Raw genomic sequence first — 53,513 nt, 5'->3', positions numbered from 1 at the left:
TCCCTGGTTGGATTATCCATGGCTGAAAGAGCGTCTGTCCGCCCCCTTTCAACTCCGATTAGTGTGAGACGGCAACCACGGACAGGTAATCGAAACAGTTTCAAGCCTGGAATGGGGNAGAACTATGCCCGGACGGAATGAAAATCTTCGGTACAGGCCATGGTTTGTGTAGGAAGAACTACCTTTCCGATGCCTTCTGAAAGAAGGAAAGGCGGAATTTTCCCAAAAAGGAGTGGGCGGAACAACTTCGGCCGACCTTTTATTATTTATGCGTCAGCACTGCCTGTGCTATCAGAAACTGTTTATGCTCGGGGAGATCGATAAAGCCGTCATGATTTATCGTACCGATGCGCCCTGGATGACCATTACCAATCCGGCATCAACGAAGATTGCCGAAATTTCAGGCGAGCCCAACATGGAGGAACTTTTGCTGCGCAAGGCGGATGTTGCTTTTTTTGCCTACGATATCCGAAAAACAGAGAAGAAACTTGCCGTCATAGGTATCCCGGGTGTGGTCTCCCAGGCTGGCGGAGTGGGCTTCAGGACAAAAACAATAGAGGATTTTACCCATACCATCAAACGTCAGATCATGGTCTATGGAGAAGTGCTAGGCGGGCAGTCTCTCGCGCGGGCCGGGAAGTGGTGCAGATATTTTGACGAACGCGTCCGGTTCGTTACAGGCAGAACCCGCCGCCTCCCTGAAACCAGTAAAATCCGGATGTTTTACATGCGCGGCCCCACAAGCCAGGAGACCCATGGAAAAGGCGCATACGTCTATTGGTATGGAAAAATGGCCGGGGCAAAGATGATTGGCGAAAATGAACCTTATTTTTCAAAGGGCACTGTTTCCATGGAGCGCTTGGTATTATGGGATCCGGAGGTTGTCTCTACTGGCTTGGTCTTTAATGATACTAGGTGGGAGAATATCTCAGCGGTCCGTACGGGTCGGGTCTATCCGTCTCCCAGTGGGGTATTCTACTGGGACGGAGGACTGGAAGGCGTCTTATTTATGCAGTTCATAGCAAAAAAATTGTATCCCCGGCTTTTTAAAGATCTGGACCTGCATGCCCAAGTCCGCTTTTTTTACCGGCAATTTTACAACTATCCGCTTTCAGAGGAACAAGCTGAAAAAATGCTTTCCGGTCTTGGGCCGGATGGAGAGCGGCAATCACTATATAACAATTAATTGACGGGATGCAGGATTTCCTCAATCTCATCCTCTGTTATATCATAACCATAGAAACGGGCATAAAATTGCCGGACTTCATCTTGTATGTTGAGATCCTTGAATAATTCCGGATGAATATGTTTAGCCGCCCAGGGCACCTGCAGGGCTCCCTCACCGCTGCGTACCGACCACAGGTACACGCCGCGCGGGGCCTGATAAACCCGGCCTTCGGTCACAGCCCGGATATCTTTCCACTGCTCCGAGTTTGCTACGGTTTGTTTCCCGTTGTATGAATTGCTGATAATAATGTCAGGATTCCATTTTATGATCGTTTCGATGGAAACTTTCCGGCTGCCTTCGACACCATATTCAGCGGCAACATTTATGCCTCCGCCGGCCGTTATCCATGAATAACTTATGGTATTACGCCCTTCGGTATTCAACCCATCCTCGCCTCCGGCATAGTAGACCCTGGGCTTTTCATTTTTGGGGATATCTGCGGTTTTTGACCGAATTCTTTCAATCATTGAATCATAATATTCACAAAAGGCAATGGATTTCGTCTGATATCCGCCGCCAAGGACATCTCCGATCATTCTGACCGTGTTTTTGATATCCGCAAAATTCAACAGACTGACGGCCGGGCAGGGAATGCCCAGTGACAATACCTGATCACGCCTGCCAAACAGGACATCAGGATTCACACGGACCAATGTCTCCAATTGTATTTCCGACTTGCCTCCCGGAGCACCGTAAATGACAGGGACATTTTTGATCTCTGGGAAAATTTTAAGCACCATTGGATTGGTCGCCACAAATTTCCCCGTGGCTACCAGGTGATCACCGGCGCCAAGCATCAAAACCATCTGCGCTAATGCACCGTTGGCGCAAACCCTTTTGACTTCAAGGGGAATTTTGACCTGATTTCCTTCGCAGTCGATGACAACACGCCCTTGTTCCGACGTCTGCGCCCGGCAATTTTCTGAAAAAAGTAAACCGATAACAAGAAGTCCAGCAAATAATTTGAAAAGATATTTCATCATGTGAGATCCGTTTAATTGTCAAGTAGAGGAATACAGGAGTGAATTTTGGTCCCATTATCCAGATACGATTCGTTAATCTTTACCTTTACGCCATAAGCGCCATGCAAATTGTTTTCAGTAACAATCTCTTCGGCATTGCCGATACGGGGCTCATTCTTTCTGCAAACGAGAACGACCTGGGCTGAGCACAGAAACGTGTGGTCAGGCGCATGGGTTGTCATGATGATGCTCAGGCCTGTTGCGGCTAAGGCATTAATCTGTGAAAGCACACGCGCCTGGTTACCGAAATCAAGGCTTGAGGTCGGCTCATCCATTAAGAGAATATGCGTTTTCTGGGAGATGGCCCTGGCGATAAAAACCATCTGCCGTTCTCCGCCGGAAAGCTCGGTATATATCCGTTCCCTGAGATGAAGGATGCCCAGTTTATCCAGGGATTCTTCCGCTTCCCTGTAATCATGGGCTGATGGTTTGGAAAAATTGCCGATATGCGCGGCCCGCCCCATAAGAACGATGTCCATCACGGAAAAAGGAAAGGGAGAGACATGGGCCTGGGGAATATAACCCACGTACCGGGCAAGTTTCTTTTTGGGCCATGACCTGATATTTTTCCCTTCTATCCTGACCTCCCCTTCGATGGGATCAAGAAATCCCAATATGGTTTTCAGAAAAGTGGTTTTCCCAACACCATTGGGGCCGAGCAGGCATACAATCTCACCTGGGCCTATTTCCAGCGAGATATTTTTCAGGGCTGCTTTTTTGTTATACCCGCAGCTGAGGTTGTCTATTTCCAGTTTCATATCCATCCCTTTTTCCCTTTAATGAGCATATACATAAAAAACGGTGCGCCGATAATCGAGGTGATGATGCCCAGCGGAATCTCCACGGAAAAGAGACAACGGGCGACATCATCGACAATGACAAGAAATATTGCGCCCACCAGAATGGAGACGGGCAGCAGCTTATGAAAATCCGGGCCGACTATGAGGCGGGAAATATGGGGAATAATCAGGCCGACCCAGCCGACGAGCCCGCAAATACTCACACAGGAGGCGGTTAGCAGGGTTGAGCAGGCGATGACCAGCAGCCGCAGCCTCATGATATCAATGCCTAAGGATTCCGCCTCATCGTCCCCCAGGGAAAGGATGTTCATCCGCCAGCTGACCAGGAGAAGCGGGACAGCGCCCAGGGTGATGGCCGGGAGAAGAAAGAGCACATCGCCGGCATTTGCGCTTCCCAGACCGCCCATCAGCCAGAAGGTAATTTCCGGGAGTTTACTTTCCGGGTCGGCAACATATTTGATGATGGAAATAAGAGCGGAAAAAAGACTGGTCACGATCATTCCCGTCAGGATCATTGCGATGATCGCCGTGCTCCCTTTTGCAATGATTCTGCTGACCAGCAACGTGAGCGACACGGCAATCAGGCTTAGAGCAAAGGCCGACACCTGGATAAAGAACATATTAAAGGAAAACAGGATGGCGATGGCTGCGCCAAATCCTGCGCCGGCTGAAGCGCCAAGGATATCCGGGGAAACCATTGGATTTTTGAAGGTTCCCTGATAGGACGCCCCGGCTAGGGCCATTGCCCCGCCGATAATGGAAGCCACTGCAATCCGAGGAAGCCGGATTTTAAAGATGACCGTGTCAACGGCATGGGCGATCTGGTCGCAGTTGCCGGTGAGTTTCAAGACAATGGAATGCAACAGGGTTGTGAAAGAAATGCCGAACTGGCCAAAGGTACAGGACGCAACCAATACGGTGGCAAAAATAATCACAAGGAGTGTCATGGTACTGAGCGGCGCAATATAGTGATCCCTCACTTCTGCAATTTTCGGTGTGTGTGCAACCAGTTCATAATCTGCCATTGCTTACCTCCCTTTGATTTAACGTTGGTTGCTGTGAATTTTGCAATTCATGTACCAATTACAGAGAAGATGGTGATCATAAATTTTTATCTTTAAATTTAATGAGTTAAATCTTATTTCGCATAATGCATCCCTTTTTTGTTAAAAACATTTTGTACTTTAATGAACAATTAAAAGGATAAAAATAACCGAACGGAACGAATAATAAGCAGCTATTGGTCATGGGGCCGGTTAAAAAGAACCTACTCCCCCCGTTGTGCCTCAAGACTGTACAAATTGCGTTTGGTGGTCGTTAATAAGGTCGGCTGCAGTACACAAAAAATTCCAGGCGCCCCGATATCCCAAGGTTGTTTGCCAGGCGCTTGCCAAACGGTCTGTTACAGGCACGCCGGCGCGCAGATGCGGGATCCCGAGCCGCCGGGCGACAGGCGCCGCGGAGGAAGGTGCAATCAACAGGTCAGCACCTTGGGCCGCTTTTTCGAGATCCTCCAGATCGCCTATCTGGATGCGGCTCTCCGGCATCTGCTGAAGAATCGGTGCGCTGTCCGCGGCAATGCCGCAATGCAGATGTGCGCCCAGTTCGGAAAGCCAGCAATACAGAGAAAAGAGATGATCGGGATCACCGGCGAGCGCAATTTTTCGTCCGCTAAACATAGGTGCCACGTTCAACATGGTTTCCACCAATCGGTTCCGTCGGCGCCTGAACCTGACAGGCGTTTGCCGGCCGGTGATCCGGGCAAGAACCTGCATCAGTTCATCGCCTGCATCAAGTCCGACATACCGGTCAAAGAGTTTAAAAGGGATACCGGTGCGTTGTTCCAGAATCTGTGCGGCACCGCGCATATGTTCGCCGAAGGCCAGGGTATAGCTTGATCCACCCAGGCGGCTCAGAAGATCCGGTCCGCCTGCTGCGGCGTTATCCCGTCCGCTGAATATACCCGGCATGGTGTACTTCCCTGTAGGAGAGGTGATAGAAAGGTCCGGAATCACAAGCGGCGTCAGATCAAAGGCTTCAAGGATATCCTTTATTTCCTCCAGGTCGCCGCAGGTCATTTGCCATCCGGCCAGGACTGTAATCTGCCGTGGGTCCCGGTTTTCAGATAAAATGGCATACTGCCCAATTACCGCTTCAACGGCATCACGCCAACCGTCCGGCGAGGCACCGGTGAAATCGGGACAGGTGACAAGAACCGTATCCATGGCGGCACAATCCGGATGAAGGCGCTGTTGCCTGCGGTGAAAATCACCCAGGAACCCGGCAACGTCATTACCGCTGGCTTCAACCATGCCTGTGGCCAGCAGACCGACCAGGCCGGGAGGCGCAGAACGGTTTGATAGTTCAAGCAAGGTATGTTCCAGAATATCGGTGGTCCCTGAAATAAACGAGACCTCATCCAATGCCACCGTCTCAATGGGCAGGGGTCGCTGAAAATGGCGGTTCAGCTGAATCAGGCCGACCATGGCGCAACCGCGGGCACCGAGCATCAGGGGAACGGTATTGCCCATCCCGAGCAGCGCCAATGCCGCTCCCATGGGGCGGCTTATCTTCAGCGGATTGGCTTGATATGATTTTTCCTGAAAAGATTCCTGCGGGGCGGTCCTCCGCCCAGACTGCCCGGGCCTGCGGATCGTTGCACCATTTTTCATCCACGGTCCAGGGCGGCGCACCCTGGCAAAAACAGGATTATGGCAGACCAGGTCGATCTCTTCGGCCAGTCGGATCAGCCCGTCGTACCCTGTCAGGGAAGTTGTCCGGTGGTGCTGGATATCCACCCAGGCAACACCCGCACGGTTCGCCGCAAAAGAATAACCCATCCCACAGAACAGTACGTCGATTTTTTTCTGGTGCAGCAATATTTCCAGTCTCTCTTCTGAAATATCTTCGAAGAGATGCACTTTGCGCCGCGCTGCTGTTTCCTTGGCCAGTCTGCAGTCAGTGACCGAAGTTTTGTGCAGCATAGAGCCAATGACACTCAGGCCGATCTCTTCAAACGCAGTAATAAGCGCCCAGGTCTTTGTCCCACCGCCCATAATCAGTGCCCGCTTGCCCCGCAACCGTTTTCTGAAAGGCGCCAATTGCCGCCGGGCATCCATCTCTTGTTCGACAATCAGGGCCCGGGCCTGCTTAAAGAACCCGGCGTTTCCACTTTGCCTGGCAAGGAGCGCCGCGACATTGATGAGGGTGCGGGACGTGTTGGCAATACCGTATAAGCAGCCTGAAATACCCGGAAGACCGAAACGGTCTTCCAGGTGTCCGGCCATGTTCACCATGGCCCGGGAACAAAGGCTGACAGATGCCTTTGCCCGGTGGGCGGCGGCAATATCGTTATAGCGGCCGTCACCCGGGATAGAGGCAAGGATGCAGATGCCTATGCGGCCGAACAGAGAACGAATGCGCTCCACCGAGCCTGCGACATTGTACTCTCCGATGAGTACAATGTCGAAATCCGTGGAGATCTCCGGCTCCCTGGAGCCGATCACCTGCTCTATAAGCACCTTTCCGGCAAACTCACTGCCGAAATCCTTGCCGCCTGCAAATCCCGGAGCATCCACCGATAGGACAGGCCGGCCGTAACGGGCGCCCATGGACTTGCATACGGCAGAGATATCATCACCGATCATTGCCGGCAGACAGGTCTGGTAGACAAAAACAGCGGCGGGATCATGGCGGGAAACGATATCGGCTATGGCCCGGGCCAGTTTTTCTTCGCCGCCGTAAATAATGTCCATCTCTCCAAGATCGGTGATAAAGGTCGATCGGTGTAGCAGCGAACCCGAAGACGCTGTCGGACGGACAAACCAGAAATGCCCCTGGCAGGTAATCGGGCCATGCACCAAATGTGCGACATCGGTAATGGGTTGCAGAGCAAGCTTAGCTCCCCGAAAGGCGCAGCCCTGATTTACGGCGGCGCCTGCGGCAGGGGACTCGAAAGCCTCTGTCGGACATGAGCGGAGGAGGTCCTCAATCTTTTCCATGGAGAATCCCATGCGCATGATGTTGGACGTTGGATCCCAGTTCGAACCGCCAATGACGATCACTTCCGGATTGCGGGTGAGAATGGCTTCCGGATTCAGGGATTGAAAATTGGCTCCCACACCAATGTTGTCCGCCCCTAAACGGTACCAGACCTTGCCCCAACTGTACGAAATGTCGCCATCGGTGATGCCGATTTTGGCGGGCACAGTGTTTCCCTGTTCGAAATACAGTACCGGTCGAGGCCTGTTCTCCCTGCGCAATGTATCGACCCGGTCGAGAACCGCCTGGGTGCGCATGGTGGTGAACGCCGCCATTTCATCCGCCTTGCGTTGAACGCCGAGCATCCGCCCCAGCATTCGCATGGCCCGGGGGGCACCGAAAAAAGGGTCGGTGTTGAGGTCGATGAAAACCACCGGCAGGCCTAACCGAATCATCTTCTTCACCGAGCCCCGTTCTTTGAACTGGGTATCCACCAGAATCATGTCCGGCCTCAGACCCATCACGGTTTCCGGATTAATGCCGTCATCGGCATAGACACTTCCCAGAGCGACCAGATGCCCGAGTTGAAAAACTTCGGAAAACTTACGGTATCCGTCGATGTCATTGGAGGCAAAATCGTTTCCCACGGCGACCAGTCTCTTGTCCAGATCCCGGCCAAGCAGGGCCACCAGCAGATGGATATCCATGGTACGCAGCAGAACGATGCGCCGGACGTCCTGTTTCAACGTCACCTGACGGTCCAGCATGTCGGTCCAGGTCCTTGTCGGCGTGTCCGGCCCTGGTGATGGTCCGGATGACTCCGGCAGTAAATTGTCGGCCCGGTAAACAAACAGCAGGCAGACGCAGCCAAGCAAAATAACAATCAATAGTCTTTTCATGGGAACTCCGATAGGCATGGGGCATTCGAATACAGGGCAGGTCCAAGGAACTCGATCGCCGGGTCACCGGAAACTCCCGGCCGAACTCTGGCGTCCACCCCGAATACCTCGAAAAGCATGTGCTCTGTGATAACCTCACGCGGCGGGCCATAGCTGTGCAGTCGGCCCTGGGCAAGCACCGCGACGCGATCTGCATACCGGGCCGCCAGCTGCAGGTCATGCAATACAATGATCACCTGCATTAAGGGTGCGGTTGCTTTACGCATCAGCGTTTCGAGGAATGTAAACTGCTTGTGAATGTCGAGGCTGTTCAACGGCTCATCCAGCAAGAGGACGCTTGGCTGTTTGCACAGGGTCTGCGCCAACAGTACCATCTGTTGCTGCCCGCCGCTGAGCTTGCACAGGGGGCGATGTGCAAGGCTCTTCAGTTCTAACGCCGTGAGCGCCTGCTCTACGGCATCAATCTGTTTCTGTGTGATTTTCAGTGACAGGTCCGCGGTCAGTCCCAGGAGAACCACCTCAAAAACAGTCAGGCTGGACTCACATCGTACGTTTTGAGGGAGAAACCCGACGGTCCTGCCCCAAAAAACAATATCCCGGGAACTGATGTGCACACCATTGTATGAGATCGAGCCCCGGTAATTCAGTTGATTTGCAAGACAACGCACCAGCGTTGACTTCCCCGCGCCATTGGGTCCAATCAAGGCCGTCACCGATGTGGAAAATTCAATCGAGATGTCCGCAAGGGAAAAGTTTCGGGAGTGCCGATAACTGAGATGGGAAGCCGCCAGTGTCATATGATGCGCCTCGCATGGCCCCGCAGCACCAACGCCATCAGAAACGGTACGCCGATCAGCGCGGTAACGATGCCGATGGGTATCTGACGGTTAGCAAGCAACGACTTGCTTGCCACCGAAGAGACGGACAGAAAGAGCGCGCCGGTCATGAGGCTCGCCGGCACCAGAAAACGCTGATCCTCCCCAACCACAGCCTTGGCTATATAGGGCGCAACCAGCCCGACAAAACCAATGGTGCCCACAAAGCACACGGCGATGGATGTGATCAACGCTGTGATGACGAGCGTTCTGGTGCGCAACGTCTGGACCTGAACACCCAGAGACTGCGCCGTGGCATCGCCCATGGAAAGTGCCGTCAACCGCCATGAATCCTGCAGCAACAAGGCAATCGCGAGCGCCAGAACCAAGGCCACCATCCCGATTTCCTGATAGGTGGCGCCAAGGATGCTGCCCTGGGACCAGTTTGTCAGCGTTCGGAGCACCTGGTCACTGACAAAATAATGGATTGCGGCATTGAGCGAAGAGAAAAGAAAGTTCACTGCGATCCCCATCAGCAGAATCGTGCTGCGCGCCCTGATCAATTTGCTGACGCCATAAATCAAGAATGCAGAGAGCAGCGAAAACACAAAGGCGAACAGCGGCGTCATCAATCCGGCAAGCTTAGGAGCAAGGAATGGAACCGGGACCAGAAAGGACAAGGCCGCACCAAAAGCGGCTGCCGATGAAATCCCTAAGATGAACGGGCTGGCGAGCGGATTGTCCAGGATCGTTTGCATCTGTGTTCCGGCCAACGCCATAGAGGCGGGCCGTTACTTCGGGAACCGCCTGGGGAGATTTCCCTTCGATTGCTGAGTTGCTGCTCTTTTTAATAACCGCGTCAAGTACGGTAACTCCGCCAAAAAGTGTCAAATTGTCGGTAACACGTCCGGTAACAGATAGCTCGGCACCCGTGTGTACCTGGCGCCCGTCTTCGCTATAGATATTAGTGACCGAATCTGTATAGGCGTTGGCTTTTTCAATCCGGAATAGGGATAGATTTAAATTGGTGCGCCCAATCACCGATTTTATGCCGACTTCAAATTGTCTGCTTAGATAAGGTTCGAGCTGTACGTTGGCGTTCGCTGCGCTGTCCGGCGCAATTGCGCCCTGCTCCAAAGCTTCCATATACGAGGCGTATGTTGTCACCGCAGGGATCGGCTTGAACATGAGCGAGACACAGGGTGTAAACGCGCCGTCTTCATAATCGGAAGTCAGCTCTCCCGTAGTATTCGAGTACTTTTTGTCGTGAATCCTTGCATACGCACCGCCAATCAGCATCGACCATTTTTCATCGAAAGTGATCAGATCTCCCAATGAAACCGTTTGCCGCAGCGTTTCCTGTGTCTTCTTGTAAGAAGAGCTTAAATCAATGCTGATATCAGGATCAGATAAATAAGCCGGGTTGCTCAAATTGAGAACAGATGTCGTCATCCGGTAACGTCTCGATTTCAGGGTTAGGTGTTAAATATTTCTCCCATCTCCATAAGTCTATTACATGCAAGGCATGGCACCATCAGAACATATATTTAACGGAAAAAGATATGGTTCTGGGATCGCCCAGAAGCAGGCCGTCTCCGCCGGTGATGCCGTCACTGCCGTCGCGGTAGTATGACCAGTAGGACTCATCGGTCAGGTTGGCCACATTCAGGTTGACCGTCACTTTGTCCTTATACTGGTAGCGAAGGCCTGCATCATAGGTGGTCACCGACGGCAGATAGTAAGTATTGGGGATCGTCACCGGCCGTTTGCCGTAGTAGTTGGCACCGGCCACAACGGTTAACTGGTGGGCCTGCCCCAAAAAGGTGGGCAGACGGTATTCCAGATAGAGCCGGGCCTGGTCTTCGGCAACATTGACCGGGGTCTGGCCCTCGGTAGCGGCATCGTTCGCCTCTTTGACCTCTGCAGACATGGGCGTCCAGCCGGAAATCACCGTTAGGCTGTCAGTCAACCGGCCGGTGGCGGTGAACTCAAACCCCTGGTGAACCTGGAGCCCGTCCTGTTTGTAGACATTATCACTGGAATCCAGATACTGGTTGGTTTTTTCAATGCGGAATACAGTGGCACCCAAGTCCAGACGTCCCCAGACAGTGGCTTTGACGCCGGCTTCATACTGGTCGCTGACATAGGGATCCATGGCCTCGTATGCGTTGGCTGCGCCGGCACTGGCGATGCCCCCATTCTCCACAGCCTGCATGTATGAAGCGTAGACAGAGACGGTAGGGATCGGTTTATATACAACCCCTATCATGGGAATGAAGGCGTCCTGGGTCACATGGGAATCCTTATTTGGGTCCGTGTCGTATAAACCGTAATATTTTACATCCAGCTGGGAGTAATTGATCCCGGCCATCAGGCTGAACGCCGGGCTGAAAACAATGCGGTCACCCAGGATCAGGTTATGGGTCTGACTTTTCATGCGGCGGTCATAGCCTACTGCCTGTCCGGTGGAATCATAGCAGGAAATTGAGTTGATGCTGGAGGAGCCAAGGCTGTCTACATAATTGGTTCCCCGTTCAAATTCAAAACCGATGTGGGTATATCCGAATGTCAGCTGGTGCTCAATGCCGGCCGTGTTAAGATTGGCATCCATTAATGCATAGGCGGCCGTGGTAGATTCGTCATTTCCGGCTGAACTCACCATGGTTTTGGTATAATTGCCGCTGGCGTCTGTCAGTACGGCACCTACAAAGCTGTATTTGCGGTCCATCTCTCCTATGCGAAAAGCGCCTCTGAATGCAAGATTCTCTGCAATATCCGCATGAATGCCGAAATCCACCACCGTTTTAGAGGCCTCATTGAATGTCCAGGATTCACCATACTGCTTTGTGGCATCAAAAAAATCGGCATCAGGCACCTGATACCCGATATCGGCAATGTTGAAATAGGTCTGTAAACCCGTGTTGTCCAGTTCCTGGTGGTAGAAATCCAGGTTCAGGCGTATCCTATCATTCATCTGGTAGGCCAGGCTGCCCGATACCAGCTGCCGATCCTGCTCGGCACCATCGATATAAGTCTCCCCATCTTCGGCGTACACGTTGAAGCGATATGTCAGTTTATCTTTAATAATGGGGCCGCCAAGGTCGGCATGGCCATAAAAGAGTCCCCCACCGTATACCCCTGTGGATAAAGCCCCCAGGAATGTATTGGACGGACTTTTGGTCACATAGTTCACAGCACCGCCAATGGCGGAAAACCCATACAAAAATCCGGACACGCCGTTGAGCACTTCAATGCGGTCAATATCTTCCATGGGCGGCAGGGTAAAACTTCTATCCACAAGACCGTTTCTCAGATCGTTCTGGTCGGAGGCGTTAAACCCGCGAATCATGACCCGGTGCATGCTGGAATATCCGCCCGAGGACATCAAAGGGGCCACCGTAGCCAATTTTTTCAAAGCGTCTGTGGGATTATGGGCCCCGCTGTTTTCGATCAGCTCGCCCGATATCACCTGGGTGGACAAAGGCGTTTCAGACAGGGGCACATCTTTGAACACCCCCACATCATTGCTTTTGTAGCGGTAGCCATCTGATGCCTGACCCTGGCTTTCCCCTGTGACCACCTCCTCTTCCAGTTTTACAACAGGTTCGTCTGGGTCGTCACTTTTGGCTGTGTCAGCTGCCAGCAACTGACCTCAGCTGATCATGATCAATAGTAAAATTACGGCAAGCTGTTTTAGCATATTTTTTGTCAGCACTTTTCTCTTCTCCTTTTTCCCTTTGAGGTCGGTATATCTGCATTCAAGTTTACATTCGGCACATCCAGGTTCCACGGGTCTTGATGGGCATGAAGCGCTGATAAATTTGTCTATTGTTGATTCGGATGAGCTATCTTTAGTAGATTTGCAGCCTGCTCAGTTGATAGCTGGGTATGGTAGAAAAGCTTAAAATATTCCTGCATGATCGGGATCAAATTAAAATCATATCTATCAGGATAAAGAAGCTTGGCAAGCCATATTGTTCCGATAATGCGGTTTGATCCGGGAGGTCTGTCAAACCAGCTGTATGGAATGGATGGAACCTGTATCATCTTGCCTTCTTTTACTGCATTGACGGTCTGCCATTCCGGATTGGTCGTAATGGCGTTCCAGGTTGTAAGTTCTTCTGCTCCCGGGCTCCATACCAAAATATAAGAGGGGTTCCATTTCGAAATCTGTTCTATTGTTACATTGTTAGGCCGCGGTCGTAATTTTTTCTCTTTTCCTGGTCCTGTCATATTTTTTTGGGGTGGCGGGCCAAGTGGTGGGCGTTTTGGCTTGGGAATCTGGGCAACGCTGATGCCTCCTGCATATTCAAGTGCCTGAATGTGGTTTGAGCCTTGGGGTTCACTCATCAGACCGTCTTTGCCTTCTGCATAGTAGACGCTTACTCTTTTATCTTTAGGAATTGATTGTGCTGTTTTTTCGATGGGTTCAAGGTAATTTATTATAAAATCGGAAAGTTTTTTTGCCTGTTCTTTTTTGTCGAGAATATCTCCAAGAAAAGTAAACGCTTCTTTGTATTTATGCATATCCTGGCTGATCATGACGACCGGTGCATTAAATTTCTTCTCAAATTCAGCGCTATGATCAGGAAAATCGGGGTTTATCTCCATTACAATTAGATCAGGGGCTATTTTTTTTACTTCATCCTCAGAATAACGTCTCCTATTTTCCGGTATCAATTTCCCTTTTGTGATAGAAACAGGAAGAAGATCTTTTGACTGATCGCTCAGATTGTAGTTATTTGCGAGCTTATTCGGGGCAATGGCCGCTATGATCGGGATACAGTGTCCGACAGCAAGTACTTTATTTATTTCTGCAGGTATTCGCACCTCCCGTCCGGCCATGTCGATTATAATTGTTTCAGCGTTACAGGAACAATTTACCGTCAAGAGAAACAGTACAATTAGTATAATCGTGTTAAACGTCCTTTTTAATGTCATTTAAAATCTCCTGTTTGATAATTTTTTGTGAACTTTATGAAGCAATCAGCAATAACTGCGCCAATATGAATTTCAACACCAAGCGGTAGTAAAAATCTTCAAGAAAATTATTTGGTTTCGCACTAAAAAAGGTTCAGCCACTATGGTGCTGTCGTTTTTCTAGTTTATCGGGTTGTTCATTGTTGTCCAAAAACAGGGTGTACTTAGTACATTTATGGATAAATTTTTTTGATGGTGAATAAAAATCCTCTCCCTCCAATGCTTAAGAAAGAAATAGTATTTCGTTTGCCAAGTTCATGTTTTCCACATGGGCAATGACGATCATACGCACCCCTTGATCATCCGTGACAATTTTTCATTTCAAAAGGTTTAAGGTTTTTTTGAGTTTCAGGCATTTAATGGCATATTTTATGCTATATATCTATGCTATCGGACGCACTGAATGTAAGCATAGATTGGTCAATTATAACCAGGATAGTCTTAAGAAAGGAAATCGATTGTCACTTCGTGGATCATTGCCGAACCATATATATGGAGAAGGTCCAGAAAATGAGAAAACATTATTATAAAACGTATTATGATTATGCTTTAAATAAAAGTGATGTGAGCCAAACTCTATTTGGTAAATTTTTTAACATACTAAAAAAAATAGTATGTTAAAAAATAAAAAAAATGAGAAGATTAGAGGAGTTGATTAGAAAGAGGAGAGTGGGTTGATTTTAAATTGTTTGTTTCTGAATTGTTTGTAGTTAATGTTGTATTTTTGAATTCTTAATCCCAGCATCCGCCGACTCATCCCTAAATCTTCAGCAGCGCTTGTGATATTGCCGTTGGTTCGCTTTAATGCTTCAATAATGAATTCATATTCTACGGCTTCGATTTTACTTTCCAGTCCAGTGCGTTCAGTTGTTCCTGAAAGTGTTGCATCCTGAAGTGACGGCGGCAGGTCATATCCGTGTATTACCTCATCCTCACAAAGGATTACCGCCCGGCTGATGATATTTTCCAGTTCCCGGATATTGCCCGGCCAGGAATAGGTCATGAGCATCTGCAGCGCCGGCGTTGAAATGCGCTTTATCTGTTTTTGGTTTTCACTTGCATATTTCAGTACAAAGTGGTCGCACAGACTGATAATGTCACTGCCTCTTTCCTTCAAAGGAGGAATTCTTATGGGAAAAACATTCAGCCGGTAAAAGAGGTCTTGTCTAAACGTACCTTTTTTGACCATCGTTGGCAGATCCTGGTTTGTTGCAGCAATAATCCTTATATTGACTTTTATCGCTTTATTGCCGCCTATGCGTTCAAAAGTTTTTTCCTGCAAAACCCTTAAAAGTTTGGCCTGGATAGACAAGGTGAGCTCGCCGACCTCATCAAGAAAAATCGTTCCGTCGTTTGCTTCTTCGAACCGTCCTTTGCGCTGGGAATCAGCGCCGGTAAAAGCACCTTTTTCATGGCCAAAAAGTTCACTTTCAACAATATTTTCCGGCAGTGCTGCACAATTAAATTTTACAAAGGGTCCATTTGCGCAGATGCTGTTATAATGAATTGCATTTGCAACAAGCTCTTTTCCGACACCGCTTTCTCCCAGAATGAGTACTGTCATTTTTGTTCTGGCGATTTTTTCTATCATCGAATAAACTTCCCGCATAGGCGGTGAGTTTCCGATAATATTTGAAGGGTGAAATTTTTTTTTAAGTGCTTCCTGCAACCGCTGATTTTCCTTTTCCCAATAATCTTTTTCTTCGGTTTCAAGAAGATATAAATCTACAGCCTGGGCTATAACTGTCGCAATAAAAAGTAGAAGTTCCACATCCTGCTGCAGTAGCGTGTGATTTGTATATTCCTTTTCTATACTTAACGTACCGAGCACTTTTTTTTCTCTTAATATTGGAATACATATGAATGAATAATCCAGCTCTTCGTTTTCTCGACAGTGTGTTCTTCCTAAAAAATTTGGCTCTTCTCTTATTTTAGGAACAATAATTGGCTGTTCTGTTTCGACAACTTTTCCGGTAATGCCTTCACCAATATTATATACCCCCCTTGCTTTTTCTTCTTCTGTAAGGCCTAAGCTTTCATGTACAAAAATTGTCCCTGTTTTCTGGTGATATAATGTCAAGATCCCACATTCTACATTAAAATGGTCTTTCATTATTTTTAAAAGGAGCGAGGTTGTTTTTTGGAGGTTGTCACAATTGGTGATTGTCTTTCCCATCTCAAAAAGCATGGGCAAAAGTTCTGCTCTGCACATGGAATACTGGCCGTTTAGATGTTCGTGAAAAACTTCTCTATCGTCCATTTTCGCTTTCGCTGCAATCATTGTGCACTACCTCCTTTAAAAAATCTAAAAATAGCGTTGTCGAATTTATATTTTTTTGATTGGCCATTTTCCTGTGCAGATTCTGAATGAATTGATCGGCCTGGTTGTCATCAATTGTATGACTATATGTTTGTGCAATTGTTCTCAGTGCGGATTTTCCTGAGTGCTTTCCTACAATAAAGAACTGTTTACCCCCAACGTCTTCTGGTGGAAAAAACTGATAATTTTGACTTGATTTTATAAGACCATCAACATGGATGCCGGATTCATGAGTGAAAACATTCTGGCCAAAAAGAGGTTTGTAGGGGTTGATCGGTCGTGAAGAAAACTGAGAAAGTTTTTCACAAATACGTTTCAATTTGATCAAGTTAAATTTTTCAAAGCGGTTTTCTAAAAAGTGCATCATACCGACAAATTCTTCGAGGGCTGTATTTCCGGCTCTTTCTCCATAACCCAGCAAGGAACAGGATATTACTTTTGCGCCATGTTTCCAGGCAGCAAGTGAGTTTGCTGTGGCAAGTCCAAAATCATTGTGTGCGTGGAAATCTATGGGTATTGAAATTTTTGAGGTAATCTTTGAAATAATTTTGGCTGTTTTTTCAGGGGTTAAAATACCAAGGGTATCCGCATATCTAATACGTGTAATACCTAAGGCTTCTGCATGCTGAAATATGGAAATCAGAAAATCAACGTCTGACCTGGAAGAGTCCTCTGCCCCAAGTGATACGGTACACCCTTCTTTTAATGCGATTGTTATTATTTTATCCATCTGATGCAAAATCCAGGATTCGTCTTTTTTTATTTTACTATTCAGATGTATCGCGCTTGTTGGAACAGAAAAATGCAAATTTTCTATGTCGGCGTTAAGGCTTGCATACAGGTCGCTTTCTATTAGCCTGTTCCAAGCTAAAATTTTTGCGTCCAGATTTTGTTTTTTTAGGGATTCAAAAACATTCTGTTCTTCAATTCCCATACTTGGCGTCCCCACTTCAATAATATCAACGCCCAGTGAGTCAAGATTGAGCGCCAATTCAATTTTTTCATCATGGGTGAAATACAATCCGGGACTCTGCTCGCCGTCTCTGAGCGTTGTATCAAGAAGTAGCGGATTGCAACGCGAATCATAATTACTTTTATCTGTGTAAATCATAGTTCCAACCTCAGTATAAGTAATTGTTCCTTCCCGTATTAAAAAAGAAAGGAGTACGTAATAGGAAGAATTTCCTGCCCTGCACTAAAATGTAGCATATACCGGACCAATGACTGTTTAAAACGACATATTTAATAATCAGGTGATGATGCTATTAAATGATTGTAGGGCATTGGTTAAGCCTAATAGATTGAAAAAAGGCGACAATTCAATGTGACAACACAAAGTGTAAAACATTGTAAAAAGCTTCCAGGAAAAAGCCCTGCATCCATTGCGTCGGATTTAAAGGAGGGTCGGTTTTTAATTACGCAGTGCATTCCAACAAAATTGTAAATAATTTAATAAACTCTAAAAATACCGTTAATATTTAAATGATGACGCGTTGAACATTTTCGTTTCATAGCACTGCTATGGACCTATATATATTATTAACCGAAACTTAATTTCTATGAATTCAATAGGTTATCTCTGTTTTTAATTGAATGGGGCTATGAGCCAATGGATAATATGGCACAATTGTTCGTTTACGAACTTCTCCGTAATTTAGATGTTCTAAAACGTACATTTGTGCATGATTGAAAAATAAATCGCAATATTTTGCATTGTGTCTTTTTGTATGAAATATGACATCGATGTACTAATGATATTTATTGTGTACAAATAGTGACCAAAAATCTCTTATTTTTCCTGTTAAAGGCGTTTGAACGAAAAACAATATCAAATAATGTGGGATTTGAAACTTGTGGCCTGATACATGCATTATGCAAATTTTATACAAATTGTTTATGGTTCATTAAAGCCATTTATGATTAATTTCTAATAAACCAACGCAGGACACAGGAGGTCTTCATGACACGCAAGGTCGCATTTTATGGAAAAGGTGGTATTGGTAAATCCACGACACAGCAGAATACCGCTGCAGCAATGGCATATTTCTATGATAGTAAAATTTTTATTCATGGGTGTGATCCCAAGGCTGACTCAAATCGGCTGATCCTGGGTGGCATGCATCAGAAAACATTAATGGATACACTTCGCGATGAAGGTGAAGACAAAGTCACGGTCGAGAATGTGGTGAAGACCGGTTATGGAAATATTCGTTGTGTGGAATCCGGCGGACCGGAACCGGGTGTGGGGTGTGCCGGTCGTGGGGTTATCACTGCCATTAACCTTATGGAAGAAGTAGGCGCATATACACCTGATCTTGATTTTGTTTTCTTTGATGTCCTCGGTGATGTTGTCTGTGGCGGTTTTGCCATGCCCATAAGGGATGGCAAAGCTGAAGAGGTTTATATCGTTGCTTCCGGCGAAATGATGGCGGTCTACGCTGCAAACAATATCTGCAAAGGGCTTCTTAAATATGCAGAACAAAGCGGTGTACGGTTAGGCGGCATTATCTGCAACAGCAGAAACGTAGATAATGAACTTGATCTTATGGACGAATTCACTGAAGCGCTCGGCACGCAACTGATCCATTTTGTACCGCGGGATAATATCGTACAGAAGGCAGAATTTAATAAAAAGACGGTTATTGAATATGATGACTCCTGCAATCAGGCCACTGAATATAAAGAACTTGCCCGCAAGATCATTGAAAATGAGAATCTTGTTATTCCAACGCCTTTGGCCATGGATGAATTGGAGCATATGGTCGCTAAATACGGATTAATGAGCTGATTCAAATACTTAAAGGAGTCATATTATGCCATTGATTAAGTTTGAGTGCGATGCCTCAATTCCGGAAAGGGAAAAGCATTGTTATATAAAAAAGCCGGGTGAAGATACAACCCAGTATCTTCCTTTATCAAATATTGCAACGATACCGGGATCGTTATCCGAACGGGGATGCAGTTATTGCGGCGCCAAGTTGGTAATCGGCGGCGTGGTTAAAGATGCCATACAGATGATACATGGCCCTGTTGGATGTGCTTATGACACATGGCACACCAAGCGGTACCCAAGTGACAATGATAATTTTCAGCTCAAGTATGTGTGGTCCACGGGGTTGAAAGAAAAGGACGTTATTTTTGGTGCGGAAAAGATCTTGAGAAAGAGCATCAATGAAGCATTCGATGAGATGCCGGATGTGAAACGAATGTTTTTGTATACAACGTGTACCACAGCCTTGATTGGTGATGACCCTAAAGCCGTTGCCGCGGAGGTGATGGCTGCCCGGCCTGATGTTGATATTTTTGTTGTCGAATGTCCCGGGTTTGCAGGGGTAAGCCAGTCAAAAGGCCATCATGTATTAAATATAGGCTGGATGAAAGACAAGGTCGGGACGTATGAACCCAAACTCACCAGCGAATTTACGTTAAATTTTATAGGTGACTATAATATACAAAATGACACATTGCTTTTGAGTGAATACCTAGAAAGAATGGGTATCCAGGTCATTGCCCATTTTACCGGCAATACCAATTATGATGATTTATGCGGTATGCACCGCGCAAAACTCAATGTCGTAAACTGTGCGCGCTCAGCGGGCTACATCGCCAATGAACTCAAAAAGAAATACGGTATCCCGAGACTTGATATTGACGCATGGGGGTTTGACTACACGGCAGAGGGATTAAGAAAGATCGGTGCTTTCTTCGGATTGGAAAAAAAGGCCGAAGAAATAATCGCGGAAGAATCTGCCAAGTGGAGACCTAAGCTCGACTGGTACAAGGAACGGTTAACCGGTAAAAAAATGTGTATCTGGACGGGGGGACCGCGTCTGTGGCATTGGACCCGGGCTGTTGAGGATGATCTTGGTATTGAGGTTGTGGCCATGTCCAGCAAGTTCGGCCACCAGGAAGACTTTGAAAAAGTTATCGCACGCGGCAGGGTCGGGACAGTTTATATTGATGATGCCAATGAGCTGGAATTCTTTGAGGTCATCGACATGGTGAAGCCCGATATAATTTTTACAGGGCCCCGGGTTGGGGATTTGGTGAAAAAACTTCACATACCGTATATCAACGGCCATGCATATCATAACGGTCCTTATATGGGATTTGAGGGCTTTGTAAACATGGCACGGGATATCTATAATGCGACAACTTCGCCAATATGGGAACTGGCCGGACAGGATATTCAGGATCTTTCGTATAATCAGGATATTGTTGAATTGCCATCCGCGGAGGCTTCATGATGAAAGACAAAATTGAAGAGGTTGTTAATTATATTCAGGAAAGATGTCTTTGGCAGTTTGTTTCCCGCAGTTGGGACCGGGAAGAAAATATTCAGGGCATCATGGAGATGGCTGTCAGTTTGTTTAATGATGAAAAAGTAGTACTGGAAACAGATTATGATCGATGCTGGTTTGCTGATGCCAAGATTTTCATTTCGGATATTAAAAGGCTCTTTTCATGGTCAAAGGACTTAACAAAAGAAGAGGCAAAAGCCCTTTTTACCGGTGTAAAGGACCGGATGCTTGAGATCACAGTCGAAAAATCACGAAATGAAGAATTAAATGTTCCCTATTATTAACAGCCATGGGCTGACCGGGTCTATCACGCCCAGGCTCAACCCACAATAAGCCATGAAAGTAACTTAGTAACTTATTGCTACTTTCATATAACAGCCATGGGCTGACCTGACATATCAGCTGCCAGGCATAGCCCACAACAAAGCTTGAAAGATCTGAGTAACTTACCCAGACTTTCTTATAAAAGGAGTTCTTATGGGATGTTCAGTGGAAGAAAGAAACCGAACTGGTATAATTAATCCCGTTTTTACATGCCAGCCTGCAGGGGCGCAATATGTCGGTATTGGTATAAAAGACTGCATTTCTCTGGTTCATGGCGGGCAGGGATGCTGTATGTTTGTCCGCTTGCTGTTTGCCCAGCATTTTAAAGAAAATTTTGATATCGGATCGTCGTCAGTGCATGAAGATGCGGCCGTTTTTGGGGCAATAAAAAGAGTAGAAGAAGGCGTTGAGGCCTTAATTAAACGGTATCCGCATGTGAGAATTATTCCTATCATCTCGACATGTTCAACGGAGATCATAGGTGATGACATTGACGGCCTGGTCACCAAACTGAAAAGAACGTATCCGGATAGTAACGTCCATTTTATTCCTGTACATGCACCCAGCTTTGTCGGAAGCCAGATCAGCGGATATGATGTTGCTACAAAAGCGGTATTTCGATACATCGCCGAAAAAGGTGACGCCAGCGATAAGATTAATGTGATTACCGGCTGGTTTAATCCGGGAGATCTGAAAGAGATAAAACATTATTTTAAAGAGATGGAAGTCGACGCAACATTCTTTTTTGATATTGAATCATTTGATTCGCCTATGATGCCTGATAAATCATCATTCAGCCACGGCAATACCACTGTAGAGGACATTAAGGATAGTGCCAATGCAAAGGCCACTATAACAATGGCGCGATATGAGGGGCTGAGTACAGGGCAATTTCTGGAAGATAAGTTTGACGTTGCACACAGCCCTGTGCCAATGCCCATCGGAATTAAAAACACCGATTGTCTGCTCGGTGAAATATCAAAATTATCCGGAAAGCCGATACCGAAATCATTGGCTGAAGAAAGAGGGCGTGCACTTGATGCTTTGGCCGATTTGGCACATATGTTCTTTGCAAATAAGAAAGTTGCCATTTACGGCAGTGCGGATATGGTGCTGGGGTTGGCTCAATTTTGTATAGAAGTCGAGTTGCAGCCGGTATTTCTAATGATCGGTGATGAAAATTCAAAATACGAGAACGACCCGCGCATTGCTGAACTTCAGAACATGCCACTGGATTATGATATTGAAATTGTTACCAACGCCGACCTTTGGGAGTTGGAAAAAAGGATCAAAAATAATCGTCTCGACCTTGATCTGATCATGGGTCACTCAAAAGGAAGATGGGTTGCCATTGATAATAATATCCCCATGGTACGGGTGGGTTTCCCGACATTTGACAGGGCCGGGCTGTACCGTCATCCCATTGTGGGATATGCCGGAGCCACTTTTCTAGGTGAGATGATAGCAAACACAATTTTTACAGATATGGAATACAAAAAAGACCGGGAGTGGTTGCTCAACGTCTGGTAAAACGTTTCGCGGGAATAAAAACAGTTTCGCAATGTGTATCTATTGCGAAACTGTAATCCTTCAATCTGGAGACTATTTATGAATAATACAGACGAAAAAACAGATATAAAAATTTCTGATCGTATTGTTTTTCTGGGAAAATTATCAGAGTTGTATGACTTATCAAAAAAAGGGGAAATTGCAACCAAACTGCAAGGCAGCCATACCCGTGCGTGTAAATTCTGGACAGCGATGAAAATACTGAGCGGTGTAAAAAATTCAATCGTTATTACCCATGGTCCATCCGGGTGTGCTTATGGCGTAAAGCAGGCGTATAAACTGACAAACTGCAGAAACAGCGGTTCTCTTTACGAGCCGGTGTTAAGTACTGGAATGGATCAGACAAAGGTCGTTTACGGCGGGGAAAAGGAATTAAAAACAGCGTTATTGGAAGTTGAGGCGAAATATTCCCCGGATGTGATTTTTGTGGCCACCAGCTGTGCCGCAGGAATTATCGGTGATAACGTTGATGATATCATCGAAAAAATGCAGTCGAAGATCAATGCTGAAATTTTGCCTATCCATTGCGAGGGCTTTGCCGGCGAGTATAGAAGTGGATTTGATCTGGTATTTCGCGAGCTGGTGAAATTTATGGACCCGCCGACCAGGGAAATGAGAAAGAAACTGTCCAGGTCGGTCAACATTGTTGGTTCTAAGATGGGCCCGGAAAGAACAGAAATTGATACGGATGTTAAAGAGCTTATAAGACTGTTAACCGACATGGGGGCACAAATTAATGCCGTTATCGCTGGAAATTGCTCTCTGGAAGAACTAAAGCGCGCCCCAAGTGTTGCTGTCAACTGTACGCTTTGTCTTGATATCGGGTATGCCATTGGTATGGCAATGCTTGACGAATTTGAAACACCGCTTAATTCAACAATTCTTCCCTATGGCATTGCGGCAACAGTCGAGTGGCTTGAGGGCTGTTCAAAAGAACTTGAACTCGAAGTTGAGTGCAAGCGGCTCATCGATAGGGAATACGCTGCCATAGCAGATGACTTTCAAGATTTAAGAAAATATCTGGAAGGCAAGACGGCCATCATAGAAGGTCATGATGCCATAAAGTCCCTGGCCATTGCTCATATGCTGGAAATGGACCTTGGGATGCGGGCGGTCATTTACAATTTTCACCCATGGAGTACCGAGGCCAGGGAAACCAGTATTGATTATCTTCTGGAAACAGGTTTTGATCCCCAGATACTTATTACTAAAGGAACACTTTCATTTGGTAAATATGAGTCAATGCAGCAGACTGAAGAAGAGTTACTTTCATTTATAGGCGATCTTGACAAGAATAGTACTGTTTATTTTGGTTCCTCACTGAGCTTTCCTTGTATTCCTGTTGTTGACCTCAATGCAATATTAAACCGGCCGCGGTTTGGTTTCCGTGGGGCGTTAAAGGTTGCCCAATGCATCAAGACCGCCCTGGAATATTCCTTCCGCCCGCGAAGTGAACTTATGAAAGAAATTGTTTTTCCGAAAAAAGGAGGACTCGGAAGTGCCCAGTCTCTCACGCCGAAACTTTCATCGGAAGTTCCGGATTGCACGATGTATGCTAGAGGAGGAAAGCGAGGCCGGTTATGCTGCATGAATTAGAATTTCAGAATTGTGAAAACTCAAAAGACCCTTTGAGCTCCTGCGCACTGGAAGGGGTTGCCCTGGTCTTGGCCGGGATAAATGATGTCGGTGTTGTTATACACTCCCCCCAGGGATGTTCGGCAACCGTAGCCAATGCATATGATATGCATGAAATAGATTTTACCATGAGAAAGGTTGGGTGCAGCAGGCTTTTTGAATCTGATATTATTATGGGGGCCTCTGAAAAGCTGAAAAAATTAATTATTGAAGCAGATGCAGCCTATAACACAGAGGTTCTTTTTGTTGTCGGCACCTGTGCTGCGGATATCATCGGAGAAGACTTGGAGGCGGTCTGTAGAAGTCTTGACGGCAAGGTCAACTCAAAACTGGTTTCGGTGATGGCCGGCGGATTCAGGGGCGATGCCTATAACGGTATCAATCTGGGGTTGGAAACAATTTTGAAACTTATGGAAAAAGAGCCGCCTGATCATACGGAATGCGACAGTGAAGGAAAAAAAGTCATTAATTTCCTGGTACCCCAGGGCAGCCTCAATCCGACATGGTGGGCGGATGCCCAGTGGCTGAAAACGGTTGTTCAGCGTTTAGGAGGGACAGCCGGCACTGTTTTGCCCAGAAAGGCAACACTCAGTGAAGTTCGAGAATTTGGCTCAACAGGGGTCAATATTCTCTTGAATCATGATGTGGGGTTTGATTTTGCCCGGCAGCTTGGAAAGCGGGGTACAAAAACGATATTTGACGATATGCCCCTGCCTGTTGGCATTGAAAATACAAAAAAATTTTTATTACGCCTTGGTGAATATCTCGGCAATGCCGAAGAGGCACAGGCAATAATCGACGAGGGAGAAAAGATGGTCGTCGACCTGCTGCGAAAGCGGGGACTGATGATTATTCCCCGGTACCGCAATTGCAGAATAGCTGTCAGTGCTGATTTTACCATTGGCGTACCCCTTGTCCGTACGCTTTTTAAAGAGCTGGAAATGATACCTGAGTTGTTGTTGTTCAGGGGCGATTCAAAACATGGACGCGCATTACTCGAAAAAGAGTTAAATGATCTGGGGATCAGCCCAAAAGTTGTCTTTAATGCAGACGGTTGGAAAATCAAAGAAGCGCTGAAGTCCGTCGAGGTGGATGCCGTTTTGGGATCGGCATGGGAGAAATATATTGCCGAAGAATTAGGTATCCAATTTACTTTTGATCTTTTCTACCCCACGAACCGGGACATCTATATTGACCGCGAGTTCTTCGGCTACACCGGTTTTTTAAACATATTGGAAGTTATTGCCAATGACTGGGAGCACGGACTTAGATCAAAGCATATCGCCTGGGAACAGTATGCGTCATAGGGCAAATATATAAATTTTATAGGAGTAACAAGATGAAAATAGCAGCATATGTGAACGGTGCAAATCATATAACCAATTTTTATGAAGAAGGGAAGGTTGTTCTTTTTGATAATGGTACCGGAAGCTGGTCTATTGATAAAGAAGAGACAATAGAGCTGGGTATTGATATGGGCGTCGCCATGGTCCGGAGCAAACTGAGAAAAATGGCAAAAAATCTTGACGGGTGCTCGATTTTTGTGGCCGGAGCAACCCGGGGAGTTCCATATGCAATACTGGAAGGCATGGGGTTTAATATCTGGAAATCATCCGGAGACGTCACCCGGTATCTTGACTATATAGAAAAAAAGGAACAGGAGGAGAAAGAAAGAAAGAATAAGCCTCCGGTAGAGCCCATGGTTATCGGTGATATCAGGGACTGTATTTTTGAAATTGATTTAAGGGTTGTCCTTGATGCGCATACGGGGTTGACATCAAAAAGCGTATTGATCCCCTTTTTCAAAAAAACGTCATTTAATAAACTGACCGTCTATTGTGACCATATGCCCCCTTGGTTTGAACATCAACTGGCAGGATTTAAACTAGCCGCTGAAACCCAAGAATTCGAAGACTATGTGAAGGTGACGATTGTACCAAATGACTGATAAATAAAAATCAAGAGATCAATCATGAAAAATATAGCTTCAATATTTAATTATGCCCTTAATCAGGATACCGCACAGTTATTTGTTCCGGAAGTGCAGGAGCTCTCTTTCCATTCAAAACGCCAGGGAGGGGTCAAGATTCTTCCTTTTCTGAGACAGAACGAAACATCTGATTATTCTTCCCTTTTATTCGATCCCTGGCGGTCCTATGTTATGCTGGACGGATACATCAGCACTGTTTATGAGGAGTTGGGCCCATGTACAAGCTATGAAAAATACAGGGCACTGCCTAAAAACAACAGAATGGAAAAATTATTTTCAGAGGTATACCGAATTTTACGCGTATATCATATGGCCTTTATTCATGAAAAAGGGATAATTGAACGCGAATCAACAATGCTGTGGCACGTTGATATGGTTACAAATCCGACTGTTTATTCTTTTCGCATAACGGATATCGGATTAAATTTGCTCAGTTCTTTTGTCTCCTACTATTTTTATTCTGTTAACAGCATTGAGCCGATACCATATATTGAGGCCATATTGGCATCAATGTATAGTGATATTATTAATCAAATCGTTGATTTCCATGATGAAGATGCAGATCTGCGTCTTTTTCATTCTCCGCTTCATTTAAATCGGCATTTTCGGTATGCCAACGGAAATGCAACATTTACACAGGAGGATGGGTTTCTATATTTCGAAAAAGACGAAATTTATAATGATTGTGGGCGGTTTCCAATAGATTTTTATTTTTACTATGGGAATGATCTGTACATTGTCCCCAACGAGGCCATGGACAGCAATAAGATATCTATAAATGACATCTCAAAATGGAAGGCCCGGGTTGATAAAGGGAGATACAAATGAAGACTGTTGACAAACTGTCAAGACCATACCGTCTGATATTTGCATATGGCTTATATATGAATGTCAACCAATTGAAACTGTGTTGTCCCAATGCTGAATTTATTGATGTCGGGTATGTTGAAAATTGTTCATTGGATTTTTACGGCCGTACCGCAACATGGGACAGCGGCCGGGAAACATTTATTCATACCCCCGGCACAGAGATGTGGGGTGTGGTTTATAAGCTGAATTTTTCTGAAGCATACAGGTTGGATACCTGGGTTGACGTGAGGATGGATGGCGCGGGTGCCTATTTTCATTATCCAATGGATGTTGTGGGAGTGACAGGCAAATCGTATTATGCGCTTTTATACAAGAAAAATATTCTTGGGGATAAGCGTATGGTCAGTACTGAGTATCTGAATAAGATAAGGGAAGGCGCATCCCAATTCGGCATACCCCAGGAATATATTCAACGTTTAAATAATATTTCCAACAAAAAAGCATCATATGCGGTGCCACGCAGAGGAAAATTTGATCGATCCCTGTTGTTCGATCTTGATGAAGGGTGTGGTGAATGTGGAGACTTAAGAGCCTCTCATGGTGGACCAGGCTTTACCCCAGAATTGCAAAAAAATAAGGGTTGAATAAAGGTTTTTATAAGAAAGTCTGGGTACGTTACTCAGATCTCTCAAGCTTTGTTGTGGGCTATGCCTGGCAGCTGATACATGTCAGGCCAGCCCATGGCTGTTATATGAAAGAAACCAAAATATAATTTTTCAAACAGCGGTGCGGTCCGGGTCAGGAATCTCACGTTCATGGATTCCCAGCAGGAACAAAAGCCCATCCAGCCCCATGGTGGAAATGGTATTGGCCGCCTTTTCCCGGACAACGGGCTTGGCATTAAAGGCCACACCGAGTCCGGCAATGGAAATCATGGGCAGGTCATTGGCACCGTCACCCACGGCAATGGTCTGCTGGATTGACAGATTTTCTTTTTTTGCAAGCTCACGTAAAAGATCTGCCTTTTTCTGGCCGTCCACAATTTCGCCGTTAACCCGGCCGGTGACTTCACCGTTCTCTATTTCAAGGGTATTGGCAAATACATAATCAAACCCCAGGATTTCTTTAAGGTAATTGCCCACAAAGGTGAAACCGCCGGAAAGGATGGCAAGCTTATAGCCCAGCCCCTTCAGGGTCCGGGTAACAAGACCGGCTCCGTCGGTCAGGGGCAGGGTCCGGGCCAGGCCCTGGATATCCTTTTCCTTTAACCCTTTGAGCAGGGCCACACGCCGTCTGAAGCTCTGTTTGAAATCAATTTCCCCGCGCATGGCGGATTCCGTAATTTGGGCCACCTGATCGCCCACACCGGCCAGTTTTGCCAATTCATCAATCACCTCGGCCTGAATCAATGTGGAATCCATGTCAAACACGACAAGTTTACGGTTTTTACGATAGATATTGTCTTCATGAAAGGATATATCAATGCCCAGATCCTGGGAAATGTGAATGAACCGGCCTTTCATATCCGGGATGCTTCTGGGTGTTCCGGATACGGCGAATTGGATACAGGCCATCGGGGGTTCCAAAGGTCTTTTCAGGGATCTGCGGCCGGACATACGGGTAATGGAATCAATGTTAAGATCATGATCGGTAATCACCGAGGAGACAGCCGAAATCTGGCCTGTGGTAATGGCCCGGCCCATGACCGTAATAATCCTGCGCTCCTTGTCCTGGGTCCGGACCCAGGTTTCATATTCATTTGAATCCACGGGCACAACATCCACGGCCAGTCCCATCTTATGCCCTTCAAAAATCAGATCCTTGAACATCAGGGAAAAATCCTGGGAACATGGAATATCCACCAGCATGCCCAAAGAGATATGTTCATGAATTACAGCCTGTCCAATATCCAGAATGCTGACCCGATACTGGGCAAGGATGGTTGAAATCCGGGCGGTGAGGCCTTTTTGGTCTTTGCCCGTAATGCTGATAAGAACTATATCTCCCATAATCTATCCCCTATCGTATTTGTACTTTAAACGTGTTTGTACTTTGTGCCGGGTCTAATTTATAGCCTTGCCGTTTGAATCTGTAAAGGTGTTTCGGTCCATCTTCCGGACCAGGTCTTCCAGGGTCTGTTTTGTATTCAGGGAGGGATCATCCAGGACCTGCTCAAATAATAAAGCTTTTACCTTTCCAATGGCCGGGCCCTGGGGCAGGTCCAGGATCTGTTGAATAGCACTGCCTGTAATGTCAAGGCTATTCACATTAAACGGTGTCTGCGCATTAAGGGCATCCAGGATTTTTCCCAGACGAAGGCGGATGTCCCCAAGGGAATATGGCTTTTTGACCGGATTGAGATTGCCTTTTTTGTCGGCAATGCGCATGCGTAAAAAATCCTGGTAGGACAGGTTCAGGTCATCCAGCATGGCCAAAAGTCTGCGTACCGCTTTTGCAGAGGTATCAGCTTTTAAAGGCCGCATGTGTCCCCGGACCAGGGCGTAGATGTAATCCATGTCCTTTTTGGAAAACCGCAGACGTTCAAGATCATTCATCATGGCCCGGGTGCATTTCTGATGTCCCGGAAACGTGTTCCGGCCCTCCTTGATTTCCAAAGCATCCTTTTTCCCTGTGTCATGAAGAAAACCTGCCAGCCGCAGTATGGGCATGGATGCCGGCAGGGCATCCCCCACCAGAAGGTTGTGCTCAAATACGGTTTCACCGTGGTGGGGGCCGCCGTCCAGGTCGTAGCACCGGTCAAGGCTTGGCAGGATGTGGACCAAAAGGCCGGTATCATGAAGCAGATTAAAAAAGTGTGACGGCTTGTCCATGGCCATGGCCTTGACAATTTCCCGTTGAATCCGGTCTGCAGCCCCCTGGACCGTAATTTTATAGGCCTGGGCACGTATGGCATCAAAGGCGTCCGGCTCAATTTTGAACCCGAAACGGGCAGCAAACCGGCAGGCCCGGACCATACGCACGGGATCCTCTTCAATCCGGTCAAAGGGATCCCGGGTGAATCGAATGGTTCCGTTTTCAATGTCCGTCTGCCCGCCAAAGGGATCTGCCAGGGTCCGGGTTTCGGGGTCCCAAGCCATGCTGTTGATGGTGAGATCCCGGCGTCCAAGGTCTGTGGCCGGAAAGACGAGGCCTGCCTCCACAGCCTTCTTATCTGCAGGCCTGCAGGTCGCCACCTCCACTTTGTTAACCAGGGTTACGGCAAAGGATTTTCCCACATATTTAGGATCATGGCCGGCAAACAGCCGGGCCAGATCTTCAGGCAAGGCATTGGTAAGGATATCCACATCCACGGGGGCTATGCCCAGGAGTGCATCCCTGACGGCCCCGCCGGCCAGAAAGGCTTGATAGCCGCCGGTCCAAAGTGTTTCAAGGATGGTGGAAACGGGACGATGCGCCAGGATGGAGTCCAGGATGTCGGGAGCTGAACGCATCTTTAATTAATAGATCCCGAACATAGGCGAACCGCACCCGGGACATTTATTGCTCTGGGTTAAAAGATTCTCCACTGAATAACCAAATCGTTTGATAACCGTCCGGCCGCAGTCCGGACAGCAGGTATTCTCCCTGGCACCGGGTACATTGCCGGTGTACACATGAACAAGTCCGGCCGACAGTGCAATATCGCAGGCCTTTTCAAGGGTCTCCACAGGGGTCGGCCCCGGCTGGGTCAGTTGAAATGCCGGATGAAACCGGGATAGGTGCCAGGGGGTTGAAGTTCCCAGTTCCCCGGCAATAAAGGAAGCCATCTGTCCAAGTTCGTCGGGATCATCATTAAGTCCCGGGATTACCAGGGTGGTCACCTCCACCATGAGGCCTAAATCCACCATGGCCTTCAACGTCTGTTTAACCGGTTCCAGGCGCCCATTACAATACCGGGTATAAAACTTATCCGAGAAAGATTTAAGATCCACGTTGGCTGCATCCAGAACTGCGGCAGAGGCCTGCAGCAGTTTAGGACTCATAAATCCATTGGTTACAATGATATTGGCCAGCCCAGCATCCTTTGCCAGCATAGCCGTATCCAAAACCAGTTCAAAAAAAACAGTGGGTTCGGTATAGGTGTAAGAGATACTTTGGCAGCCGTGTTCCACAGCGCTTGCGACAATGGTTTCGGGCGTCATTGCGCTGCCAGCAAGGCGGCCTGAAAAAGGGTCTGCCCCCCGGTCACGGACCTGGGAGATATCGGCATTCTGGCAGAACCGGCACTTAAAATTGCACCCGGGCGTAGCAATGGAATAAGAGAGGGAGCCGGGTTTAAAATGAAAAATGGGTTTTTTCTCAATGGGGTCCACATTGGCCGCCACCACCCGGTCATACACCAGGGAAAAAAGCTTGCCGTCCCGGTTCTCCCGGACACCACAAATGCCGGTATGTCCCGGTGCAATCGTGCAATAATGGCTGCAGGCCAGGCATTTGACCTCACTACCAGACTTAGGTTCATAAAGACGGGCACGTATCATTCTTTCACCTTGAATCCTAACGCCAGGCCTGTGGCCGGCTCATTGATTTTACAACTCCGGGTTTTCAAGACCAGGGGCCGGGTGCGAAACTTAGGCACCGGTTTGATGCGCATGCCAATGAAGCCGCCCAAGTAAGACCACTGGATCAGGCGAAATCGTTCCACCCTGGAAATCAGACGTCCTGAAAACAACGGGATTTGTACGGTTGTCCGCCATTTTACAGGCACTTTTCCCAATATTGAGGTCATCATGGTTTTTAACTCCCACACACTAAAAAAATGGGCATGGCTGTACATATCCGGGAAAAAAAAGCCTTTAACCCGCCGGGCTATATTCTGGGGGGCATACCGGTTATGAACACCGATGACTACCTGTTCCCGAGCCACCCGGCAGGCCTCTTCAATGGCCTTGGCCGGCCGGTCTGAAAATTCAAGACTGAAAAACAGCAATGCCGTATCAAAAGCATTGTCGTCAAAGGGCAGATCCTCAGCTGTACCCCGATGCAGATCAACACGATGTCCGAGGCGTTCAGCAGCCTTGTCCAGCATATATGCGGAAGGATCGATACCCGTTAGGCTCATGCCAAAATCCATAAAAGGTTCAAGGCTTAATCCCGTGCCGCAGCCAATATCCAGCAAACGCTTGCCCGGCATGGGACGAATCAGAGAGCCGATCAGTTTGATTTCAAGGTTAAGGCAATGTCTGCCCCGGCCTTTTTCAAAAAAGGCATCATAGTCCTGGGCCGCCTTGAAATCAAATTCATATACCATGCTCAGGTCTCTTGCTCCAAAGGGATTAATGTTTAACGGCCAGGTTACAAAACCCGCCCTTTTTCTCATTCATCTTTTATAAGAAACTCTCTTTAACCCACTGAGATGTTTCAATATTCGTTGTGTGCCGAACCACGATCAAAGACCAAGGACGGTCCGTGACCGTTTATATCAACGATATAAACATAACGCACTCCCTGGAAAAAGCAATCAAACCTGCAAAAAAACAGACAACACCTTGGACTGTAACGAATTTTATCGGCCGACAGACAATTGAATTGGAATTTACTATGGTAATGGTAGGTGGGATATCAGACACACCGCAAAAAACGGTGCCTTTAAGGGGTGTCGACGAACAAAAAAAACAAGCAAAATTAGAAAACCGTTTTACCCAGCCCCTTACGCTTCAGTGTCAGAGCGTTTCCTTTTTTTATACCAATCATACCTCTTATACAACTTGTCCATGCATGCAGGGCATAGACCATGGGTAAAGGTCAGATGAGAGTGAGCCTCAAGATAGCTGTCCACATCATTCCAGAACCCCTTATCATCCCGGATTTTCTTGCAATGTGAACACATGGGCAAAAGGCCGCGCAGGGTTTTAAGTTCGATATGGGTTTTTATGCGGGCCAGAAGTTCAGCCGAATGAAAGGGTTTGGTTACATAATCAACCCCGCCCACATCAAACCCCCTTACAATATCCTGGGCATCAGACTTGGCCGTTAAAAAAATCACCGGAATATTGTGGGTGGGAAATTCGGCCTTCAACTTTTCACAGACCTCATACCCATCCATTTCCGGCATCATGACATCTAAAAGGATGAGATCCGGGAATTCAGATTTAACAAACGTCAGTGCCTGGCCCCCGCTCTGGGCCATGGCTACTTCATATCCATTATTCGAAAGCAGCTTTCCAAGGAATTGAAGATTCTGAGGTTTGTCGTCCACTGTCAAAATGAGACTTTTATTGACCATGGTGATGCTCCAGGAATAACCTTATGAATTAATCACAGTTGCAATTTCCGCAACAGCCGGAATCGCAGCCACCGCCTTTGGTGCCACAGCTGCTTGCCGGGGGTTCCAGCCCGGTTTCAGCAATGGTGATATCAAAAATCAGGGTTTTACCTGCCAGAAAATGGTTCACGTCCATGGTGACACTTGTCTCGCTTATACTTGCCACCCGCGCGGGCACCGGCTGACCTGCCGGGTTCTGGAGCTGAAGCTCAAGGCCTTCTGTCAGGGCCATCTCCGGGGGGAACTGGGCCCTTGGGATGTCCACCATGGCATTCTCGTCTCTTGGGCCGTATCCCATTTCAGGCGGAATGGTTACGGTTTTTGATTCCCCTTTTTTCATGCCGATGACGGCCTGGTCAAAGCCTTTAATCAGCATGCCCGTATCAACGGTAAAGGTCAGTGGCTGTCTGCCCTCTGAGGAGTCAAACACGTCTCCGTTTTCTAATTTTCCCGTATAATCCACGGCAATGGTGTCCCCTGATTTAATTGCTTCTGTCATAAAACTTTTCCTTCCGGCCGGTGGCAGTTCCGACCGTTATGGTGATTTTTCCGAAAGCTTTTTGTCCGGAAAATAATAACCATCCTTTTTTGAGGATGGTTTAAACAAAATGAGTTGAAATCATAGGGGAAAAACGAAAAGATGTCCAAAAGTATTTTAAAATTTGATGTTTTCCGTTGAATGAAATGTGGTATGGTCAGACAAAAATTACTAAAATCAAGGATAATACCATGGAACTTTTGAAAATTATTGCAGCAATCATTCTTCCGCCGGTGGGTGTGTTTTTCCAGGTCGGCATTGGAATGCATTTCTGGTTGAATATTCTTTTAACCCTTCTTGGCTACATTCCGGGAATCGTGCATGCCATCTGGGTAATAGCCAAAAACAAATAATTTTTTTGAGCAGAAGTCACCCGCCTGCGGCGTTACAAAACAAATCTCAATCCTCACAGCCATTAGGCCTGCTTCGGTTGAGATTTGCTTTGCGCCTTGCATCCGAACGGGTTTACCCCATGAACGGATAGCCGTAATTTACGGGGGGTACCAAGGTCTCCTTGATGGTCCGGGGAGATGCCCAGCGGATCAAGTTCAAATAGGAGCCTGCTTTATCGTTTGTGCCACTTTTGCGAGCCCCGCCAAAGGGCTGCTGGCCGACCACGGCGCCTGTGGGTTTATCATTAATGTAAAAATTTCCGGCGGTGTGGGTCAACCGGGCCGTCAGGGCATGGACCATTTCGCGGTCCCGGGCAAAAACAGCGCCGGTCAAGGCATATGGGCTTGTGTTGTCCAGGATGTCCAGGGTGGCGTGAAAATCATTATTGTCATAGACATAAACGGTCAGCACCGGTCCGAAGATCTCTTCGGCCATGGATTCATAATCCGGTCGTTTAGCCAGGATCACGGTGGGGTGAACAAAATAGCCCTTGGACTTATCCCGCTGACCGCCGATGATCACTTCGGCATCAGAAGATGCTTGTGCCCGTGAAATATAACCGTCGATGTTGTCGAAGGATTTTTCATCAATCACGGCATTCACAAAATTTGTGAAATCAGTCACTGGCCCCACCTTGATTTCAGCTATTTTTTCTTTGAGCTGATCCTGGACTTCCGGCCACAGAGAAGCAGGTACATAGAGGCGGGAGCATGCAGAGCATTTCTGCCCCTGGAACTCAAAGGCGCCCCGGATGATGCCTGTGACCAGTTCATCCACATCGGCGCTGGCATGGGCAAAAATATAGTCCTTACCCCCGGTTTCACCCACAATTCTGGGGTAGGAAACGTAGGTTTCAATGTTTTCGGCTGCTTTTTTCCAAAGATTCTGGAAAACTGCTGTGGAGCCGGTGAAGTGCATGCCGGCAAAATACTTGTGGGCGAACAGAATATCGCCGGTCTGGGAACCATAACCCGGGATAAAATTAATAACACCGTCGGGTAGGCCTGCTTCCTTAAGGATCCGCATCACATAGTAGTTGGACAGAACAGCCGTGGTGGAAGGTTTCCACACAACGGTATTGCCCATCATGGCAGGCGATGTGGGCAGGTTGACGGCAATGGCGGTAAAGTTAAACGGGGTCAGCGCGAGAACAAATCCTTCCAGGGGACGGTATTCCAGCCGGTTGTAAACGCCTTTTTCGCTGAACGGCTGGTTGGCGTAGATCTCTTCCATGTAGCTGACATTGAAGCGCAAAAAGTCCACCAACTCGCAGGTGGCGTCAATTTCGGCCTGGAAGGCGTTTTTAGACTGGCCCAGCATGGTTGCCGCATTAATTTTGGCCGAATATTTCCGGGAGATCAAATCCGCGGCCTTCAAAAAGACAGCCGCACGGTCCTGCCAGTCCATGGTCTCCCAGGCCGCTTTTGCTGACAATGCTGCGTCCACAGCCGCCTTGATCTCTTTTTCACCTGTCATATGCACCTTACCCAGCACATGACCGTGGTCATGGGGGCAAACCACATCACGGACATCACCGGTTTTAATCTCTTCACCATTGATAATCACTGGAATTTCAACCCGGTCCGCCATCTGGCGGCCAAGCTCTGCGGACAATGCGCCGCGTTCCGGGCTGCCCGGTGCATACATCTTGACAGGTTCATTATAGGGTTTGGGGATGGTAAATACGCTGTTTGTCATTTTATAACTCCTTTTTTTAAAACTACTTGCTGCTAGCCGATATTGAATTCAATACCCTGGGCCAGCGGCAACTTCTTTCCCCAGTTAATGGTGTTGGTCTGACGTCTCATGTACCCTTTCCACGCATCTGACCCGGATTCACGCCCGCCGCCGGTTTCTTTTTCTCCGCCGAATGCGCCGCCGATTTCAGCACCGGAAGTACCGATGTTCACGTTGGCAATACCGCAGTCAGAACCTCTGTGCGACAAGAACCTTTCCTGGTACTGCAGGGTAGTTGTAAAAATTGCGGAAGAAAGCCCCTGGGGCACGTCATTATGCAATTCAAGAGCCTGATCAAACGAGTTGTATTCAATGATGTACAAGATGGGCGCAAAGGTTTCACTCCGGACAATGGGGAAATCATTTTTCACTTCAGCCACCGCAGGACGCACATAATGGCCGCCTTCACACCCTTCTACAGAGACCCGATCACCGCCGTAAATCACCTTTCCTCCGGAAGATTTGACCGCGTTCAAAGCCTTTTCCATGGCAAGGACAGCGCCTTCGTCAATCAGCGGTCCCATGAGGGTATCGTTGTCCAGCGGGTTGCCGACCTTGACCTGTTTGTAGGCACGGACCAAATTGTTGACAAAGAATTCTTTTACCGAAGCGTGAATGATGATCCTGCGGGTAGAGGTGCAGCGCTGTCCGGCAGTGCCCACGGCACCGAACAGGGTAGCCCGAAGGGCCATGTCCATGTCCGCATCTTCGGTGACGATAATGGCATTGTTGCCGCCAAGTTCAAGCAGGGAGCGTCCTAAACGGCCGCCGACCACTTCGCCCACATGTTTACCCATGGCAGTGGATCCTGTGGCGGAAATCAAAGGAATGCGTTTGTCATGGAGCATGGGTTCACCCACATCATCTCTGGAGCCGATGATCATATTGAAAACACCCTCAACACCGTATTTGTCAACCACAGGCGCAAGGATGTTCTGGACGGCGATACTGGTCAAAGGCACCTTTGAGCTGGGTTTGAACAAAATCGCATCACCACAGACAGAAGCAATTAAACTGTTCCATGACCATGGCGCCACAGGAAAATTAAACGCAGTGATCAGCCCGACAATGCCCAGGGGGTGCCATTGTTCATACATCCGGTGTTCAGGCCGTTCGGAATGCATGGTCAGGCCATACAGTTGACGGCTCAGGCCCGTGGCGAAATCGGCAATATCGATCATCTCCTGGACCTCGCCTTCACCTTCGGCTCGTATCTTACCGACTTCAAGGGCGATCAGGGCACCTAAGGCCTTTTTATTTGCCCGTAACGCATTACCGATTTCACGAACCACCTCGCCGCGCCGGGGAGCGGGCATCATACGAAAAGTTTTAAATGCGGCCTGGGCTTTTTCCATCACCTCATCATAGTCCTTTTTTTCAGCCATCGAAACCCTGGCAATGGGCTTGCCGTTGATGGGAGAATAGGAAACAAGCTCTTTTCCCTTTGTTTTAAGCCAGCCATTGCTGCCACCGGTTGTGGCACCGGAATTGACGGATTTAACCCCAAGGGCATCAAGGATCTGTTTCACTTCTGCATTAAATGCGTCGCTCATATAAATCACCTCCTGATAATATTTACAGCTTAAACCTTCCGACCATCTCTTTAAGATTTTCCGCAAGTTTAGATAATTCCAAAACATTTTCATTGATGTGTTTAGTGCCGGCTGTGATTTCGTCTGCAGACCGGCTGACCTGGTGGACATCCTGGGCGACCTCGGCTGCCACGGTGGACGTCTGGTTGACATTCTCATTGACCTCCTGAACACCAGTGGCTGCCTGGCTGACATTACTGGAGATCTCCTGGGTTGTGGCAGACTGCTCTTCAATGGCAGAGGCAACTGATGTGACAATTGAATTAATATCGTCAATGATTTCAACAATTGCCTTTATCGCTGTTACAGATTCCGTGGTTGTTGCCTGAACCTCGCCGATTTTCAAACCGATTTCGTCTGTCGCTTGGGCTGTCTGCTTTGCAAGTTCCTTAATTTCACCGGCAACAACAGCAAACCCCTTACCGGCTTCTCCGGCTCTGGCGGCCTCTATGGTTGCATTCAGCGCCAAAAGATTGGTCTGTTCGGAAATATCGGCTATGGTTTCGGTCACCTTGCTGATTTCCGTTGCTGCCCGGCCTAACGCATCTACTTTTCCGGAAATATGTTCGGCTTTTTCAACGGCCTGGGTCGTTGTCTGGCTTCCTTTGGCGGTATTGGCTGAAATCTCATTGATCGTTGCGGACATCTCTTCTGCGGCGGCGACAATCATCTGCAGGTTGGCACTTGTCTGCTCTGTGGCGGCTGCCACGCTGTTCATGGCCGTTTCCATCTCTTCTACGGCCGAAGAAACGTTATTCGCTTTCTGGGAAGACTGTTCCGCACCGGATGTCATCTGCCGGGACACGTCCGACAGTTCCGTGGAAGACGATGTCAACATCTGAACCCCTTGTGAAATGTCCCCAAACATATTTTTCAAATTGTCAGTCATTTGCTTCATACTGGCATACACACCACAGAGCTGTTTTCCGTTATTTTTGAATTCATATGTAAGATCACCGGCCGCAATCCGGTCGGCCACGTTAGCGATTTCAGACGGGTCTTTTCCCAGAAGCGCCATAATGCCTTTAACAAACCACAAGACCGCCACAATTGTCAGGACCAGAAATATGCAACCCGCAGCAAGAACCATGTTGCGAATCGAAACCACAGGCGATAGAAACTCCGATTCATTCTGAGTGACCACAATGCTCCAGCCTGTGGCAGGAACAGGTGCAAAACCGGCAATCTTATTAATCCCTTTGAAAAAATATTTTTCAACACCTGTTTCCTGGGCCAGCGATCTCTTGGCGATGTCCTTCATCCCTTTAAGGGTCGTTATATTCAACTTGTAAATATAATCTTTCACAGGATGATAGATAAAAAGTCCGTCATTACCCACCATAAACGGATAACCTGTTTCGCCGATTTTCGTTTGGGCAATTTTTTCGGTAAAAGCCGCCAGTTTTACAACCGATCCCAAAATACCGGCAAACGCCCCGGAACTGTCCTGCAAAGGAACAGCAATGACAAAAACAGAATCCCCGCTAACCTTTGAAATAACCGGTTCACTTATAGTGATCTTGCCGGATTTAGCAAACTGAAAATATTTCCTTTCAGACACATTTATTTTTTTCTGTCCGGATTCGTCATGGCCGGTAGCGAGAACAAGGACAAGGCCGGATGAATTCGTAATAATAATATTATCGTAATTTTTTTTGATCTTTTGATATACATCTGAAAGATATGCTTTAACCGCAGATATCTCAGAGAAGCTATTTTCAAAATTTTTAGTCCCGGCTTTATCAAGCATTTTTTGGATCAAGGGCTCCGACGCCATTGTCCGGGCTTTTTCAATTTCCTGTTCCATGTAAAGGTTTGCCATGGTCGCAAGATTTTGTGCGGTGAGCGTTGCTTGTCCCTGTGCAATGTCAACCAGTGCAGAGGAGGATTTGTTTATTGAAAATAGTCCCACGACAACCAGTGGAAGGATTGCTGCCACCACGCCACCAATGATTAATTTTGATCTTAACGTTAATTTTCCCATTCTTATCTCCTCTCATGTAGATTGAACCAGTTTTTAACAGATGTTGGCTTTTTGGGGAGTGCAGGTATTTCGCAACTTAAAGCAAAATATACACCAACGATTAAACCCATTGAATTTACTTATAAAATAATACAAACAATTCCTATTAATTAAAAATATTAATTTTATATAAAATTTATATAAAAAATAGAATTTGTTTATTTCCAAAACGTCAGGGGAGGCCGGTTACTGATAGGAACCAAATCCGGGAAGATTATATTTATTGAGCAATGCGTATAACCGAGCCTGGGAGACGCCTGATAACCGGCAGGCGGTTTTCCTGTCACCTCCGGCCTTTTTCATTAAACGGGTCAGGTAATTTTTTTCCAGCTGTTCCCGACAGGCATTCAGCGAAGGAAAGTCTGTATCACTGTCCAGGGCATCGTTGGCCATTGCCTGAGTATCTTGCTGCTGAACGGCGGAAAATGACTCAAACGTTAATGTGGAAAGCCTGTAATTGGGCGGAAGGTGTTTGGGCACCAGGGTTGGATCGCTTCCGGCTGACGCCAGTGTGTACTCCAGAACGTTGAGCAGTTCCCTGATATTACCGGGCCAGGGGTTTGACATCAGTGTTTCAAACAACGTCTTGGATATCGCCTTGGGCTCAAGATTATATCTGTTTGAAAGCTCATGAACCTTTTTTAAAACAATTTCTTCAATATCGTTTCCCCTGTCGCGCAGTGCCGGCAGATGAATTTCCATGGCCCTTATCCGATACAGAAAATCCTCCCTGAAGAGATTCTCTTTGACCAGTTGATCAAGGTTGAGGTTTGTGGCGGAAATCAGACGGATATCCACTTTTATCTCTTTTTTCCCCCCAAGGCGGCGAACAGACCGCTCCTGGAGGGTCCTTAACAATGCTTTCTGGATTGACAGGGGCAAATCGCCGACTTCATCAAGCATCAAGGTGCCGCCGTCCGCCTGGACAATCAAACCGTCCTGTTTGTATACGGCACCTGTAAACGCGCCTTTTTCATGCCCGAAAAGGGTGCTTTCAATCAAAGATTCCGTCAAAGAAGCGCAGTCAACCGCCACAAATGGTTTTGACGCCCGTTTGCTGTTTTCATGGATCGCTTTGGAAAACAACTCCTTACCGGTTCCGGTTTCCCCTGTTACCAGGACCCCGGCGTCGGTTGAGGCGGCTTTGCCCACTTCATCCAAACATCTTTTCAGGGCAGGGGATTCCCCGATAATTTTTGACCGTTTCAGAATGACCAGTTCAGGCGATGAAAGCTTCTCCTTTCGATAGTGCAGGGCCCTTTGAATGGGAAGGCTGACATCATCAAGGCGAAATGGTTTTTGCACAAAATCCCAGGCACCGTTTTTAAATGCAATCTCAGCTCCCCTGGCATCGCCGGTACCGGTAATAATTATTATTTCCGGAGCAGAAGGCAACGCGACAAGATCAGGCATAATATCCAGCCCATTGCCGTCCGGCAGTTCAAGATCAAGCAAAATGATGTCAAAATCTTTTTGGCTGCTCAATGCCTTTGCTTCTTTTACGCTTTTGGCCGTAAAAGTTTCACAACCCATCTTTGCAAGAAGGGTTTCAAAAAACAGGCGAATGTTCTGGTCATCATCAATAATCAGTACACGAAACATAGGAACCTTTTTATTCTTTTTCGTTCATCGCTTTTGCAATGGTTAATGACAGCTCACCGGACGTCATGGGCTTCATCACCATATTTGCAATACCAGCATTCCGGCATTTCTCTTCTGTCAGGCCTTGACTGAATCCTGTGGCTAATACAACGGCAATCTCCGGATTGATCTCTTTTATTTGTTTTGCCAGCTCAAAACCGTCCAGATGGGGCATTGTCATATCGGTCAAGACCAAGTCATAATGTGCCGGATTATTTTTCACATTTTCAATGGCTTTGGTACTATCTGTCTCCATAACAGCGGAATAACCCAGTATGGCCAAAATATCACAGGCGCTTTCGGCAATCTCTTTTTCATCATCAACCACCAGGATATTGCCCTGGCCTTTTTTTAGGCCGGTATTTACGTCTGTTTCAGCCGATTCAGCACGATCATGCTCCGGCAATAGAATTCTGAACGTTGTCCCAACCTCGATTTCACTGTAAACCGATATTGTGCCGCTCATCTCTTTTATGATCCCATATACTGTAGCCAGTCCCATCCCGGTCCCTTCTCCACGCCCTTTGGTCGTAAAAAAAGGTTCAAAAATCCGGTTAAGGTATTTTTTATGAATGCCGCATCCGGTATCAGAGATAACCAGTTCAATAAATTCCCCCGCAGAAATCTTCCCTAAAAACCCGGTCTGGGTGTCATCAAGTTTAACCCGGTCCAAAATCACCTCCAGAACCCCGCCGTGATCTTTCATTGCGTAGCCGGCGTTTGTAAAAAGGCCCATAAGCACCTGATATATCTGGGTTGCATCACCAAATACCCACCCCTGTTCAAGCCTTAAGTCATGTTGAATGTCGATACCGGCCGGCAGGGAAGCACGTATGAACTTTAGTAATTCCTTAATAATCGGCTTAATATCGGTGGGCTGTTTTTCAACCTCGGCGTTTCTGCTGAACGTTAAAATCTGCTTGACCAAATCCCTGGCCCTCAGGCTGGAAGACGAGACCCGGCTCAGATACGTTTCCAGTGTCTGGTTGCCTTTTGCTTCATGCATTGCAAGATCGGTAAAGCCCATCACGCCTGAAAGGATGTTATTAAAATCATGGGCAATACCACCGGCCAAGACCCCAATGGCCTCCATTTTTCTTGCCTGATCAAGATGCTGCTGGAGTCTTTCCCGCTCTTCATCCGCCCGTATCCGGTCTGAAATATCCTGAAGCGCACCTACGGCGCGGGTAATTTTTCCGGTATCATCCCTAACGGCCTCTCCGGTGACATGGACCCAGCGGCGGCGTCCTTTGGCCGTGATGATTTCGAACTCTTCATCAAGGCTTTGACCTTCACCAACACACCGGTGGCAGGCGTTCAGAATTTTTTCCTGCCACTCGGGGGCGATAAAACGCTCCACATCGCCAAACGTAGGGGGGGAAGAGGAGTGCCTTTCATGGATGGCATTCATTTCATCCGACCATATGATTGCCTGGCTTTTAATATCAACACTCCAGGCGCCGACTTTTGCAATTCGCCCTGCCTCGCGCATCAGTTCCGTAGTCAGCTGCAACGCTTCATCGGCACGTTTACGATCCGAGATATCCCTGAAGATTCCTAATATTGCGTCAGATTCGCCCTGTTCATTTCGCAAAAAACCGGCCGAAATTTCCACCCAAATCGTCGTACCGCCCTTTTTGATTAATTCCAGCTCAAAAACCGTTAACCGATTTAGATCCACATCGCCGTCAAATTCTTCGTCAAGCTCTTCGGCTATAATTGCAGGAATCTGTTTTAATGAATCCTCGGTCACATAATCCTTCATTTCCAAACCCAAAAACTGGGCAGGCGTGTATCCCAAAAGGGATTCCATTGACGGGCTGACATAACTAAATATTAAATCCGGAAACTGCAAAATCCAGATCGTATCTGCGGCATTGTCCGCGAGCAACCGATATCTTTCTTCACTCTTTTTTAGTTCGATTTCAGCTTTTTTCCCCTGCAGTATTTTCCACATCCCATCCATCATCAAATGCAGCTGGCGAATGTCTGAGTCGTTATAGTTCTCTTTTTTATTTCCCACATTGATCAATGCCACGATTTTATCATTTTCAAAGGCCGGGGCACTCATTACCCGGTTAATTTTGACATTGTCCCGGCAAACTTTATGTTTGGAAAGCGGAGCGTAATTTTCATAATCGTTAATCACCAATACAGAGCCTGATTTTTCAACTTCAGCCCAAAGACCGGTCTCTCTTATCTTACAGGGCAATCCGTCGCCGCAGTCTGTTTCGTTCACGGATTCTTTGGGCCAAAGGTGCATGGTCAATTGGGCCTGATCTTTATTTAAAAAGGATAGACACCCAAATTCGCTTTGGGTTAACCGGCAGGCTTCCTCCAAAGCAAATTCTGCAAGGGCGTTGATGGATTCTTCGGTCATCTGGCTTAGCTCAAGCAGTTTTTTCAAGCGCAGCTTATCCAACTTTCTTTCGGTTGCAGCCTGTCTGTTCTGCCGTTCGATTCGGATAACCAATCTTGTAATATAAACAGAGACAAGGATTGTAAAAATAAGAATGCCAAGACAAATATTTATAAACCCTTTGGGAATAAAAAGAAAAAAAAGAGTCAAAATGAAAATAAGGTGCGTGGCATATAACGGTATAAGAATTCTAAGAGAACCGGATATTTTTTCCTCCGTTACAAGCCCACCAATAGACTTAAAATTATTTTTCTCATTAATATCGTGATTCAATCCATCTCTCCAAAACCGATAAATAAATTACCGTCCTTCGAGCGGGCTGTTAGCCGCTATCAGTTAGAAAATGGAAATTCTTAGACGATTAAATTATTTTAACATGTTAATTTATTACGTCAACAAACGAAAACCTGATGAAAAATCAGTTTAGCAAAAAAGCAGGACAACTGGTATGGAAAAACTGAAAACGAATATCTCTTGACAGGATACGGGCCCATCCTGTAAGAAAATATCGCTTACAATAAGGAGGTTTTATGTTAAAGAAATCATTGGAGATTGTATCAAACGCTGCCGACAAGGGGACAAGGATTAAGGCGGCTGTTTGATATTATGTTGGAAACAAAACCGTTCCACTTAAAGCTAAAGTGCTTTAACCAACTCTTTTTCCCCTGCGGAATTCAAAATTGAATATCCGCTGTTCTCATTTTCTTTTCTGTCGGCAGCGACACGTTATTAAAATTTTATCGCAGTATTTGCAGCCGGAAGGTCGGCCTGTACGGTCGCCATGTAAACTTAAAATTGAAGACAGGCAGGATATAATAATGAGCAACAAAAATTCATCACAACAAGACAATAGTTTTAAACATCTTTCCCATTTGGGCTGGACATCCCATTTCCGGGCACAGCTTGAACGTATTGACAATAAATCTCTCATCCCGGCCCGGGTGACCGGGGTCAGGAAAAGATATTTTTTTATCAATGACGGCAAAGAAGAGATCCTGGCAACCTCGGCGGGAAAACTTCAACAGGAGAGCAGCAGCACATACCCGGTGGTCGGCGACTGGGTTATGGTCAGACAAACAGCGATCGAAGGGATATTGCCGCGAAAAAATGCACTGACCAGGGGTGCGGCAGGCATGCACAACAAAAAATCGGGCGAGTACAGGGAGCAGACAATCGCGGCCAATCTTGACAGTGTATTCATAGTTACCGGCCTTGACCGGGATTTTAATCTGCGCCGTATTGAGCGCTACCTGACCCTGGTCTATAATTGCGGACTAACCCCGGTAATCATCCTGACAAAGGCGGATCTTCACAAGGACCCCGAGCATTTTGTAAACGAAGCCGAATCCATCGCATTCGGCGTTCCCGTACATCTGGTATCTGCGTTTAATGATTCAGGGCTTTCCGAACTGACACCCTATCTGGCCCATGGCCGGACCAGCGTCATGGTAGGCTCTTCGGGTACAGGGAAATCTACCCTGATCAACCGGCTGTGCGGTGAAACCGTCCAGACCACCGGCGAAGTCAGCGCCAGTGTGGGAAAGGGGACGCACACCACCACGTCCCGGGACCTGATCATGATGCCCCAGGGCGGAATGATCATTGACAATCCGGGCATCCGTGAAATCAGTTTCTGGGAAATTGACCAGGGGGTTGAATCCACCTTTCCGGAAATAGAAGAGTTCGCGGCCGGATGCCGTTTTTCAGACTGCACCCATACCCACGAGCCCGGCTGCCGGGTTCTCCAAGCCATCCAGGACGGAGAGTTGACCGAAGCCAGATTTGAAAACTACCTCAAAATGAAACGGGAACTGGAATATGTCTCCGCCCGGAAAAACAAAAGTGCCGGTCGTGTGGAAAAGGAGCGGTGGAAAGGGGTGTCCATGAAGATCAAGTCTATCAACAAAAAGAAGTCCTTTTAAGCAAGGTTCTTTTCCAAAAACACACCGCAAAGTGAGAGGTTAGGATTATAGTTCGACTTCTGGCCTCTCATCACAAAAAATTAATTTTCAACAGATTGGCATTCACAAAACAATAACAATGTCAGTTGCGCAAATAATATTTTTGAAGTAAGTAAGAACTAAGAAAATACAAATCTATTAAATTTGGTTCCTTTTATTTATAACAGACCGCTTATTCTATGCTGTAGCGGGAAGGTTCTTTTTAAATCATGTTCTTTGTAAATCACACCGGTCCTTTCGGATTCATAAAACCCTGGACGGCAGTCCGTGACAGTGAAACGCTTAGTCAGCAGTTTTTGACACCATCTATTATTGCCGGCATGGAAAGAAAGCTGTTCCCAGAACTTCTGGCTAAACCTTTCGGGCTTTATAAAATTAGAAGACACAGGTTATCTTATAAACAAATTTCCCATCAGCAGGAACAAATCCAGCCCAGGGGCTGGAATAAATCCAAAAATTGTTATTTCAGAAAAAAATCTATTCTTGTTCGTGGCGTTTTAATTGAGCCCAATCTGCATCTTGGCTTTGAGAACTTAGATGACGCTGAACATGCCGCCCGGCAACACATCTGCCTGTGCCGGAATGAAGATATTCTTTTTCCTGTCAAACCGGTTATTGAAATTACTGAAACAGCGTTTGACACCATGGTAGACGACTTTAACGGATTTGAACTGATCTTTGAAAAAACCGATCAATCATTTCTTGTGGGTTACAACCGTTTTGATCAAAACCGCCCCATGTACGGTTGGCTCAAAACCGTTGGGAATCCTGTAAAGCATATTTGCTGATGGAAGATCCATGTCCCCATATAAAAGCCAAAGGCGCTCCTGAAGAGACCTCTCTATTTACTCATACGTGGCTTGTCTATTCAGCCATCCGAAAATTTGCCGAATGCTTGGATTTTAGTATTGAGACAGCCGGATTAGGTGCAGTCCTTCACGATATCGGGAAAGCCAGTACCATATTTCAGAATAATTTGAAGCCTGGCCGCCGTAAAAAAGCCATTACATTCCGCCATGAAATCGCCTCCTGCTTTTTCATATCTCTGTTCAAAGAAGCGTTGCACCCGCCCATTATTGAGATGGTTATCGCCCACCATAAATCCATAAAAGATGATCATGGAGAAAAAGGACTCCTTGACTTGGAAGAGTACGTCAAAAACCCCTTTAAAGATCATGCTAAAAATTGGAAGGACTGGTATCAGGATGCGGTAAGAATTTTGTCTGCCGTTGGCATTCCTGCCCAGGAAGTTACGATTGACGATGCCTGTAACAATTACCAAAAAGTGGTGGCATTTTGCCGGGAGGCATCTAAAAAAAGAGGATATTCCCCATGGCGGGGGCTGTTAATGGCTGCGGATCATTTTGCATCTGCACTTATTTTAAACACTCCGGTTCGTCTTGATAAGACCTTTATCCCTCCAAATCTAAATTATTTTAACAGGACATCCGATTTATATCCTCTTTCCTTAAAAAAAGCAGATTCAAAAAAACGGCACACCATTGTTGTGGCCTGCACCGGAGCCGGAAAAACAGATTACCTTTTCCGAAGATGTAAAAACAGAGTCTTTTACACCCTGCCTTTCCAGGCATCCATCAATGCCATGTACAACCGGGTAAAATCGGATCTCAAATCATCCAATCCTGATCTTGACATCCGGCTTCTACACGCGGCATCCCGGTTTTCAGTCCTTGATGAATCCAAGGACGAAATCCTTTTGCAAAAGCTCGTGGGAGCAGGCATAAAAATCCTGACACCGTACCAAGTGGCATCCATTATTTTCGCAATTAAAGGCTTTGAATCCCTGATCATCGACATAAGGGGATGCGATGTTATTCTGGATGAAATCCACACCTATAATGGCGTTTCAAAGTCCATGGTCCTGAAAATCGTTGAAGTATTGAATCATCTCAACTGCAGGGTACATATCGGAACAGCAACCATGCCTTCCGTCCTGTATGACAAGCTGATTGACACCCTTGGAAAAGAGAATGTATCTGAAGTCTGTCTTGAAAAAGAAGAGCTTGATCAATTTGACCGCCACCGGCTGCACAAACTGGAATCATGGGAAGATGCTCATTCGATTTTAAACCAGGAATTAAAGAAACATTCAAAAATTCTTTTGATCTGCAACCGGATTGATTCGGCCCAAGCCATATATGACCAGGTAAAAGAACGATACCCTGAAATTCCGTCCATGGCCATCCACAGCCGTTTCAAACGCAAGGACCGACTTGAAAAAGAGATGGATTTAAGAGGGGTAGACGATCAGGGAAATTCTTTGAATAAATACAACACAGGCTCAGGCCCATGCATTGTCTTATCCACCCAGGTGGTGGAAGTCAGTCTGGATATCAGCTTTGATGTGATGGTTACGGAAACAGCTCCCATAGATGCACTGATCCAAAGATTCGGAAGAATCAACCGAAAACGGACCTTAGAAACCATAGGCAAATATAAACCCGTATACATTATTCCGCCGCCTGACACCTCACAAGAAGCCAAGCCCTATGACCTTGAGGTACTAAATAGAACCTTTGAAATCCTCCCAAACGATCAAGTCCTCCACGAGTCTGAATACCAGGAAAAAATTGATCATGTATATCCGGAGCTGGATATCACCGACATTGAGAACCATTCGGCGTTTAAAAAGGACGGAACATGGAACCAGCCCATGCTGACACATAATCACAGGTCTATTCTTTTTGATCTGCTGGAGATTGATAATGCAGCCGCAATTCTGAGTTCAGACGAAACAGATTATAAAGAGGCGTCGCCCGAAGAACAGATGATGATGGAGATTCCGGTTCGGCTGTATTCGGTAAAAGATTTTTCACAATTGAAAGAGGGCAAAAAGCCCTTTATCTTGCCTGATGACGCCTACACGGAAGACAAGGGACTGGATATGGCAAAAGCTCAGGAGCGTATTCAAGATTTATATTTTATCTAAGAAGGCAACTTATGTATTCCACCAATATCGGAAAAACCTTTTTGACGACATTCAACCGGCAATTCAACAAAACAGATTCGGCAAAGGCTTTTTTTAAAAAAGAATTTTTCCCTTTATTCTTTGACCATCCCAAATACATGCTTTGGCATACCAATTCTCCTTTCGTGCAAATGAAAAAAGGACAAAAGCCACATCTTCTCACAGAAGAAGAACGGCTGGAAAAACTAAACAACCTTGCCGAAAAAATAACAGCCGGAGACAGAGATGCCAGTGTCGCAATCGGCTTCCCCGCCTCGGAAGCAAAGGAATTTGCCACTACATCCGGCCTTGTATCTGACATCTCCCAATCCGCCGATGAAGAGGACGTCTACCTGTCCTGGATTGCCGCAGGCCTTGGCATGGGGGTCGCCGGCGGATATTGTATTTTCCTGAATGAACCCGACGTTTTGTTGACCCTTTATAAAGGATGGAAACAATACCGAAATCTGCTCAATGATCCTGCCTTGGGAAATGTCGCGCCAAACAAAATAAACACATGGAACGGACAATGGGTTAACTATTGTTACAGCCATGAGGACGATATACCAATAGACATCCCGGCCTTGTATCGATCTGATATTTTTAAGCAGGAAATAAATAGTGTGTCCATTAACACGGTTAAATGGAGTACGCTTTATTTCAACCTGTCAAAAAAATATCCCGATAAATCCACGACAGGCTACATCTTCAGCCTTGGCCAAACCAACAAAACCTTGGGGTTTATTCCGTTCCATTTTAAACAAGCCCGAAGACTTATAGACTGCTATGAAAATCTTTTTGGTGAAAATGCCGCTCTGGAGGATAAAAACAAATATGAAGCATTATTCGGCGTCCACATAAAAAGGGCCTGCGAATTGGGGATTATCGGCCTGCATGCCCTTCAGCCCCAGGATCTGAAAAAATATTTCATTAAGGGAGCGTTCCCAAACTTTAAAAAGAAAAAGGTTCCTGCGCAAAAAAAGGGCGAGTCGGAAGACGCATATCTGTCGCGGTTAAAAAGCGCGGCTGAAAAGGATAAAGACACCGTAATATTATTTAGAACCTATAAAACATGGTTGGTTGCTATGCTAACAAAAAACAATGAAGAGATCGCCGAGTACTCGGAAGAGATTGCAATAGCGCTTCATGCATACCGGGACAACGGCAGGACAAACGAGAGAAAAAACCGGATTGAAAAAGACCTGCTCACAGCTGCGTCAAAGAAAAAATTTATCAATGAACTAGCGGCCATTGTTCAGGATATTGAAGCAGAGCACTTAAGTCTTATCAAGGATCTTAAAAACAGAATACATCTTATGACTTCGGAGGATTTTGGGTACTTTATTGTTCTTCTCCGGTTTGATTATGCCTACCAAGAAAGAAACAATTAAAATACAGGGAAAAATTATGCATACCATTTATATCAGAACCCTGAAAAGGGCAGAACACACTGTTTTTTGCGTGGCCAACGGCCAAAAGTTTTACTATGATCCCCAGTTTGGTGTCCGGGTTCCATATTCCAGTGGCCAGCAGATAAAAAGATCCATATTAGATGCTCTGGCAAGCGAATTAAACGAAGCTCCCGCGCCAACTACCTTTCTCTTTGATGTGACAAAGAAAAAAGAGATAGGGGAAGGCGAGGTGTTCGGCACTTGCGATCCCTCTCATTTTGACCAGTTGATCGGCGGCTGGATGAAAGCCCAGAAAGGCGGCAAAGACAGAACCATCAAACGCAGAAGCCCTCTTTCCATCTCGGCCATGAGAGCCCTGCATCCTTTGCTTGCAGGAATTGATACGGAAAATATAACCTTTGACCGTAGCGACAGACAGACCAATGAAGTGATTGTAAGAGGTCCGGATAATAATATTCTATCCAAGGAAGAGGTTCTTTCCTTGATTAAAGATAAAGACAGGAGCCTTGTCAGAAAATGGATTCCGGAAAATGCGCGGGCCACTGGTTTTTTTGTCCAGGATATGGCCGTTGATCTACGACGGCTTTTCTGCGTTGCGCTAAATGAGTACGAACCGGAAATCACCCAGGAGACACAAGAAAGCCTCAAGGCCAACGGATGGATTGAATCTGAAAATGTGTTTGGCAAATGTCTTGTTGCGCCTGCAGAATACAGGCAAAAGCTGATTCCGGCCATTGCAAAAGCCATTGTTGACTGGCGCATTACCTCCAACCAGTCAAGAACGTTCAGTCTTATGGAAACGCTTGCTATTTCAATCAGTGAAGACGCCAATAAAATTGCGGGAAGTATCCGGGCCAAGCTAAATCCTGAAAACGAAAGAAAGGCAATTCCTGTTATTGAAGAAAACATGGATGGGGTGGACACCTTTGTAAGTCTTGCTGCCGGGAGTTACCTGATTACCAATTCTGAATCAGCAGAAGCCATGGAAAATGCCAAACAGCTCATATCTGGAAAAATTCAGGCCTTTGACTTTGAAAATCAGATACCAGCTTAAAGACGCCAATTAACAGCCAAGGGCTGATTGTCTGCCCTAAACCTATTGAGGAGGCACTTTGCCGTGCGTATCAAAATAACAGCCACAACAGACCGGCCCGCATCCTTTCCGTTTAATTACCAATACCCGCTTCAGGCCGCCATTTACGCACTGATTCGGGAATCATCATCGGATTATTCAACATTTCTCCACGAACAGGGTTATATTAAGGACGGCATTGACCGGACATTTAAATTTTTTACATTCTCAAAGCTTAAATTCAGCCCTAAATTAAGGGGAAAAACCGGATTTGACAATGTCCGCCAAATTGAATTCATTTTTTCCACCATTGTGGAAGAAAGCTTGCGTCATATGATTTTAGGCATTTTTTCCGACCGGGAAATGCATCTTAGGATAAATGGCAAGGGGCTTAAGTTGACCATTGTCAATGTGGATGTTCTGGAAGACCTTGTGTTTTCAGGCAAAGAAAAATTTATCTGCCTTTCTCCCATTGCCGTGTCAACCATGATTGAAAATGATAAAGGCAGAAAGGTGCCCCATTTTCTCAATTATATGGTCCCCGGGGAAAGAGACCGGTTTGCTGAAAACATAAAGAAGAACCTGATCAATAAATATGAGACCCTGCATAATGCCCCGTATGATAAAAAGGAACACCATTTCTCCTTCCATTTTGACCCGGCTTATATTGCAAAGAAGAACGGGACCATCTCCAAACTGATCAGTTTTAAAAACGACATCAAAATCAAGGCCATGGAAGCCCCTTTTACCGTGGAAGCCGATCCGGACCTGATTAAGATCGGGTATGAATGCGGATGGGGAGAAAAAAACAGCGCCGGATTCGGCTGCACTGAACAAATAAGAAGATAGCACAGGAAAACAATTGAAAGCACTTGATTACACAGGAACCCAGGTAAACTACTTTTTTGTCTGCCGGCGCAAACTGTGGCTGTTCACCCGGGATATCAGATTTGAAAATGAGAACGAGTATGTCCAGTTGGGCCGCCTCATAGACGAGTATTCCTATACCAGGAAAAAAAAGCAGATTGAGATCGGTAATATCAAAATTGATTTTCTGGACAACAAGCAGGGCATTATCCACGAGGTTAAGAAATCCAGAAAAATTGAAAAAGCGCATATTTGGCAGGTGAAATATTATCTGTACTGGCTCAAATCCCATGGCATCGAACATATAACAGGGGAAATCGATTATCCCAAACTAAAGAAAAAAGAAGTTATTTCCCTGACAGAAAAGGATCTTGAGGCCTTTGAAGACATCTTTACTCAAATGAAAACCATTCTTGACAGGGATCTTCCCCCGGAAACCATTAACAGGCCCTTTTGTAAAAAATGCGCTTATTTTGAATTTTGCTATGTTTAGGAACTTCCTATGAAACAACCTTTATATTTATTCACAAACTCCACTGTAAAACGCAAGGATAATACACTTCGCATCGAAACCAGCGAAAACAAAATCGACAGGCCCATTGAAACATTAAGCGAAATTTACCTGTTCGGCGAGCACTCACTGAACACCAAACTGCTCAATTTTCTTTCCCAGAATAAAATACCGGTCCACATTTTTAACTACTACGGCTTTTATTCAGGCACCTTTTTCCCCAGGGAGGTATACTTATCCGGCCATGTGACGGTTCAGCAGGCCGCCCATTACCTTGACCCGGAAAAAAGGATAGCCATTGCCCATAAATTCATTGATGCGGCCGCGTCCAATATCCTCTCCAATCTGGGCTATTATAAAAACAGAGGCAGAGAAATAGAAAAACAAATTGACAGTATCAAAACCTTAAAAAAACAACTTGCCCTTGCGCCGAGCCCCATGGAGCTTATGGGCTTTGAAGGAAACATCCGCGACCTTTACTATTCTGCATTCAACAGTATCATAACGCAGGATTATGATTTCGAAAAAAGAGTCTACCATCCCCCGGATAATTTTATGAATGCCATCATCTCATTCGGTAACTCCCTTGTTTACACAACTGTGCTGTCCGAAATCTACAGAACCCAACTGGACCCCACGATCAGCTTTCTCCATGAACCGGGATATAGAAGGTACTCCCTGGCCCTGGACCTGGCAGAAATTTTCAAACCCATATTGGCGGACCGGCTTATATTCACCATGCTTAACAAAGGGGAATTATCCGAAAAGGATGCAGACCAAAACCTGAACCACTGTTATCTCAAGGATACGGGAAGGAAAAAATTCTTACGGAAATACGATGAACGACTGCGAAAAACAATTAAGCATAAAACCCTGAACAAACAGGTCTCCTACAAACGATTAATCCGTTTGGATTGTTACAAACTGGTCAAGCATATTATTGGGGAAGCCAAGTACTCGGGCTTTAAAATGTGGTGGTAGCATGTACATTATAGCCATATATGACATCAATACCGAAACCCGGGAAGGCCGCCGGGCTCTCAACAAGATTTTCAAGCTGATGAAGAAATATCTTATCCATATCCAGAAATCGGTTTTTGAAGGAGAATTAACAAAGGCCCAGTTCCAAAAAATGAAGTTGGAGGTGATGCAAATTATTGATCCGGACTGCGATTCCGTTATATATTTTTCAAGCCGTGACAGCCGATGGCTGGATAAGGAAGTTCACGGCCTCGGTAAAGATGCCACAGACAATTTCATTTAACGAACCCGGCTCTTTGACAATTCGCAAATTTTCATTTTCCGTCGTTCTCCCGGGAAAAAAGCACTATCCCCAATCGACGGAAAAAATCAGACGAAATTTAATATAACCACATGAAAATATAGCATTAAAAAATGCCTTTTAATCAGACCAACGTGGAATTGAAACCGCGTTGATGG

At 46.5% G+C, this 53,513-nt stretch carries 42 protein-coding genes; 20 read left to right on the top strand and 22 right to left on the bottom strand.

Annotated features, from left to right (window positions below; translation table 11 throughout):
• The first annotated feature begins 331 nt into the window (after nt 1-331).
• Nucleotides 332-1,186, top strand: coding sequence for a TroA family protein (locus B147_RS28155; protein WP_157237848.1), 855 nt, complete (start codon nt 332-334; stop codon nt 1,184-1,186).
• Here the strand turns inward: B147_RS28155 and B147_RS28150 are convergent.
• The 11 genes from B147_RS28150 to B147_RS28130 all read right to left on the bottom strand — a co-directional run bounded on the left by B147_RS28150 (nt 1,183) and on the right by B147_RS28130 (nt 17,156).
• Nucleotides 1,183-2,211 (bottom strand): ABC transporter substrate-binding protein, encoded by a 1,029-nt coding sequence (locus tag B147_RS28150; protein ID WP_020587174.1) that lies wholly within the window; start codon nt 2,209-2,211, stop codon nt 1,183-1,185. The two genes, B147_RS28155 and B147_RS28150, sit on opposite strands and share 4 nt — an antisense overlap.
• 11 nt (nt 2,212-2,222) lie before the next feature.
• Nucleotides 2,223-3,008 (bottom strand): ABC transporter ATP-binding protein, encoded by a 786-nt coding sequence (locus tag B147_RS0110570; RefSeq protein ID WP_026259605.1) that lies wholly within the window; start codon nt 3,006-3,008, stop codon nt 2,223-2,225.
• Nucleotides 3,005-4,075, bottom strand: coding sequence for a FecCD family ABC transporter permease (locus B147_RS0110565; RefSeq protein ID WP_020587172.1), 1,071 nt, complete (start codon nt 4,073-4,075; stop codon nt 3,005-3,007). Before B147_RS0110565 ends, B147_RS0110570 begins: the two co-directional genes overlap by 4 nt.
• A 261-nt stretch (nt 4,076-4,336) precedes the next feature.
• A complete protein-coding gene (gene nifN, locus B147_RS30260) occupies nt 4,337-7,930 on the bottom strand; it encodes a nitrogenase iron-molybdenum cofactor biosynthesis protein NifN (RefSeq protein ID WP_020587171.1) in 3,594 nt (1,197 codons plus the stop codon).
• Nucleotides 7,927-8,727 (bottom strand): ABC transporter ATP-binding protein, encoded by an 801-nt coding sequence (locus tag B147_RS0110555; protein ID WP_020587170.1) that lies wholly within the window; start codon nt 8,725-8,727, stop codon nt 7,927-7,929. Before B147_RS0110555 ends, nifN begins: the two co-directional genes overlap by 4 nt.
• Nucleotides 8,724-9,503, bottom strand: coding sequence for a FecCD family ABC transporter permease (locus B147_RS28140; protein WP_083927877.1), 780 nt, complete (start codon nt 9,501-9,503; stop codon nt 8,724-8,726). The genes B147_RS0110555 and B147_RS28140 overlap by 4 nt, the downstream gene beginning before the upstream one ends.
• Nucleotides 9,388-10,197 (bottom strand): TonB-dependent receptor domain-containing protein, encoded by an 810-nt coding sequence (locus tag B147_RS30255; protein ID WP_083927876.1) that lies wholly within the window; start codon nt 10,195-10,197, stop codon nt 9,388-9,390. Before B147_RS30255 ends, B147_RS28140 begins: the two co-directional genes overlap by 116 nt.
• Nucleotides 10,198-10,279: 82 nt before the next feature.
• Nucleotides 10,280-12,391: a TonB-dependent siderophore receptor gene (locus B147_RS29725; RefSeq protein ID WP_020587167.1), complete on the bottom strand. Its 2,112-nt coding sequence runs from the start codon at nt 12,389-12,391 to the stop codon at nt 10,280-10,282.
• Between the two features lie 179 nt (nt 12,392-12,570).
• The gene (locus tag B147_RS0110540) at nt 12,571-13,686 is read right to left on the bottom strand and encodes an ABC transporter substrate-binding protein (RefSeq protein ID WP_020587166.1); all 1,116 of its coding nucleotides are present in this window, start codon (nt 13,684-13,686) and stop codon (nt 12,571-12,573) included.
• A 694-nt stretch (nt 13,687-14,380) separates the two neighbouring features.
• The gene (locus B147_RS0110535) at nt 14,381-16,006 is read right to left on the bottom strand and encodes a sigma-54 interaction domain-containing protein (RefSeq protein WP_020587165.1); all 1,626 of its coding nucleotides are present in this window, start codon (nt 16,004-16,006) and stop codon (nt 14,381-14,383) included.
• Nucleotides 15,975-17,156: a LeuA family protein gene (locus tag B147_RS28130; RefSeq protein ID WP_020587164.1), complete on the bottom strand. Its 1,182-nt coding sequence runs from the start codon at nt 17,154-17,156 to the stop codon at nt 15,975-15,977. Before B147_RS28130 ends, B147_RS0110535 begins: the two co-directional genes overlap by 32 nt.
• Before the next feature lie 849 nt (nt 17,157-18,005).
• On the opposite strand from B147_RS28130, the gene nifH reads away from it, so the two are divergent.
• The 9 genes from nifH to B147_RS28125 all read left to right on the top strand — a co-directional run bounded on the left by nifH (nt 18,006) and on the right by B147_RS28125 (nt 27,318).
• A complete protein-coding gene (nifH, locus tag B147_RS0110525) occupies nt 18,006-18,833 on the top strand; it encodes a nitrogenase iron protein (protein ID WP_020587163.1) in 828 nt (275 codons plus the stop codon).
• A 25-nt stretch (nt 18,834-18,858) separates the two neighbouring features.
• Entirely contained in the window at nt 18,859-20,292 is a 1,434-nt protein-coding gene (vnfD, locus tag B147_RS0110520; protein WP_020587162.1) for a nitrogenase vanadium-iron protein, alpha chain, read from the top strand.
• A complete protein-coding gene (locus B147_RS0110515; RefSeq protein ID WP_020587161.1) occupies nt 20,289-20,630 on the top strand; it encodes a Fe-only/vanadium nitrogenase subunit delta in 342 nt (113 codons plus the stop codon). Before vnfD ends, B147_RS0110515 begins: the two co-directional genes overlap by 4 nt.
• Before the next feature lie 193 nt (nt 20,631-20,823).
• On the top strand, nt 20,824-22,200 hold the full coding sequence (locus tag B147_RS0110510) for a nitrogenase component 1 (protein WP_020587160.1): 1,377 nt from the start codon (nt 20,824-20,826) through the stop codon (nt 22,198-22,200).
• A gap of 78 nt (nt 22,201-22,278) precedes the next feature.
• Nucleotides 22,279-23,835, top strand: coding sequence for a nitrogenase component 1 (locus B147_RS0110505; RefSeq protein WP_020587159.1), 1,557 nt, complete (start codon nt 22,279-22,281; stop codon nt 23,833-23,835).
• A complete protein-coding gene (locus B147_RS0110500; protein ID WP_020587158.1) occupies nt 23,820-25,181 on the top strand; it encodes a nitrogenase component 1 in 1,362 nt (453 codons plus the stop codon). The genes B147_RS0110505 and B147_RS0110500 overlap by 16 nt, the downstream gene beginning before the upstream one ends.
• A 32-nt stretch (nt 25,182-25,213) precedes the next feature.
• Complete coding sequence (gene anfO, locus B147_RS0110495) at nt 25,214-25,822, top strand: Fe-only nitrogenase accessory protein AnfO (protein ID WP_020587157.1); 609 nt, start codon at nt 25,214-25,216, stop codon at nt 25,820-25,822.
• Between the two features lie 24 nt (nt 25,823-25,846).
• Entirely contained in the window at nt 25,847-26,692 is an 846-nt protein-coding gene (locus B147_RS0110490) for a hypothetical protein (RefSeq protein ID WP_020587156.1), read from the top strand.
• Nucleotides 26,689-27,318: a gamma-glutamylcyclotransferase gene (locus B147_RS28125; RefSeq protein ID WP_020587155.1), complete on the top strand. Its 630-nt coding sequence runs from the start codon at nt 26,689-26,691 to the stop codon at nt 27,316-27,318. The genes B147_RS0110490 and B147_RS28125 overlap by 4 nt, the downstream gene beginning before the upstream one ends.
• A 132-nt stretch (nt 27,319-27,450) precedes the next feature.
• Here the strand turns inward: B147_RS28125 and serB are convergent, their stop codons facing one another.
• The 6 genes from serB to B147_RS0110455 form a co-directional block, all read right to left on the bottom strand.
• Entirely contained in the window at nt 27,451-28,683 is a 1,233-nt protein-coding gene (gene serB, locus B147_RS0110480) for a phosphoserine phosphatase SerB (protein WP_020587154.1), read from the bottom strand.
• Nucleotides 28,684-28,737: 54 nt separating this feature from the next.
• Complete coding sequence (locus tag B147_RS0110475; protein ID WP_020587153.1) at nt 28,738-30,126, bottom strand: CCA tRNA nucleotidyltransferase; 1,389 nt, start codon at nt 30,124-30,126, stop codon at nt 28,738-28,740.
• A gap of 6 nt (nt 30,127-30,132) precedes the next feature.
• Complete coding sequence (gene amrS / locus B147_RS0110470; RefSeq protein WP_020587152.1) at nt 30,133-31,155, bottom strand: AmmeMemoRadiSam system radical SAM enzyme; 1,023 nt, start codon at nt 31,153-31,155, stop codon at nt 30,133-30,135.
• Nucleotides 31,152-31,925: a class I SAM-dependent methyltransferase gene (locus B147_RS0110465; protein WP_026259603.1), complete on the bottom strand. Its 774-nt coding sequence runs from the start codon at nt 31,923-31,925 to the stop codon at nt 31,152-31,154. The genes amrS and B147_RS0110465 overlap by 4 nt, the downstream gene beginning before the upstream one ends.
• Nucleotides 31,926-32,324: 399 nt before the next feature.
• Entirely contained in the window at nt 32,325-32,900 is a 576-nt protein-coding gene (locus tag B147_RS0110460) for a response regulator (protein WP_020587150.1), read from the bottom strand.
• Nucleotides 32,901-32,928: 28 nt separating this feature from the next.
• Nucleotides 32,929-33,438: an FKBP-type peptidyl-prolyl cis-trans isomerase gene (locus tag B147_RS0110455; protein ID WP_020587149.1), complete on the bottom strand. Its 510-nt coding sequence runs from the start codon at nt 33,436-33,438 to the stop codon at nt 32,929-32,931.
• A 230-nt stretch (nt 33,439-33,668) separates the two neighbouring features.
• Between B147_RS0110455 and B147_RS31160 the strand changes: the two genes are divergently transcribed.
• Nucleotides 33,669-33,830 (top strand): YqaE/Pmp3 family membrane protein, encoded by a 162-nt coding sequence (locus B147_RS31160; RefSeq protein WP_020587147.1) that lies wholly within the window; start codon nt 33,669-33,671, stop codon nt 33,828-33,830.
• 112 nt (nt 33,831-33,942) lie between these two features.
• Here B147_RS31160 and pruA read toward each other — a convergent pair whose 3' ends face one another.
• The 5 genes from pruA to B147_RS30250 form a co-directional block, all read right to left on the bottom strand.
• The gene (pruA, locus tag B147_RS0110440; RefSeq protein ID WP_020587146.1) at nt 33,943-35,568 is read right to left on the bottom strand and encodes an L-glutamate gamma-semialdehyde dehydrogenase; all 1,626 of its coding nucleotides are present in this window, start codon (nt 35,566-35,568) and stop codon (nt 33,943-33,945) included.
• Nucleotides 35,569-35,600: 32 nt separating this feature from the next.
• Nucleotides 35,601-37,160 carry an L-piperidine-6-carboxylate dehydrogenase gene (gene amaB / locus B147_RS0110435; RefSeq protein WP_020587145.1) on the bottom strand — a complete coding sequence of 520 codons (1,560 nt, stop codon included), beginning with the start codon at nt 37,158-37,160 and terminating at the stop codon, nt 35,601-35,603.
• Between the two features lie 22 nt (nt 37,161-37,182).
• On the bottom strand, nt 37,183-39,183 hold the full coding sequence (locus B147_RS0110430; RefSeq protein WP_020587144.1) for a methyl-accepting chemotaxis protein: 2,001 nt from the start codon (nt 39,181-39,183) through the stop codon (nt 37,183-37,185).
• Between the two features lie 225 nt (nt 39,184-39,408).
• Nucleotides 39,409-40,824: a sigma-54-dependent transcriptional regulator gene (locus tag B147_RS0110425; protein ID WP_020587143.1), complete on the bottom strand. Its 1,416-nt coding sequence runs from the start codon at nt 40,822-40,824 to the stop codon at nt 39,409-39,411.
• A 10-nt stretch (nt 40,825-40,834) separates the two neighbouring features.
• Nucleotides 40,835-43,270 carry a hybrid sensor histidine kinase/response regulator gene (locus B147_RS30250; RefSeq protein WP_157237847.1) on the bottom strand — a complete coding sequence of 812 codons (2,436 nt, stop codon included), beginning with the start codon at nt 43,268-43,270 and terminating at the stop codon, nt 40,835-40,837.
• A gap of 830 nt (nt 43,271-44,100) precedes the next feature.
• On the opposite strand from B147_RS30250, the gene rsgA reads away from it, so the two are divergent.
• From rsgA to cas2, 9 genes are all read left to right on the top strand, one after another.
• Complete coding sequence (gene rsgA, locus B147_RS0110415; protein ID WP_020587141.1) at nt 44,101-45,204, top strand: ribosome small subunit-dependent GTPase A; 1,104 nt, start codon at nt 44,101-44,103, stop codon at nt 45,202-45,204.
• Between the two features lie 248 nt (nt 45,205-45,452).
• On the top strand, nt 45,453-46,031 hold the full coding sequence (locus tag B147_RS0110410; protein WP_020587140.1) for a hypothetical protein: 579 nt from the start codon (nt 45,453-45,455) through the stop codon (nt 46,029-46,031).
• Nucleotides 46,031-48,193: a CRISPR-associated helicase/endonuclease Cas3 gene (locus tag B147_RS0110405; protein ID WP_020587139.1), complete on the top strand. Its 2,163-nt coding sequence runs from the start codon at nt 46,031-46,033 to the stop codon at nt 48,191-48,193. The genes B147_RS0110410 and B147_RS0110405 overlap by 1 nt, the downstream gene beginning before the upstream one ends.
• Nucleotides 48,194-48,204: 11 nt before the next feature.
• The gene (locus B147_RS0110400; RefSeq protein ID WP_020587138.1) at nt 48,205-49,602 is read left to right on the top strand and encodes a hypothetical protein; all 1,398 of its coding nucleotides are present in this window, start codon (nt 48,205-48,207) and stop codon (nt 49,600-49,602) included.
• A gap of 16 nt (nt 49,603-49,618) precedes the next feature.
• Nucleotides 49,619-50,677 (top strand): hypothetical protein, encoded by a 1,059-nt coding sequence (locus tag B147_RS0110395; RefSeq protein ID WP_026259602.1) that lies wholly within the window; start codon nt 49,619-49,621, stop codon nt 50,675-50,677.
• A 63-nt stretch (nt 50,678-50,740) separates the two neighbouring features.
• On the top strand, nt 50,741-51,544 hold the full coding sequence (gene cas6, locus B147_RS0110390; protein ID WP_020587136.1) for a CRISPR-associated endoribonuclease Cas6: 804 nt from the start codon (nt 50,741-50,743) through the stop codon (nt 51,542-51,544).
• A 13-nt stretch (nt 51,545-51,557) separates the two neighbouring features.
• Entirely contained in the window at nt 51,558-52,055 is a 498-nt protein-coding gene (gene cas4, locus B147_RS0110385; RefSeq protein ID WP_020587135.1) for a CRISPR-associated protein Cas4, read from the top strand.
• A gap of 9 nt (nt 52,056-52,064) precedes the next feature.
• Nucleotides 52,065-53,054, top strand: coding sequence for a type I-B CRISPR-associated endonuclease Cas1b (gene cas1b, locus B147_RS0110380; protein ID WP_020587134.1), 990 nt, complete (start codon nt 52,065-52,067; stop codon nt 53,052-53,054).
• Nucleotide 53,055: 1 nt separating this feature from the next.
• A complete protein-coding gene (gene cas2 / locus B147_RS0110375) occupies nt 53,056-53,337 on the top strand; it encodes a CRISPR-associated endonuclease Cas2 (protein ID WP_020587133.1) in 282 nt (93 codons plus the stop codon).
• Nucleotides 53,338-53,513: the final 176 nt, after the last annotated feature.

The organism is Desulfobacter curvatus DSM 3379, assembly GCF_000373985.1.
Classification (GTDB): Bacteria; Desulfobacterota; Desulfobacteria; order Desulfobacterales; family Desulfobacteraceae; genus Desulfobacter; species Desulfobacter curvatus.
Note: the sequence above shows the minus strand (reverse complement) of the source record. Positions and strands in the feature narration are given on the sequence as shown.

Bases quoted from the DNA above. Each gene is read 5' to 3' on its own strand.
- B147_RS28155 (WP_157237848.1), top strand. From the start codon at position 332: ATGATTTATCGTACCGATGCGCCCTGGATGACCATTACCAATCCGGCA.
- B147_RS28150 (WP_020587174.1), bottom strand. From the start codon at position 2,211: ATGATGAAATATCTTTTCAAATTATTTGCTGGACTTCTTGTTATCGGT.
- B147_RS0110570 (WP_026259605.1), bottom strand. From the start codon at position 3,008: ATGAAACTGGAAATAGACAACCTCAGCTGCGGGTATAACAAAAAAGCA.
- B147_RS0110565 (WP_020587172.1), bottom strand. From the start codon at position 4,075: ATGGCAGATTATGAACTGGTTGCACACACACCGAAAATTGCAGAAGTG.
- nifN (WP_020587171.1), bottom strand. From the start codon at position 7,930: ATGAAAAGACTATTGATTGTTATTTTGCTTGGCTGCGTCTGCCTGCTG.
- B147_RS0110555 (WP_020587170.1), bottom strand. From the start codon at position 8,727: ATGACACTGGCGGCTTCCCATCTCAGTTATCGGCACTCCCGAAACTTT.
- B147_RS28140 (WP_083927877.1), bottom strand. From the start codon at position 9,503: ATGCAAACGATCCTGGACAATCCGCTCGCCAGCCCGTTCATCTTAGGG.
- B147_RS30255 (WP_083927876.1), bottom strand. From the start codon at position 10,197: ATGACGACATCTGTTCTCAATTTGAGCAACCCGGCTTATTTATCTGAT.
- B147_RS0110540 (WP_020587166.1), bottom strand. From the start codon at position 13,686: ATGACATTAAAAAGGACGTTTAACACGATTATACTAATTGTACTGTTT.
- B147_RS0110535 (WP_020587165.1), bottom strand. From the start codon at position 16,006: ATGATTGCAGCGAAAGCGAAAATGGACGATAGAGAAGTTTTTCACGAA.
- B147_RS28130 (WP_020587164.1), bottom strand. From the start codon at position 17,156: ATGATTTACACAGATAAAAGTAATTATGATTCGCGTTGCAATCCGCTA.
- nifH (WP_020587163.1), top strand. From the start codon at position 18,006: ATGACACGCAAGGTCGCATTTTATGGAAAAGGTGGTATTGGTAAATCC.
- vnfD (WP_020587162.1), top strand. From the start codon at position 18,859: ATGCCATTGATTAAGTTTGAGTGCGATGCCTCAATTCCGGAAAGGGAA.
- B147_RS0110515 (WP_020587161.1), top strand. From the start codon at position 20,289: ATGATGAAAGACAAAATTGAAGAGGTTGTTAATTATATTCAGGAAAGA.
- B147_RS0110510 (WP_020587160.1), top strand. From the start codon at position 20,824: ATGGGATGTTCAGTGGAAGAAAGAAACCGAACTGGTATAATTAATCCC.
- B147_RS0110505 (WP_020587159.1), top strand. From the start codon at position 22,279: ATGAATAATACAGACGAAAAAACAGATATAAAAATTTCTGATCGTATT.
- B147_RS0110500 (WP_020587158.1), top strand. From the start codon at position 23,820: ATGCTGCATGAATTAGAATTTCAGAATTGTGAAAACTCAAAAGACCCT.
- anfO (WP_020587157.1), top strand. From the start codon at position 25,214: ATGAAAATAGCAGCATATGTGAACGGTGCAAATCATATAACCAATTTT.
- B147_RS0110490 (WP_020587156.1), top strand. From the start codon at position 25,847: ATGAAAAATATAGCTTCAATATTTAATTATGCCCTTAATCAGGATACC.
- B147_RS28125 (WP_020587155.1), top strand. From the start codon at position 26,689: ATGAAGACTGTTGACAAACTGTCAAGACCATACCGTCTGATATTTGCA.
- serB (WP_020587154.1), bottom strand. From the start codon at position 28,683: ATGGGAGATATAGTTCTTATCAGCATTACGGGCAAAGACCAAAAAGGC.
- B147_RS0110475 (WP_020587153.1), bottom strand. From the start codon at position 30,126: ATGCGTTCAGCTCCCGACATCCTGGACTCCATCCTGGCGCATCGTCCC.
- amrS (WP_020587152.1), bottom strand. From the start codon at position 31,155: ATGATACGTGCCCGTCTTTATGAACCTAAGTCTGGTAGTGAGGTCAAA.
- B147_RS0110465 (WP_026259603.1), bottom strand. From the start codon at position 31,925: ATGGTATATGAATTTGATTTCAAGGCGGCCCAGGACTATGATGCCTTT.
- B147_RS0110460 (WP_020587150.1), bottom strand. From the start codon at position 32,900: ATGGTCAATAAAAGTCTCATTTTGACAGTGGACGACAAACCTCAGAAT.
- B147_RS0110455 (WP_020587149.1), bottom strand. From the start codon at position 33,438: ATGACAGAAGCAATTAAATCAGGGGACACCATTGCCGTGGATTATACG.
- B147_RS31160 (WP_020587147.1), top strand. From the start codon at position 33,669: ATGGAACTTTTGAAAATTATTGCAGCAATCATTCTTCCGCCGGTGGGT.
- pruA (WP_020587146.1), bottom strand. From the start codon at position 35,568: ATGACAAACAGCGTATTTACCATCCCCAAACCCTATAATGAACCTGTC.
- amaB (WP_020587145.1), bottom strand. From the start codon at position 37,160: ATGAGCGACGCATTTAATGCAGAAGTGAAACAGATCCTTGATGCCCTT.
- B147_RS0110430 (WP_020587144.1), bottom strand. From the start codon at position 39,183: ATGGGAAAATTAACGTTAAGATCAAAATTAATCATTGGTGGCGTGGTG.
- B147_RS0110425 (WP_020587143.1), bottom strand. From the start codon at position 40,824: ATGTTTCGTGTACTGATTATTGATGATGACCAGAACATTCGCCTGTTT.
- rsgA (WP_020587141.1), top strand. From the start codon at position 44,101: ATGAGCAACAAAAATTCATCACAACAAGACAATAGTTTTAAACATCTT.
- B147_RS0110410 (WP_020587140.1), top strand. From the start codon at position 45,453: ATGTTCTTTGTAAATCACACCGGTCCTTTCGGATTCATAAAACCCTGG.
- B147_RS0110405 (WP_020587139.1), top strand. From the start codon at position 46,031: ATGGAAGATCCATGTCCCCATATAAAAGCCAAAGGCGCTCCTGAAGAG.
- B147_RS0110400 (WP_020587138.1), top strand. From the start codon at position 48,205: ATGTATTCCACCAATATCGGAAAAACCTTTTTGACGACATTCAACCGG.
- B147_RS0110395 (WP_026259602.1), top strand. From the start codon at position 49,619: ATGCATACCATTTATATCAGAACCCTGAAAAGGGCAGAACACACTGTT.
- cas1b (WP_020587134.1), top strand. From the start codon at position 52,065: ATGAAACAACCTTTATATTTATTCACAAACTCCACTGTAAAACGCAAG.
- cas2 (WP_020587133.1), top strand. From the start codon at position 53,056: ATGTACATTATAGCCATATATGACATCAATACCGAAACCCGGGAAGGC.